Here is a 57,524-nt window from a genome sequence, read left to right as displayed (position 1 = left end):
GGGGTAGCCTCAAGGCGTATATTGCCAGAACTGCCCCATCAGATTCAGGCAGGAGGTACCCGATACGGAGCGATACTGGTGAAACAGAAACACATTCGCACCGATGGATTCAGTCAGGTATTCATAGACGGTGCAGCCCGTACCCCCCAGTGGCGATTTATAGATGGCATCTGGTGAGGGTGCCGTTGACCACGACTGCGTCGTGAAGTTGTAGGTGTAGTATTTGTCGGCGAACTGGGTGAACGTCAGCTTATCACCGACCAGATACGCTTTCCCGCTGAATGCGCCGTTGCTGACGATGGTAGGGGGCGCTGCTTTTTGCGTCCAGCTATCGGTGGCATCGTTGTATTCCCACATGTCGGCCAGCATCTGGTTCAGCCCCGTGCCACCTATCAGATAGCCTTTATTGTTGTAGACAGTACCAAACCCGCCATACCGCGCCTCACCCGGAAAGTCGTTCCGGCGGGTCCATTTGTCGGTAGCGGGGTCATACTGCCACACCTGCTTCCCGACGGATAAGGGCGTATTGAGCTGATCGCCACCTCCTACGGCATACCCTTTGCCGTTAAGGCTCAGCACCGTTCGCGAGGAGCCAACAAACGGAGTTTGCCCTTTGGCCGTCCATTTGTCGGTAGCAGGGTCGTAGGTGTAAACAAAAGGGATACGGGTGCTATTCGTAGTACCCGTCTGGACGGTTACCAAGGCATGAGCCTGCCCGTCGATCAGCATAATTGGCAGGGTATAATCGAGCCGCAACGCTTTGGGCACTAGGAGTGAGGCTTTCTGGCTCCATTTGTCGGCAGCGGGGTCGTACTGCCACAGATCAGTCAGGTCAGCCGCCGTGGCTTGCGTTTGGTCCGATCCGCCCAACACATATAGCTTATTGGCCAGCGTAAAAGTGCGGGCCAGGCGGCGGCTCTGCCCGGGAAAAGGGGCCTTTACGGTAATGCCGTTCCCATTAGGTGCCGTCGTGGTCGAGGTGATGGCCGTGGTCGTGAAGGTCGTAGCCCGCTGCACCACCGCTACTTTGTTGGTGGCCGTGAAGTAGACCGTGTAGTTGGTGTTGGCTGCGAGCCCCGTCACTACCTGCGTGATCGTCAGCGGAAAGGGGCCGCTGGTCGCACCCAGTTCATACTGGTTGCCCAGACGTTGGGTAGCGGTCTCGACCACAATTACCTTATGACCGGTAATGGCCTCCCCCCCGTTGCCGTTGATGACGGCGGTGATGCGGGCCGAAAAACTACCCACGTTACCAACGACAGGGTCGGTGAGCAGTACGGGGCTGGTGCTCTTGGTAGCAGCCGTTGTCGACGTACCTGGCGTGGTGGTGCCACTGGTTGGGCCCGTTGGCGTGGCAGGGTCGTCTTTCTTGCAGTTTTGCAGACTCAGGCCCAGAATCAGTAGCAGCCCTATTCCTAGTGACGAGGTGTAATAGCGGTTCATGGCGCAGTGTGGAGGTAACCCGTTTTGGTTGGGTCAAAGGTCTGTTCCCTCCATCGGGCGCGCGTCCCCAAAAAAGGGGAGGTGCCGTTGTTCCGTTTCCTGAGCGGGCCGTTTAAACAGCCCGCTCAAGACGCCATTTACTTTCCATGAAACTTCGCCAGCGCTTCGGCAACGGAGTGGACGTGCAGCTTCTCGTAAATACGCTTTACGTGGGTACGGGTTGTCTCGACGGTAATACCCAGCTCGGCCCCGACCATCTTGTAACTATTGCCTTTGGCCAGCAATGTCAGCACCTCGTTTTCGCGGGGGGTGAGGTCGGCCAGGTGCGGATTGGGCCGATGCTGCATGGCCTCCATCACCCGCCGGGCAATAGCGGGCGACATAGGTGCGCCCCCGTCGTAGACTTCCTGAATGGCTTCCAGAATGCGGGCGGGGGGCGTTTTCTTTAGTAGATATCCCGTTGCACCCGCCCGGATGGCCTCAAAGACGCGGTCATCGTCATCGAAAACGGTGAGCATCAGTACATCCACGTGGCTGTAGCGTTCGTGCAGGCTCCGAACGGCGTCGATGCCGCTGCGGCCCGGTAGATCGATGTCCATCAACACCACGTCGGGTTGTAACGTACCTATCTGCTTTTCGGCAGAGAGGCAATCGCCAAAGGCCCCCGACAGTTCAAACCCGTCGGTGGCTTCGATCAGAAAGGATAACGCCTCGCGCAGGGGCATGTTGTCTTCGAAAATAGCAGTGCGGACAGCCATATTGGTCGTGTGTTATGTGGCTCAAAAATAAATACCTGATCATGCGTTGGGCTCCCCAAAAGGGGGGATACACCAGGCCTAAGGTAAACAAGATCAGTTTGTTCGAAGCACTGGCGAATGGGTGCAGGTACGTTCAGAGGGGTAGCGTCAGCGAGATCCGCGTGCCCTGCCCCGGTGCCGACTGCACCGACAACGTACCTGACAGCGCCTCGGCACGTACCTGTAGGTTTTTCAGCCCATTGCCACCACCGGGGCGGTGCGAAGGCCGTTTGGGGTCGAAGCCCTGTCCGTTGTCGCTGATGGTGAGTCGTAACTGGCTCTGTTGCCGGTCGAGACGTACCTGCACCTGACTGGCCCCGGCATAGCGGGCCGCGTTAGTGAGGGCTTCTTTGTAGATCAGGAAAAAGTCGCGGCGGCGTTCCAGGGGCAGGCTCAGGGTATCGACGCCCGGCTCGACCGAAAAGTCTACGGCGGTGTCGGTGGTCCCGAACAGCTCGTCGGCCACCTGCTTCATACGGTCGAGCACCTGCTGCATGGTGTCCTGGGCGGGGTTGATGCTCCAGACAATATCGCTCATGGCGTCCATCACCTGTCGGGCTGTCTGCCCAATACGATCGAGGTTTTGCCGGGCGCGGTCGGGGTCGGCGGGCATAGCTGCGCTGAGGATGGAGATACTACTAAGGTAGCTGCCCATGTCGTCGTGCAGATCCCGTGCAATACGATCGCGGATAAGCTGCATCCGTACCTGCTGGCGATAGCGTGCCTGAAAAAACAGGTAGCTGACAAGCGCCATGGAGGCCATGCCAATGAGTGTAAGTACTGGCCAGAACCAGATTTTTTGCCAAAACGGCTGACTAGTCGTTTTGAGAAAAGCAAAGAGCGGCTTTGTAGTGGTTGACGAGTTCGCCCGAATGTAAATAACTAAGTCTCGTGCGGGTAGATTCGTTAATACCACTTCCTGCCGCCTATTAACTTGTTGCCAATCTGATAGGGGTTCGATTCGGTAACTAAATGTAGTCTCGCCCGTTCGAAAAGGGTTATTAACGCGTATTAACAGTGTATTGGCGGGTTTTTCGAGCAGGAGAGGTTGGCCAGGTAATGGCATCACAGGTGTGCCATTCAACAGAAGCTGCTCGATTAGTAGAGCGGGTGCAGTCGGTTGGGCCAACCCAACTGGGCTGGCCCAACACCACAGCGTTACAGCAAAGTAGATTGCCCTAGAATAGACCGACTTTTCCAAAACCCAATGCTGACGAACACGTAACTGATGAGGTTCGACAACGGTGCAAATGTATTGTAAAAGGCATTGTAAAGGTCAGCCGAGTAGGCGTAGAGCTGGCTGCTAAAGAGATTCATGATCAGCGACATCAGGTTCATAATCAGCGTACCGGCAGTAATCCAGACAACGGGCTGTTGCCGGAGTCGGGTATCGACTGCCCGCGCCAGTTGCCGCTGCCCTACCAGCACTGCCATCACGATGACGAAGCAGCATTCGACACTCGAAAAACGCAGCACCGTGTCGATGGAACTGCCCCAATACCAGAGCCCCCAGCCCATGAACAGCAACAGGATCAAACACCCTGCCTGAGCCCATCGATTGAGGGGAGCGCGCAGATACGCCGTAAAAAAGAGCGTCATCAGCACGGCATCTGTGGCTGTGTTGGCATAGAACAGTGGGTAATTGTCAGACCGTCCGCTGTTGGTGAAGAACACGCTTTGCCCCACCGTAATGAGCAATCCGACAACTTGACTTAACCAGAAAATGCGTAATGGCTTTGTTAGCGTTTGCCAACAAAACAGCCCCACCCCGATGGGAATGACAATCAGGTAGAAAACGACCTGCGTAAACCACTCCAGAACGGACAGCATAAACTAGTTGATCAGGGGTTAACAAGGTGGGTTGGTCGATGCGTTACAGGGCTTGATACGGACGCCATCCGGACCGTTTACATCACTAGGCAGGCCGGTTGTGTAGACATAAGCTGGTACAGTATCGCCGCCCTCGCCTCGCAAAACTAGCTGTAACTGACCTCCTTCACGGATCCCTTTGTTCAGACCAAAACAGATTTGCACATCGGTGTTTGCACTAAAGGTGGCCAAGACTTGCTGGAGACTCGCTACGCTGACAAGGTAGCCTGTGGTAACCTGCTGCTGACTCAGTAAGTTACGCCCCGGTTCTGTTGCGTGTTCCTGATACCAGGCTAACAGGGGCGTTACTACCTCATCGCGGAAGGTTGTCCGTAAGGTACGGGCTTCATTCGCATCATTGGTACCGGATATAGTACTAAGTTTCAGTAGGTTTTGCTCTTCGCTGTCAGTCTCGCGGGCATACGCATTGCGGATTGCTTCCTGAATGTCAAGTGGTAATCGGCCCCAAAAATCAGGGACAACGCTCGTCATTTCGTTGACTTCATCTGCGGTTAATAAAGATGTGGGATTCATAATGAAACAGATTTAGAGTGAATTGTATATTTAGCAATATTTACTTAAAAGTTAGTATACTATGGAACATAAAATTTATCCAGTTCGAGTAACCATCAAGTTACCGGATAAAGTATTGTTTAGTGATGAATATGCCAATAGCGGTTCGCATTTTGCGTTTTCCCAAACTTACGTTGCGCAAGCATCGCGTTACTTTCTGTTAACTAAGTCGCTGCCTGACAAAGGAGAGAGCAGGACACTGTTCTGGCAATTGTACACTGTGGCGAAAGAGACGAGTAGCCAACGACCGAATGACTACCATGTTGTGTATCGTGCCGTTTTTGATAGCGTGAGTGCTGACGTAAATACATTCATAGAGCGACTGAGTACGTCGAGTTGTACTGCACTACCTAATCCGTTGCCTAATCTATTTAACCGCCTCTATGTATACCTGTCTGCGGATGAGCAAGAGAAGTTCATCAGCCGGTTGCTTCAAGAAACCAACGGACAAGTAGAAGCCTATGTGTCGACGGCTCAACTGGTAGATGGGGGTGGGGTTGATACCCCAGATACGCCTATCGATTCGTACCAGGCGAGAATGAATTTGCCAGAAGGTTGGAATCGGGCTAGTCAGGGTGGTTTGGGCACAGCAGCCAATTGTTTTCTCATTGAAGATGCTTGGGATGTGACAGATAATGTGTCAGACACCTTTAGATATGAGTTTCCAAGTTATGTTCGCCTTAAGCAAGCGCGGAACAATGGTAGGGAGTCGCTGAGTATCATGCCTCCAAATCCGTTAGCAACAGGAGAACATGGCCGAAAGACACTCAGCGTACTGCTAGCGAGCCATCAGGTTGTGATCGCTCCAGACCGAAAGGGAATTGTGCCTGATCTAACGATCCGTCGATTAATATCGGGATACGTTGATGAGGCGCAACCCAGTGGACCAACAACTCATTCGCAGGGATGTATTCCCGAGGCTGCTTTGCTAAAAGCGATTGCACAGGCTGCTAATGGAGACATTATACTGATCGAATATGAATTGACAGAGAGCTATTCACCTTTACCGCTGGAGGTAAACCCTGACGTGTTTTTGCTGATGCGAATTGCCTCGAATTGCTTGGGTATTAGCGTCATAGAACCGGCTGGTAACAGAATAAGCTGTCGCAATCTTGATAAGGTCACTCGATTCGAACCCGATCGGAATCTGGATAGCGGAGCTATTTTGGCTGGTGTGTCAACATATATTCAAGCTAATCAGCGTAACATCAGTCCAAGGGCTGTTGAGCAACATCGTATGTGCTTTGTGCCTGTTCCTATTCAAACGGTAGGCCGACAAATGTTTTACAAGCAGACTTCGGCAGCAGCAGCCGTGATTGCAGGAGTAGCCTGTATGATACAAAGTCTTCACAAAACCGTCACGGGTCAGCCGCTGTCTCCGCTTGAACTGCGGAAACTACTTTGTGATCCCGAAAATGGTACACCGGCCATCACGGGTTTGCAAAGTGCTGGCCAGAATGTCGGTTCGATTCCAGATGTGAAGCGCATAATCCAGACACTTAAAAGACGGGGTGCTCCCATTCTATAAAGACATGGCCCGGCCCGGGTATGTATGTCGTTTGTTTTCATACCCCAAACCTCGTTCCAACCAGCCTTATACAACCTCCCCAAAACAGGGGACACGTACCTACGAGCGGTACTTCGAGACGGCTTCGGTGACGGAGTGGACGTGCAGCTTCTCGTAGATGCGCTTAATATGCGTGCGAACGGTCTCGATGCTGATGCCTAGCTCGTCGGCCACCAGTTTGTAGCTGAGGCCCTGCGCCAGGTAATGCAACACCTGGCTTTCGCGGCTGGTGAGTTGGTCGAGGTCGGCCGACAGGGTGGCCCGGGCCGGAAAGGTCTGGATCACCTTGCGGGCGATGCTGGGGGTCATGGGCGCCCCGCCCGCATACACCTGCTCGATGGCGTCCAGGATGTCGTCGGGGGGCGTTTGTTTGAGCAGATACCCCGATGCTCCCGCGCACAAGGCCCGAAACACCCGGTCGTCATCGTCGAAAACGGTGAGCATAAGCACCTCCACCGTGGGGAACTCACGGCGCAGGCTCTGCACGGCCTGGATGCCATCACGACCCGGCATGTCGATGTCCATTAGGATGACGTCGGGCTGGTGGCGGTAGGTGTTGTCGTTGGCCTGAAGGCAATCGCCATAGGCACCCACGATCGTTAGGCCATCGGTATCGGCGATCAACGTACCCAGGGCGTCGCGCAGGGGGCGATTGTCTTCATAAATAGCAACGCGGATGGCCATAGTCTGTTGGATTGAGTGGTAAAGACCGCTAAAAACGGCCGATTACGGGTTGAGTAGCGAAGATACGAGCCCCGCGTGTCGGGTATCTATACCACGATTATGGGAGGGGTACTTGTAAGCCAACGGTCGTGCCCGCGCCCGGCTTCGACGAAATCGTCAGGGTACCGCCCAATTGCTGGGTACGTACCTGCAGGTTGCGGAGGCCATTGCCGCCGGTTGGGTTTTGCCGTAACGGGTTAGCTGGGTCGAAGCCCCGTCCGTCGTCCTGAACGGTCAGCAGCAGGTACGTTGGTTCGCGCCGAAGCGTAACCCGAACGGTGGTTGCTTCGGCGTAGCGGGCGGCGTTGGTGAGGGCTTCCTTATAGATCAGGAAAAAGTCGCGGCGGGCTTCGGTCGCCAGTGGGAACGTACCCACCTCGTTATCGACCACAAGTGAAAAGTCGGTTGCTGTGCTGGCAAACAGGGCGTTGCCTACATCGCGCATACGATCAATGCTGTGCGACATGGCATCGTGGGCGGGGTTAATACTCCAGACAATATCGCCCATCGTTTCGAGCATCTGGCGGGCCGTCTGGCCAATGGTGTCGAGGGTGGCCTGTGTTTTTTCCGGGTTGCGAAGGGCCTGTCGCCGGGCCGAGGCGCTAAGGATGGAGATGCTGCTGAGGTAGCTGCCCATGTCGTCGTGTAGATCCCGCGCAATGCGGTCGCGGGCCTGTAGATCCCGCAGTTGTTGCCGAAATCGGTATTGCATCAGCAGGTACAGCACAATTCCCGCGATGCCCAACAGGTAGATCAGCAATACCGGTACAAACCACCCTTGTTGCCAGAACGGCGCATCGATGGTTATGGGGAGGCTGGCGATGGAGCCGCCGGGGAGTGGCTGCCAGCGAAAGGCATAGGTGCCCCCAGGTAAATTGGCGTAGTGGATGCGATCCGTACTGAGCCCCGTCCGCCAGTCGTTGTCTAACCCGGTTAGCTGATACCGAACGGGCAGCGCCTTCACGCTCCGAAACCGGAAGGTCAGGTAATTCTCACGGGCCTGAAGGCTGCGCAAGGCACCAGGCAGCAGGGCTTTCGACTGGCCGAAGGCGTCGAGCACAACCACACTGTCGAGTTGAAGCGCGCTGCCGGTGGGCTGGCCAACGGCCTTGTGGCCGGACCAGCACAGGCTTAGTATCAGTAACCAGACTGGTACGTTACGCCGAATGGGTCGTTGCCCGATTAAAGCCAATCGCATACAAGCCATTACACAGAATGGTAATTCCCAACTGAAAGCAAAGCCACCCCATTAGCAACTCAATAGACGACGCCAGCATCAGGTTGCGAAAGGCGTCGTAGAACGTACCCAGCACCGAACTGACGAGCAGGCTGATCGTAATCCAGAAAAAAGGCACGCGCAACAGGCTGACGCGCGTTTGCCGCAGCAGCAGGTGCAAATACAGCAAACAGATGAGCGTCGTCAGCACGGTTTGCAGCGGCACCGACCATTGGCTCGACTGTGCATAACGGCCCTGGATGAGCGCTTCCGTCAGTATACCCAGTAGCCCCAGTCCGCCCAGCACCGCCACGGCTATGCGCCGCTTTCCGGCCGGTATCAACGACCAGTAGGCCAGCGAAAAAAAGCTACCAAATGTGCCGGCAATCAGGTATTGAATCCCGAGCGTATTTGAGGGAGTTAGTCTCAACAACACAACACTCAGCGACAGCAGAAACAGCAGAAAGTAAGCCAGCAGGGCCGCCCAGCTCAGCCTAAGAGCCGTGCTGAGCCCCTTCCAGCGAAACAGCCCCACGCCGATCGGCAACAGCAGCGTGGCGCTGTTGAGGTAACTCAGGATAAAAACAAGTTGCTTCAGCATAGTGGTGCTACGGGGCGTCAGGATCAGCTACCGCCCAGGCTCATCGGTGGCGAGGGAACTTCGGGTGGATTGGTGCTCTCGTTGCCTCGCGACGAATAATGCACCCCGATCCGGGTCGCCTTCAGCGAATCGCCACCTGCCAGCTCGACCTGTGTGGCCACCAGCTCGTAGGTGGGTAGCTCGTTGCCGAGGCCCGGCGCAATGCCAAACTGCATCAGCACGCCATCGTAGCCTTCCTGCTTCAGGTCGTTGACCAATTGCTCGAGAAAGTCGACGCCAAAAAAGAGCCCTTGTCGCTTGCGGCGCGTGGGCGCCTGCTGAAACCGCTTCGTGAGCCGGTCGATGGATTCAGACGAGATGCCTTTGTGCAGCCCCCGATTACGGTACATAGAATCAGACATGAGTGTATGGATTTAATTTACTGATTTACAACGAAAAGTATAAACTTGTTGGCAAACCTAAATCGGCAATCGACTGATGACAACGCTTGTCTTCAAATTTCGCGACGACCTGCTACCCCGGCGGGGCGCTGTCTGGCTCGAGGCACTTAACCTGTCGGAGGCTTTTTTCGAGCAGGCTGAAGCGTTTCTGCAACAGAACGGTACCGCCGCCAACCCGGTCAAGGGACTGCTCCAACTGTTGCCCCGCCGCAAGATCGCCTCGCTTATGGAGGCCATCCGCTCCCGGATCGGTGTGCTGCCTTATTCTCCCTTCGACGCAGGTGGCTACGAAAAACTGAGTCGACTGGCGCAGCGAATCCGTGCGTACAACCTGGCCAACGGTGCACCGACAGCCCCGAGCCAGTTGCCTAATCTGTTCAATTACTTCCAGATCGACTTCCCCGAGCCTACCGACGAGTCAACGATTCAGTTTGTGCTGGGGCTCTTTGAGGCGTTTCTGCCGCATAAAGCCTGGTTCGGCTTTTACCTGTTCGACTTTGTGTACCTCAAAGATGAGCCCGTATCATTAAGCGACACGACACCCCTCGAAGCCTTAAAAAAAACGCCCAACGCAGGGCAGTTTTACTTTGCCGATATGGCTATTCCGTCGGCGATGGCGGCATCCGTTGCGCCCGGCGTTACCATCATCGAAGCCGATGGCTGGGACCTGACTCATCCGCAGTTTGCCGCGCTTCACCCCACGGTTGTTCCCATCGAAACCAAACCGTTTGACCCGTTAAGTGTACCAAAGCAGTCGGGCAAACTCGATCACGGCACGCAGATTCTGGGCGTGCTGGCGGCCCGCAATACCGATGCCGATACGGGCCCCGCTCCCCTGGGCGATGTGTGCCGGGGCATCGCACCGGGAGTGACGATCCGGCTGGTGTCTTGCCTGGCCAAAGGCACCGTGCTGGCGGGGCAGGGCTTCAAGACCATCCGTTACAACGAGCTAGCCGCCGTCCTGACGGCTATCGACGTTACACCCTCCGGGGAGACCATCCTGATCGAGTTGGGTACTGCCGGTGGGCGGTTTCCGCTCGATGTGCTGCCCGGCGTCTATGAGCTCCTGGCCTTTGCCGACCAGTTGGACATTACCGTCATTGCGGCCGCCGGCAACGATAAAGCAATACTGAGCACCGCTCCCAAAAACGGAACCGATGAGCCGCTGCTACCCCGCGACGTGCGCCTGGCGGCCTTGACCAGTCAGTTAGACAATCATAGCCAGACCCACTGGAATGCTTATACCAACAAAAAGAACCGCGACCGGATAAACGCGCTTTATGAGCGGCACAAAGGCCAGATTCCGTCAACGGTGTCCAAGCTTTCTGTACCTCAGTTTGCGAGCTCTGATGCCTTTCTGGCTTATTATCAGGAAACACCCAGCCCCGCCATCCTGGTTGGTGCTGCCTCCCGGGTTGTTGATAACCAATCGGTTACGTTTCGATTGCTGGATAATTCGAGCCGTGGCAACCGGGTCCGGGTATTTGCGCAGGGGGGCGGCATTCTCACCACAACCATCGACGGCCGATACACAGCCGATATGAGTGATACCTCGGGAGCAGCGGCCATTATTGCCGGTATTGTGCTGCTGCTGCAACAGAAAGCAAAATCAGTGGGCAACGCTGCGCTGAATCCGCAGACGATTGCCGGTTGGTTAACCGAAGCGCCGACTAGCGGCACGGTGACCACGCCCCAAGATCAGTTGGCGGGCCTGGATGCGGGTGTTGTGCCGTCGTGTAAAACCTTGTTGTCGCATGTATAAATGAAGCACTACGTTGTGGAAGAAGCGGAAGCCGCTAATAATGGAATAAAGGTCTGTTTACGGTGAGCGTGCTGCTATCCCATGATGATGGTATAGGAGAACTACGCGGCTTGTGCGTATTTTTACGTAAACTCAAAAGACTTTGGTGATTAAGTAGTTTACCGCTATCTTCCCTATCCGTTTTAGCGAATTAGCCGGTTTAGGAACCTCTTATTAACTGCTGCCGTGGAATGACTACCTGGCTCATCACGTACGCCCAACTGCGTCTGTTCCTGGACGGCATGCTGGCCATGATGGCCGTCTATGCGCTGTTGTCGTTTGCGCAGCATCGTAAGGCCATCTACTGGCAGTACGCCTTTTATATCGGCTGCATGGTCTGTACGTTTCGGCTGGTCGATCAGGGTTATCAGAATCCGCACTACCAGCCTGGTCAACGGTTCGACATCGTTTTGTCGGAATCGCTGGCGCTGATGCTGTATGTCCGGTTTACCATGCAGCTGATGAACATCAAACAGAACGACCCAACCAGTTACCGGGTATTGCAGGGCATACTGGGCTTGCTGGTCGGCTATCTGTTGCTCGATGGTATTTTGCTGCTGGCCGACGCGTCTATACCCCTTCGGTCGGCGCTCTACACGGGGGGGCGCATCCTGATGGCGCTGGCGGCGCTCTACGTGGTCCCGCGTATCGTCAGGCTCCGGCAGTCGATCGTCACGTATTTTGTCGTTGGGTCGTTCTTCTTCGTCATTGGCTGTCTGGTGGCGTTATCCATCAATTTTCTGCCAGCCATCTTTGTGCGTAATCCAGCCCTTCCCTTTTCCTTTCCGGTCATCTACATGCAGATAGGGGTCGTGCTGGAAGTGCTCTGCTTCACGCTGGGGATCTCCATGCGCAACAGTCAGCTGGAGCAGGAGCAACTGGCTATGCAGGCCAAACTGATTGAGCAACTCCGGGAAAACGAACGGAAACAACAGCAATTGCAACGGATCCGGGCCGACATTGCCCGCGATCTGCACGACGACGTAGGCGGCGATCTCAGCAGCATCAGCATGCTCAGTCAGGCCGCCGACCGCGAACTGGTAGCCCGCCCCGAAGAAGCCCGGGCTCTGTTGCGGCTCATCGGTGAGTCGGCCCGGCAGGTGCTGACCAACATGCGACACATTGTCTGGAGCCTGCGCGCGCCGGCAGACGAAAAGGCCGGAACCAATGCGGCGCCTGAGCCGCTAAGTTGTCGGCTGCGCGAAGCCGCCGAGTTGCTGTTTGAGCATCAGCGCACAAAACTGCACCTCGATTTCCCTGACTTTGAGTCAACGCATTTGCTTCCCGATGAGCTTTGCCGGGAGCTTTACCTGATTCATAAAGAATTGTTGCACAATGTATTGCGCCATGCCAGAGCAAGTTCTGTCACTGTACGTTTGCAGCTGACAGACCACCACCTGTGCCTGCGTGTGATCGACGATGGCATTGGGTTCGATCCGGCCAACGTACCTGCACAGAGCAACGGACTGGCCAGCCTACGCCAGCGGGCAAACGACCTGGGCGGTACGCTCACGATCCACTCGGAATTGGGCCAGGGTACGACCTGTACCTTTGATATGGTCTATCTGGGAGCTCTTTATGCCCCAACGGATCTGCCGACCGAAGCGGCCGTTTGAGCCGTTGGGCGTCAATCGGGAATGTGGTAGTAGGCTTTGACCGATTCGTAGTCAGAGAGGTCGACGGCTGACTGGCGGCCGGTGGGTACGGCACCAGGAATAATCACGTAGCGCATCTGCTGCGCAGTGAGGGCATAACTGGCGAGCAGATCGATTCGGCCGACATAAAACCGTTGATGCACCGAGTAGGGTGTGCCGCCTACCGTCTGAGCGTAGGGCAATGAAAGCACCCGCCCACCTTCGTTCCAATACACCCGAATGTCGGCTTTGTCCAGTACGGCCTGCGTAATGGCCGCCGCCGTAATGCTGCCAGTGTAGGATGTGCCGCTTCCCGTGAAGGTCACGCCTATCCAGGGCGAATAAATCACATTTGCGGTGCCGGGGTCGCCTTTCGGACCCTGAGCCCCCGCGTCGCCTTTCGGCCCGGCTGCGCCCTGCGGGCCTACCTCGCCGTCTTTGCCTTTCTGGCAGGCCGTCATTGAAAAGGTTACTGCCAGTGTGAACAGCAGCACTGTGCGGAAAAAGGAAGCATTTGTCATGATCTTGATGCAGCCGGCTGGTGTTAGACACGGTTGCTGACGACAAAGCTGGCGGATTATTTATTGCCTTACTATCCCATAAACGTGGTAGTGTGCAAGCGCTTAAAGGGTTGATTGACAGGTTATGTGTTCGATGGCAATGACTACTGGTACACGCGCACGTAGTCGACTTCCATCCGCCGGGGCCAGATCGTTTCGTCGACGCCTTTGGCACCGCCCCAGTTGCCACCCACTGCTACGTTCAGGATCAGAAAAAAGGGCTGATCGAAGGGCCACTGCGCGGGTTGGTTACCCAGCGCCTGTTTACTCACGCTGTAGTATTTCTGATTGTCGACGAAGAAGTCTATGGTGTCGGCGGTCCAGTCGATGGCATAGACGTGGAAATCGCTGGTGGCGGTGGCGATGGTGGTTTTGCCTTCTTTCTGGGTGCCTTTTACGTGGTTATACGCCTGGGTATGTGCCGTGCCGTGAATCACGTTCTGGTCGTAACCCACGTGTTCCATGATGTCGAGTTCACCGCAGAGGGGCCACCCCGCCGTGGCAATGTTTTTGCCCAGCATCCAGATCGCCGGCCAGGTGCCCCGGCCGGCGGGTAATTTAGCGCGCACCTCCACGCGCCCGTAGGTCCAGGTGGCGGTGTTCTGGGTAAGCAGCCGGGCCGAGCTGTAGGCCTTCCCTTCATAGGGCTCTTTAATGGCCTCGATGATGAGGTTCCCCTTCTCGACACGAGCGTTTTCGGCGCGGGCTTTGGTGTAATACTGCAATTCGTTATTCCCCCAGCCGTTGCCCCCGACGTCGTACCCCCACTTGGCGGGGTCGGGCAGGCCGTCTTTCTCAAACTCGTCGGACCATACCAGCTTGCGCGCAGCAGGCGTGGGGTCCACGGTAGGGGTGGGGGCGATCGTGGCCGAACCGCAGGCCAGCAACAGGAACGTCAGGGGGAGGAAAGGATGCATGAGGGGAAAAGCGTTTAACGGTTGATGTTTAATGTTTCTCGTTTAATGGTTGACGCCAACCTGTCTATGATAGACTAACGCCCGCCCGGCAAACGCCAAACGTTAGACATCAAACGCTAAACAGAAAACGCCCACGTCAGAAAATCGGGCATGATCTCGCTCCAGGTACGTTGGTTGTGCTCGCCACCGGGCACTTCCACGTAACGGATGTCGGCAGGTTCCGCAAAGCCTTTCTTTTTCAGTTCCTTGATGATGTCGAGCGTGTCGTCGATGGAGTCGATGACGCCGTTGTTATTACGGTCGGAGGTTTCGTCGTTGGTGCCGGTTTGCAGCCAGAAACGTACCTGAGGCTTGGTGGTGCTTTCCCTGATCAGGCTGTGCATGATGCGGTCGGTTTCGTCGTCGTAGGCGCTGCTGAATTTTTTCTTCCGCCACCAGAACGAACCCGAAAACACACCCACCCGGCTAAACCGATCGGGGTGATGAAAGCCGATGTCAAAGGCCGAGAGACCACCCAGCGAAAAACCCGCGATGGCCGACTGCGCGGGATCGGTGCTGACGTGGTACTGTTTCCGGGCGTGGGGCAGCAGTTCGGTCAGCACGAAATCGGCGTAGGCGGCGGCTTTGCTACCCCGGTTCATGTAATCGGGCCGGGCAGCGGTGCCATACTCCTGAATCCGGTCGGCGTTGGCGTGCATGGCGATCAGCACAAAGGGGCGGATGGCCTGCCGGGCATAGAGCGAGTCGAGTACGTGCGCCAGATTGAGCCGGGGAATATCCTGCCCATCGTTGAGGTACAGTACGGGGTAGTCGGGGCCGGTGGTGGTGTAGTGGGGGGGCAGAATGATCGTCAGATGAACGACCCGGTTAAGCGGGACAGACACCAGCGAGTCGTCGGACAGAACGGTGACTGAAGCCGACGGCTGGGCTGCTGCAGAAGTAAGCATAAGCACCAAACAAGAAGTAAGTACAAGTTTCACGGAGCAAAGGTAGGCATTCGTGCTGTGCGGTTGGGTGTTTCACGGCCAGCGCCCGGTGGCCAATCGTCAAAGCAGCTCTGACTCAGGGGCAGCAGGTCGCGCAACTTTGGACCCGGCACATTGAACCGTCCCCTATCTTTGTGCCATGCAAGAGTCGTATATCAAGTATTATTCACACCGGCTGGGGCGCGACATCGAGATGCTCGTCTACGGCCATTGGGGTTATCCGGTGCTACTGTTTCCGACCACGATGGGGCGGTATTACGAAGCGAAAGACTTCAAACTGATCGACGCCATTCAGGGGCATGTCGAGTCGGGACACATCAAGTTGTACTGCATCGACAGCATCGACAAAGACAGCTGGTATGCCAAACACCTGCATCCCGGCACCCGCATCTGGAACCACGTACTCTACGATCGCTTCATCAGCGAAGAACTGGTGCCTTACATCCAGCGCGAATGCAACGTGCATAAGATTGGCGTAGCCGGTTGCAGCTTCGGTGGGTTTCAGGCGCTCAACTACGCTTTCCGGCACCCCGATCAGGTGGCGCACCTGATGGCGATGGGTGCCAAATACGACATCCGCTCGTTCATGGACGGCTATTACGACGATAACGTCTACTTCAATAACCCCGTCGACTACGTACCCAACGCCCAGAACGAGCACCTCTACCAGATGCGGATTGTGCTGGGTACGTCGGAATACGATTTCTGCAAGCCGTCGACGCTCCAGATGTCGGGCATTTTGAACGCAAAAGGCATCCATCACTGGCTCGACGTGAAGCCCTGGGGCGAGCACGACTGGCCCGTATGGCGGTCGCAATTTCCCGAATACCTGAACGGGATCTAGCCGTTTTGCCATAGGCTTACCAACTGGCGGGCAATACCAATAACAAAAGCGCTCGGGCTGGTTTACATCATGTAAGCCAGCCCGAGCGCTTTTCTGCGTATGCCTATAACGCTACAGACTGCCGCTGCCTGGTGTACTGCCGGTGCCGATCGCGCTGTCGTCGGTGTCATCCGTGTCCGACGACGTACCCGGGCTGTCTGTGTCGCCGTCTGTCGTGGCGGCATCCGAGTCACTGATGTCGTCGTCGCTCAGGCTGCTGGTGTTCCCGCCGATGTTGCCCGCGTCGTCCATCGATCCGCCGCTACCCATACCCGACGACATGCCGGTGCCCGAGCCGCCCTCGTCCAGCCCGACGGTGTTGCCAAGCCCGCTATTGCCCATCGAGCTGCTATCGCCGCTGCTCATAGAGCCACCACTACTGCCCAGACCGGTGCCGCTGGTGGCACCGCCTAGCCCACTACCACTTCCCATTCCACTGGCACCACCCATATCGTCGGGCGAATACGTTTTGATCTTCGTTTGCATGGCATGCTCAGGCGCCGAACCTGGTTTTGTTGTATGAACTATGGCTGTGTACCAGTTATTCCTGAAACCCCATAGAGTATAGGAAAACTGGCCGTACAGCCATCAACGTAAGACCAACGAGAGTGTTCGGAACACGGCTGAGAAACCAACCTGGCGGGCTGCAGCAGGAGGCCCAGGTGATGTCGGCTACGAGCCTGGCAGGGGAATCGGGTACGTACCTGACGGGCTTTCCGGCGCAGGATAGTGGGTGTATGTTGCTAGATATGGGATTGGTTATACACTAAATAAACCTTTGAGTGGTCGGCGTTTTCTACGTACTTACCCGCCTTTCAACCCTGATGTCCCTACGCTATGCAACACGCTTTCCGGTTGATCAGCAGGTACGTAATTCTCCTGCCTGGGCTTTGTCTTAGCCAACTCTGTCACGGCCAGTCGCTCAAGCCCGGCTTCGATGTGGCTGAATACGTCGAACTGCTCAAAGTGTCGGCCCGCTTCGGCGATTCGGCCTACGTGGCCAGCTTCCCGGTGCCGCAGCGGTTCAAACCCGTGTACCGCTCGCCCATCATGGGCCTCGATAACCGGTGGGACCTCTGGACCGACAACGCCCAAACGGCCGTCATCAGTCTGCGTGGCGCCACCGCCAACAGCGTAAGCTGGCTGGCCAATTTCTACGCGGCCATGGTGCCGGCGAAAGGGGAGTTGCAACTGAGCGATACCGATACATTCGCCTACGAACTGGCCCAGAACCCGAAGGCAGCGGTACACGTGGGCTGGCTCGTCAGCACGGCGTTTCTGAGCAAAGACATCCTGCCCAAAATCGATTCGAGTTACCGGAAGGGCGCGAAAAATATGCTCATCGTGGGGCATAGCCAGGGCGGGGCTATCGCGTATCTGCTCACGGCGTACCTCTATGCCTTGCAACGGCAAGGCAAACTCCCCGCCGATATTCGGTTCAAAACCTATTGCAGCGCCGGGCCGAAGCCGGGAAACCTCTATTTCGCCTACGACTACGAGGCGCAGACCCAGGAAGGCTGGGCCTACAACGTGGTCAACTCGGCCGACTGGGTACCCGAGGTGCCGCTGTCGATTCAGACAGTCAATGATTTCAACACGACCAATCCCTTTCAAGGCGCGCCGGGTATCATCAAAAAGCAGAAACTGCTGAACCGGATCGTACTGAAGTCGGTCTACAACAGCCTGACCAAGCCCGCTCTGAAAGCGCAGCGCAACTACCAGAAATACCTCGGCGCGATTGCTTCCAAAACGGTGAGCAAGAACCTGAACGGGTACGTTGCCCCGGAATACTACAACAGCAACCACTACGTCCGTACAGGTACGTTCATCGTCCTGAAAGCCGATTCGGCCTATTACCAGCGCTTCCCCGACAGCAAAGAGAAAATTTTCACCCATCATTTTCACCCCCCCTATCTGTACCTGACCGAAACGCAACTGTTGCATCAGGCACCCTCCGCTTCGGCTCGATGACCGGGCACACACCTTGCTACACAACGTATGAATCGATACCTGTTTGTTGGCATTGCCGGCCTGCTCTGGACGGCCGGTTGCCAGAGCCGTCGGGCCGACCAAACCGAGACGGCTACCACCGACACCAGCGCCACCGCGGCGAGCCAGCCGTTGGCACCGGAAACCGACCAATGCTATGCCTACACCTCCGCGAGGGACACCATCCGGCTGAAGCTGCTGCCTGCGGGCGATTCGCTGACCGGCGAACTGGTGTATAAACTGGCCGAAAAAGACCAGAACATCGGCACGCTGCGGGGGCGTATGCGCGGCGATACCCTGCTGGCCCGCTACACCTTTCAATCAGAGGGGGTTGAGTCGGTGCGGGAGGTGGCCTTTCTGAAACAGGCCGATGCGCTGGTAGAAGGCTACGGACCCGTAACCGAGCAGAACGGGAACATGGTGTTTACAGACCGCTCTAAACTGGTCTTTACCTCGTCATTGCGGCTCACACCCGTCAACTGTCGGCCATGACGCTGGTTGCCCGGCTCTGTATTCGTGTGCGCTGGCCATAACCGACCGGGCCTGTTGTGAGTTATATGCCAAATTAGTAGCTATTCGGTAGACATACGGCTGCTGATGCTGGGATGCGTCATTCACATGCCTATTTTTACGCCAACCAAATCGCATTGCATATGAAAAAAATTGGTATCCTTTTCGGTATGGAACGCTCGTTTCCATACGCCTTTATTGAGCGCGTCAATCAGAAACAGTCTGATTTTGTAGCCGAGCCGGTGTCGATCGATCGCGTAGAGCAGGGCGTGGCTACCGACTATGCCGTCATCATCGACCGTATTTCGCAGGATGTACCGTTCTACAAAGCTTTTCTGAAAAACGCCGCCCTCATGGGTACCGCCGTCGTCAACAACCCGTTCTGGTGGAGTGCCGACGAAAAGTTTTTCAACAACGCGCTGGCGACTCAACTCGGCGTGCCGGTGCCGAAAACCATTCTGTTGCCCTCGAAACACCGCCCCGACGATACGCGGCACGAGTCGTTCTCGAACCTGCAACACATGGACTGGAACGCTATTTTCGAGCGCATCGGCTTCCCGGCGTTTATGAAACCCCACTCGGGTGGCGGCTGGAAAAACGTGTATAAAGTCGACAACGCCGAGGAGATGTTCAGCGCCTACGACGAAACGGGGCAACTGGTCATGCTTTATCAGGAAGCGATCGATTTCACCGATTATTTCCGGTGCTACTGCATCGGCGGAAAAGACGTGCGGATCATGCCCTATGAGCCGCGCAACCCGCACCACCTGCGCTACGCCACCGAGATGAAAACGACCGGCGACGCGGGCAAGAAGCTCATCGAAACCATGACCGACTACGTGCTGAAGCTCAACCACGGCCTCGGCTACGACTTCAACACGGTCGAATTTGCCGTTCGCGACGGTATTCCTATTGCCATCGACTTCTGCAACCCGGCCCCCGATGCCGACATCAACTCGGTGGGGCAGGCCAATTTTGACTGGGTCGTAGAAGCAGCGGCCAACATGGCGATCGAGCGGGCCAAACGCGTGCAGGCGGGCAAAGACAACCTGACCTGGGGTACGTTTGTGCGTGGCTCGGTAGGCGGTACCGGCATGCAACCGGCTAGTGCCGAGAAGCCTGCCAAGGCAACCAAAGCCGCCATAGGCGAGGCCATTCAGGAAGACAAGGCGATGGCTCCGGAGAAAAAGGCCGAGAAGAAAGCGCCTAAAGCCGACAAGAAAGCCGAAGCCCCCAAGGCCGAGAAGCCTAAAGCAGAAAAAAAGGCAAAGAAGTAAGCGCCTCAAACCTATAAGGTTTTTGAAACCTTATAGGTTTGAAAAAACAAGTAACGGGTACGTACCTGACATCCGTCAGGTACGTACCCGTTACTTGTTTTTGCGGACAAAAAGCGGGCGATATGGGTTATCATGGTACATCGATTACCTATTTATGCGCTTTACGCTAACCACCCCGGCTCAGGACGATCGGCCTGTGTACCTGACCGGCAATTTTTGCAACTGGGCGCTTGATATTGACCAATTGCAGTTGCAGCCCATTGGCAACAACCAGTACACCATCGAGTTGCCCGTCGACGAGACCTGGCCCGACCCCATCGAATACAAATACTACCGGGGCGGCGAAGGCAGCATCGAACTGAACGCGCTGGGAGAGGCCCGCCCCAACCGACTGGCGCCCCGCGGCGAGGATCAGCTCACCGATTTTGTGTCGATCTGGCAGTGGGAGGGCGCCTCATACCGGCCTCACTGGCTACCCAATTATACCGAACTGTCGCTGGCTTACCCCAAAACCAACGAGCCCCGTCGAATCCGGGTGCTGCTCCCCGCCGACTACGACGCGTCCGATAAACATTACCCGGTGCTGTACCTCAACGACGGGCAGAACATTATCGGCCCGGGCGAAGGGTTTGGCTCCTGGAACGTGGAAGAACGCATGGCGTTGCTGGCCAGCCGGAGCCATCACGAACTGATTGTGGTGGCGGTGGATCATGGCGGCCCGGCCCGGCTGACGGAGTTTACGATCGGGAAGGCGTTGCGCAGACGGGGCAAGGGCGAACAATACATCGCTTTTCTCGCCGACGTGGTAAAGCCCTACGTCGATACCCACTTCCGCACCCGCCCCGAGGCAGCCCATACGGGCGTCGGCGGGAGTTCACTGGGTGGGCTCATCAGCCTCTATGCCGGGCTGCTGCGGTCTGATGTGTTTGGAAAGTGGCTGGTGTTTTCGCCATCGCTCTGGATCGCGCCGGGTATCTACGAACAGATCGCCCAGACGCCGCTGCCGCCTTACGTGCGGGTATATCTGTACGGAGGGGAAGCCGAGTCGGCTACGATGGTCAACAGCCTCAGGCGGGTTCACGACTCGCTCAACTGTCCGGATGTAGATTGTGCCATTACGCAGATTAGCGTGGACCCGATTGGCAAGCACGAAGAATGGCGCTGGAGCCGCGAGTTTGCCCGCGCCGTCGATTACCTCTTTTTCAATTACGTAGAAGAGCCCGTGCCCGCCTGATAGCCAGGTACGTAGGATCTGGCGGGTTAGGGCTATGTTTGTGACTCAACGCGGCGAAGGGCCGCTCCCGATCATGACGGCTACGCAGCAACTACTGACCACGTTTTATGAGGCATTCCAACGCAAGGACTACGCGACCATGCAGGCGTGCTATGCCGATACGGCTGTTTTTAACGACCCGGCGTTCCCGAATCTGAACGCCGCGCAGGTACGGGCCATGTGGGAGATGCTGATTCGACAGGGGAAAGACATGCAACTAACCTACCGCGTGCTCGACGCCGACGACACCACCGGCCATGCCGAATGGACAGCCACTTACACCTTCTCGAAGACGGGGCGGCCCGTGGTCAACCACGTGCGGTCGAGCTTTACGTTTGCCGAAGGGAAGATCGTGACCCACACCGACCGGTTCGATTTTCACACCTGGGCCAGACAGGCGCTGGGTCTGACAGGCCTGCTGCTCGGCTGGACGAGTTTTCTGCAACGCAAAGTACAGCAGACAGCCCTTGGCAGCCTGGCCACGTTTATGAGCAAAGGCCCGCGGACGAGCTAACGGATTGGATAACTTATCGCTACTGTGTGAGCTTGTTGAAGGCTCACACAGTAGCCATGTATCGAATAGTAAATAAGTAGAGCTGCGTTTACTCCTTGATCACTTTCACCGTATGACTCTGTTGGTCGGTGGTGGCTCGTAGGAACAGGATACCCCCGCCGGTCTGGCTGACGTCCCAATCCAGGCGTTGATCGTCGGTGGCCTGCTGCCATTGTTGCTGCCGCAACGTACGTCCCTGCGTATCGGTCAGTTCGACCCGTAGCGACTGCCCACCAGCTCCGCTGATGATCGCCCGCAACCGGTTGTTGACCAGCGGATTGGGCACCACACGTACCTGGAGCGACTCGCCGGGCTCAACAGCCGCGACACGCCCACCCGAGCAATTGCTGACCTGCACCGCAAACGGGCCGACCGTCTGCACCGATCCATTGGCCTGCGTTACCTGACAGGTGTAGGTTGCCGATGTCTGCGGGCTCAGCAGCGTGAGGCTGGCTGTGGCCGTGCCCCGCTGAACGCCCGCCGCGTCGGTCAGGCGAAGCGACGACGTGCCATTGAGGCGAAACCACTGATACCGTACCCCGGCGGTCGGTATAGTCAACACCAGTTGTGTGCCGCGGCAGGTGGTTTGCGTGCTGGGTGGTAGCGGGGTAATCACTGTCAGACTAAACACCGCGGCCGGGCTGACACAGCCCTGCGGTGATGTCTGCACCGCCGAGAACGTCTGTACGCCGGCCTGGCTGATATTGGCCACAGGTGGCTGAACGGGTCCGTTGGCACCGTAGAACGTCAGGGTGTGGCTGGCGGCAGCCGTAACCAGACTGCTCAGGGGGAACGGCGTAGTCGATGTGGAAACCGTCAGGCTGGTTGATACAGTCGGAGGATTGGGGGGCGTGTTGACCGTCACCGACAGACTCGTCACCGCCGAACAGGCTACCCCGTCACTCACCACTACGCTATACGTACCTGACTGCGAGACAACCGCCGTGTTTGAACTGCCACTCTGGCTCAGGCCCGGCCCCGAGAACGCATACTGCGAACCGCCACCCGCCGTCAGGGTAATCTGGCTGGGCGCGCAAACCGCCGTGCTACTGGCTATGAGGGTCGGGGTGATGGGCTGAGCACAGCCACTGATCGGGCTTATCGCCAGCGTTTTGGCGAACTGCGTACCGAACGTCTCGACCGTTGTCCAGGCCCCATTTGCATTACCGGGAAACCGAACGAACTGGGTGCTGGGCGTGAAGATGTCTACATGACTGGCCACGGTAAGCGTTTTATCCACTTCGAGCAGGGCAAACAGGTACGTGCCGGGCGCGAGCGACAGGGCCGGGCCCGTAAAGGCGACGGTCTGCGGAGTCGTATTCGTCAGCGTAACGGGGCTTGACTCCCAGAGCAGGGTGGAATTGGTGGTGGGTAAGCCGCCCGTCGTGCTGTAGATCCGGGCTTTCACCTGCGTGGACGACTCGACAGCGTTAAAATCGACGGCTACGTGCCGCAGCGCCTGCGACTGAACAAACGTAAACAGCGACCCCAGCTCGCCTTGACCACTGTTATCCCCGATGCCCAGGTTGCCCGATGCCAAACCAGTATGGCGCGAATAGGTGTCGACCGTAAGTTGCAGCGGCCCGCTCTGGGCGGTGCTATTACCCGGAACTTCGTCGGTCTGGGTCATCTCAGACCGGTACAAAAACGTGTAGGTCCCGGCTCCGGCAGTGGGCGTGTAGCCGCCCGCAATCGACAGATTGACGGTGGCTCCCGAGGAGAGTGTAGCGACCGGGTCGGAATACAGGGTCTCGATCGTATTGCCATCTTTTTGCACGTCGACAGCCAGCTTGACGTTGGTGAGCGACTGTGTGCCCTGATTTCGGATGGTGGCGGCCAACGACAGCGACGATACCTGCGTGGTGGGGATTTTGCTGTAGTTGGACGGGCGAGCCGCGCTCACCAGCTGGGCGTCGTATTGGGCGACGTTCACCACCTCAACGTCGTCGATGAGCAGCAAAAACTGGTCGTTCGAATTGTTCCGGAAAGCAATGTAGACCGACTTGCCCGCGAAGCTGCTCAGGCTGATCTCCCGGTTGGTCCAGGCACTGTTTTCGTTTGCCACGGAAAAGACAACCGTCGAGTTAGTTACCTGATTGCCGATGGCTCCGTTGCCACCCGTGGGGGGGCCTTGATCAGCCGTCATCACCCGAACCTCGTAGCCGTCCCGATAAAGGGGGTCGTAGGCCAGGCCGCGCCACCGCAGCTTTGTTGTCGCCGAAATGGGCCCGATCAGGGGCGTCCACATCCAGTCGTCGGCTGCACCAGTTGGCGCGTACCACGACGTGCTGAACGCTGCCGAATCGGCCGAGTTGTCGCGGAAGTCTTCGCGCCGTTCCCAGGCATCGTTTACATAGCCTACTGAAGAATTTGGGGTTCGGTTGTCGACGTTACGCAGCCGCCAGCCTGTCGGGAATGCGTAGGTACCGGCTCCACCTGCTGTGGAGCCGGGAATGTTGTTGAACGTTTCTTTGAAGAGCACCTGAGCCGTGGTTGGAGTGGCCAATAAACCCAGAAAAGTGCATAGTAACAGGCTGGCAAGGAGTGAGTGTAAAGCGTGTTTCATTCAGTAAAAGGGGGATTAGGTATAGGAAAGCCATATCGGCTGACGAATCTATAGTAGCCGTATACCCACACCGATCATATTTACTGAATGGTTAGCTTGGGTGCTTTCTAGTTACCCAATCTTGGAAAAAGTATTCGTTAAGAGACGCTGATAAACCGTTGATCAATAGCTTGTTCACAGGCGTTTACCCCGCTGTGATCCAGTCGAGGATGAGGCTGGCGCGGAGGCCGGTTTCGCCCGTGCTGGGGCACGTACCCCGGCCCTGCAACGCCGCCACCACCGATTCGATCAGCGGTTGCTGCACGTGGTCGGGGAAGGGGACCGTGAGCGTTTCGGTGCCCGCTCGGGTATTGAGGGTGATGACAAAATTTTCGAAGAACGAAAACGTGAGCGTCCCCCTGGCACCCACCAGCGTTGTCTGTTCGAGGCGCTGCTCGGGGTTGACGGTGAAGCACCAACTGCCCGTGCCCATCACGCCCGACGCAAACGTGAACGCGGCCACCACCATATCGTCGGCCTCGTAGAGGCCAGCCTGGTTGTGTGCAAACCCACGAGCGGTCTGAATGGGACCCAGCAAAAATTCCAGAAAATCGAACTGATGGGCGGCCAGGTCATGAAACAGCCCACCGCCCGAGATAGCGGGCGTAACGCGCCAGTTGGCCTGTGTCGCCAGCCCCAGTTCGCGGTCGGCGGGGGGCCAGTTGAGTTGGCAACTTACATGCCGGATCGGGCCGATCACGCCACCGTCGACCAGTTCCTTCACCTTAAGGAAATAGGGGAGTGCCCGGCGGTAAAAGGCCACAAACAGTGGGACGCCCGTTTCGCGGCTGATGCGGTTCATGGCCCCGCACTCGACCGCGTTCAGCGCCATCGGCTTTTCCACGTAGACGGGCTTGCCCGCGCGCAGTGCCCGGATGGTGTAGTCGGCGTGGCTATCGGGTGGTGTGGCTATATAGACGGCATTGACGGCGGGGTCGTTGATGAGCGCGTCGGCATCGGTGTACCAGGTGGGTACGTTGTGCCGACGGGCGTAGTCGGCGGCTTTCCCGGCATCGCGCCGCATCACGGCCACGAGCGCCGAGCCGGGTACGTTGTTGAACGCAGGCCCGCTCTTCACCTCCGTCACATCTCCACATCCAATAATACCCCAGTTGATCGGCTCCATAGCTGTTACGAACAGGGCAACGGCTCGCTGCCTGCGCCTGTCGACTACTAAAAGCAGCGAATGGCAGAATCTAGCGTAGCCGGGCAGAAAACCGACTGACAGGTACGTTGGATTGCCCGCGAGGCGCTTTCAAAAAGGGGTAGGCGATGACGTGGAGATGATCATTCACCATCACTCAGCCCTTACTGAAGCGGCTGTTAATGCCACATCGTGCCCGCCAGTCCCAGTACAACGCCCATCCAGATAGCCACGGCATGGCCCAGCAACCCCAGCACAATACCGGCTACTTTTTTGGCACCGCCCTGATAGCGCAGGTAGTCCATGAAGTAGTAGAACAGGCCGCCCATCGCCCCGGCGGCGGGTGTGACGAGCAGCGGCCGGATCATCCACCACTTGCCCCAGGCGGGGTTAGGCCGGTCGACACCGACGACGAAGAAAGCGATCACCAGCAGCCCGATACCGGCGCCGATGAGCATCCGGTTACGGGCCGAAACCGGGTGAAGGGGGTGACTCGGAGATTGGTTAGCGTTTGTCATGGCGCGACTATGTTAAGCGTTGGTAGATTTTATGAGTAGAAAGAACTTTGTATTGCAAAGTGAAATGAAATTTTGACCCGAAGCAAGTGGCGACGAAAAAAAATGTGTGGATGGGTTGAAACTGGACGTACCCAACCGATGGCGGTACGTTGATTTAATCGGTAGGAGCGCCTAACGCACAGTTATCCAAGCGTAGTTGGGTAGCTGCCCTTTTAAGGTTTCATTCGCGCGTCGTATTCGTCTTTAGATAGCACTCGGGTTCCCTGACCTGCGACAAAATACCAGGTGCCATTTTGTTTGATGTACGTTTCGGTCCGGACAACCTGTAATGGAAAGTCGCCTTTTTTCGTAGCGAAAACGACATCCAGAACGAAGTTCTTCACCGCCGCATCGCCATTGTAAATACGCAGAATAGTGGTACCCGGCACTGGCCTGGCAGACTTGAAGGTGGCGCCTTCTTCAACAAATCCCTTTTTCCAGTCATCAAACCCATACGATATCCGACCTTCCGGCCCGACGGCGATGTAATCATCGTTCTTGAACCGGGTGCTGTCATTCTTCCGACTCAGCTGTTCAATGGCTTTCCGATCCTCCGGGTACGACGAGGTATCGTACTTATTGGCGGGCGGAACCTGAGCGTAAGCGGTTACGGTAAGCAGTAGACTAAGAACGACGAAGAACGATTGCCACTTCGTCAGGGATTGTCTGTTGAGCCGTTTCATGTCGTTTTTGGGCTGAGTCCACGCGCATCGCCGCGTCGAATGTATCCCAAACTACGCCACTAATCTGTTTCCCAATCAACCAGTTTTATTGATCGGTTAACTTGTTGTTCCAGAGCACACGTTACATTATTGGCTACGTTAGTAAGTTTTCCTCACTCCTGTCATAACAATAGTTCATCATGTACCGTAAGCAAAATCGTCTAGTTGTTTTAACTCGTTTTGAATATAAAGCTCCCATTCTTTTTGCTTGAGTTGGTCCGTGCCAAACTTTGTTTCTGTATCGTAATCAATGCGTTTCCTAGAAAAATCGGACACGATTTGGTTATTAAGCTCTTCGGCAATTCTTAGTCCAGTTGCTAATTTTTTTCTATTTTCCTTCAGTGCCTTCCTAAAGCGTCTCGTGTAAACCTCGCTGAGGTCGAAAAGCGTCTGCTGATAAAGTAATGAACTTTTAACATCCGCAGTAGTATCAATCCAAGATGCAGATGTTATGAAATAATTACGAACTTTTTTATTAAAATTCTTCGTTAGAAAATCAAATCCATTTACTTGGTATTCAATAGAGAATTGGGAAAATGATGGGTTGGATTGTAGTTGCTTTGTTTTGATAATAAAATCATTCACTGAAAGTTTGCGCGTTTCACTCCAAAGAAGATTACTTTCAGCTAAATGCTGACCTGATACAAGAGCTATCGATAATAAGAAAAGTAGGAATGTGAGTAGTGTTTTGTTTGACATGAGACAAATTTTAATAGGTTGTCGCTCTGAAGTTTAGAGCTAAAGCTAACACTGAAATGAATAATTAATGCCAACAAGTGTTTGCCCGAAGCCACTGTTTACATATGGTTTCTGTCAACCGTGACGAGGGAGAATAAAGATAGACAGGTCAATGCTGTACGTACTTCCTGTGCCAGTTAAAAACTCATATCCTGAGGTTTTATCATCTAAGTTAGCTGGATAGCGGACAATTTCTAAAGCTATCTCGGGGATCGTAACGTTGAAGGTTTCAACTACCCATTGTCGAAATTTTGTATTCGATTTGACAGCAAGATCACTGTTATTGTGATTAGGTAGATAGGGAAAATTCTCATCCCAACAGGTCCGAGATAAGTGGATCCCGCAGAGCTAATCGAAAAGCCAGTCGGGATGCATATGATAGGGCAATTCTTTGACCCGTGTTGCTACTTCCGACCACCGTTTAGAGGGCCACTTAGCGAGTTGGTGGGGATGAATACCGCCCAGGTCAATCAACGCATAAAGCGCGGCATAGGCTAGGTACGTCAGCGAAGCAAACGCCGTAACTCGAACGAAGTCTGCCCCAATTGTTAGCTCAAAACCATCCCGGTCATCATCGGGATTGAAGAGTTCAAGGGTAGTTTCGCCCAAGTTATCAGGGTAAACTTTGCCTTTATCGGGCCGCAGGCCAGTGCGTGCGTGAATTTGCTCAAGGATGGCCTCCAAGCTAGGCGGTGGCTTTTTGAAAAAATACACGTCTCGATCATCAACAAACCAACCCATGTGTCCGTATGGTTTAATGAAACATCAAGATACATAAACTTAACGTACTGCGAAACGCTAAACAGGTACGTTCTGTCCAGCGGTGACCGAGCTGTCAGCAGGTACGTTGCAGACAAACCAAAACGCGCTGCCGAACGGGCATTGACCTGTCGCACGAAACGAGAAACACCAACGAAGGGCGCTCACTATCAATTAGTTATTCTGTCGCCCGGTACGTGAAATACCCGCTGACATAGACGGGCCACCCAACGCTCACGGGTGTTGATGGTAAGCAAGTCACTCGAAAAAACGCACGTACCTACAACCTTTACACACCCGTTTCGTTGGGCAAAAAAACGTCGCATTCAGGAGTGCTGCCTGTCCGACGAGACTAGGCACTGCGGGGCGAAATACACTGTGATGCCTAAAAACTTAACTTATTTCTTCTAAGCAGAATTGGCTTTGTTGCACGGCTGAGGCTGTCTAAAAGCCCAATTTTGCCCTTAGACGGCCTATAGTGTACCATGTCGCCACCACAAAGATGCAGCTATGCCACCTTTCTGTGGAAAATAATCGAGTTTAACCATGCAACAAAGCCGACTGAAAATAAAAACTATGCAGTTTGAAGGTGTCCCATGAGTAAGGATTGAGTCGGGTAAGGATAACATAGCCAAAGACCATTATTGAGTACCCGATTGCGACAACTCTCATCATAAAAGTGAAGACCCCGACTTTTGACAGAAGTCAGGGTCGATTTTCATATCGTTGAGTAATATGATTTAGTCTGAAAAATGAGAAAACATTACCTCTTGGGCAGTGTTAAATTGATTGAATATCAACGATTATGGCAATAAACTACGTCCGGCGTGGCTCCGGCAAGCCCCTTCTCCTGATTCATGGCATTGGCAGCAGCCACCGCTCCTGGGATTTGATTATTGACGAACTGGCTGCCCACCGCGATGTAATTGCGGTCGATTTGCCTGGTTTCGGGGCTACACCCCCGCTGAGGGGCGAAACCTCTATCCGCACCCTTGCTGATGCCGTGACTAATTTTTTAGATGATCATAGTCTGCTCGGCACCGACGCGGTTGGCAGTTCAATGGGTGCACGGCTAGTACTCGAACTGGCCCGGCGGAGAGGTGTTTTGGGAGCCGTTGTCTCGCTTGATCCTGGCGGTTTCTGGGCTGGTTGGGAGGTACCGTTTTTCTACCACTCCGTGCGGCTATCGGCGAAACTTGTCGACGCTTTGCAACCCGTTTTACCAGCCCTGACGGGCAACCCCATTAGTCGGTCGTTGCTGTTCGTGCAGTTTTCGGCCCACCCCTGGACCATTCCCGCGCCGATTGCATTGCAGGAGTTACGAACATTTACGCCCACACCTGTTTTCAGCGAACTCCTCCACAATCTGGCTCATGGCGAGCCTCAAAAAGGGGCCGTGGCTGGGTCTATCCGGCATCCAGTAGTGATTGGCTGGGGTCGGCACGACCGGGTTTGCTTGCCGAATCAGTCGGAGCGGGCAATGGATTTGTTTCCTGATGCGGAGCTTCACTGGTTCGATCATTGCGGTCATTTTCCGCAGTTAGACGCTCCCGACGAGTGTACTCAACTGATTCTGGACGTGACCGACGGAACGTATCAGTCCCAGCCAGAAGAATCTCAGGAGCAGACAGTTAGTCGGAAAACGAAACAGTCCGACACGGCTTTGCTCAACGCGGGTACTGCCGTTCTGGTAGCCATCAGTGTGTTTGTGATTGTGCGGGCGTTTACTGAACTTAAGTAGACTACTTGATTTTTCTCTGTCGCAGAATCGAAACCTCGCAAACCAAACGCTGACTGTCGGGGCGTGTAACCTGTCGCCAAACAAGCCGCCCACGCGGATCGAACATCCAACACACCGCACCGGCGGCCCGGTTCTGATTTTTACAACGATAGGCGAAGCTAACAAACTCACCTTCAATCTCTTGTACATAGCCTTGTCAAGCGCTGCTGTCGGGACGTGCTGCTTGTCGCCAGAGAGCCGCCGAACAAGCAAAAACTTTGACTTCTGCGGGTTGCACCCTGTCAACCGAAACCCGCCGAACAAGCTAATTCATGGATTCGCACCCAACGCCTCAGAGGGCTGATGGTGAACACACGATAAGCCAAAACTCAGGTACGTTACAACCTTTACACCCTCTGCTCGTTGGGCTGCCGCGTTGAACGCTCTGAGTGTTTCCTGTCCGCGGTAAGTGGACCCCGCAGCGCTAGCCAACAACGCACAAACCCGCTGAAGCCGAGAGAGGCTGAAGACTGTCGGCCAAGGCTAAGGCTGTCGAGCGGTTGTTTTATTACCGTGTCTTTTGAATGTTTCCTCAGCTTTTAAAAAAGTGCGGATTTGCTTGAGAACTTAACGTATAATAGTACCGAAACCTACCTGTAGGGATAGTTGGGTTTAATTGCAGTGCAGTAAAACCGTTCTGAACATTTAGCCTCGTAGCTACTTTAAAATAAGATGTCATTGTACTATCAACAACCACTGCTTTAAAAAAAACTTGTCCAGAAAATCCATTGCTAAAGCGTAAAGCTAAGGTATTAACTGTCACAAATGGATTCGGAAATGTTGGATTGTAACCTGGCGGTGTGTCTATCACTGATTGCGGTGTAGTTGTCCCTCTCAAGTTAGCTGTGTCAAGGCTATTGAATAAGTTTGACTCTTCTAATGTGAATGTTTTTGTTTGCCACTGACCGTCAGAAAGTGGATTCACTGCAACACCAAACATGTCTACAGACCATTGTTTAGATACGTCAATAGTTGTTGTTACAACAGGATCGTTTTTTTCATTGCAAGAGCTAAGAATTAGTAATAGAACAATTGAAGAGTACAAAAATTTAGTTGTCATAGAGTTAATTGTCTATAATTTGGAACGGAATGTCCGTTATAAATAATGGCCAACTTGCTGATTGCCGCACTTTTAAATATAAAATACGCACTTCGCATTTTATATTGCTGTGTTTATTCAAGCCTGCCTGCCGTGGCGCTCGCCCTGTCGCAAAGACAATGACTGGCAAACCTAAACCTGACTTGTCGGGACGTTCGCCATGTCAGTTGCCCCCTTCTAAAAGAGCTAAAGCCCGATCTCTGAGACGTGCAACCTGTCGCCGAACGCTGCTTCGCAAGCACGTTTTGAGCAAACGCTCAGCATACTAGTTATTTAAGTATCAATTACTTGCTGTTAAGCGGTTGATAATTAAATAATTAGTATTAAGTGCAAGCCCTTTCTACACGCTCATTATTTGGTAAGCTGTAATTGTACCGACTCGGCTTAATCGCCGCCATTGTCCCTTTGTAAGTTTATCAGACGGTTTTCTTTTTCACGAAACCGCACAGCTTGTGCGGTTTCGCACAAATAAATCGATTGGCGGTCGGGTCAAATTGTTGTAAATCAGTCGTATAACAACTGGCACGGCGTTGGCAACTCCATTGGCAAATTGTTTTGTTGTATGGACCGTGCTCTTGCTCCTGAATTCGTTACGCGTTCCCGCCGAAAACCCTGGCTGATTGGGGGGCTGGTGGTGGTGGCCCTGCTGGGCGCGATGCTGGGGGTACGTTCCCTGTTGAAAACGTCGGTCGAGGCGACCAAGATTCGGACGGCGGTGGTCGGGTCGGGGCCCGTCGATAACACGCTCAACGCGACGGGCGAGATCATCCCGGCCTACGAACAGATCATGACCAGCCCCATCCGGGCCAGTATCCGGCGGGTGCTGCTAACGCCGGGGGCGCGGGTACGTCCCGGTCAGGCGATTGTCGAGCTGGATAAATCGCTGACGCAGATCGAATACGAAAAACTCCAGGATCAGCTGGCGCTCAAGCAGAACGGTATCGAGCAGTTACGCATGAAGCTGGACAAGAACCTCTACGATGCCGATATCAACGATCAGATCAAGCTGCTGAATATCAACAAGCTACAGGCCGAGGTCGAAAACGCACGGCGGTTACTGAAAGTAGGCGGTCAAACGCCCGAAGATGTTACCCGCGCCGAGAACGCGCTTCGCATTGCCCAACTGGAAAAGAAGCAACTGGAAAACGACCTGTCCTACAACCGGCAGTCGATGGGGGCGAGCCTGCGCGAGACGCAGTTGCAGGCCCGCATCGAAAGCACCAACCTGAAAGTGATGGCCCAGAAACTCCGGCAGGCCGACATTCTGGCCGACCGCGCCGGGGTGCTTACCTGGGTTAATGAAAATGTGGGGTCGGCGGTGAACGAAGGCGAGATGCTGGCCAAAGTGGCCGATCTGGGCAGTTTCCGGGTCGAAGGGTCCTGCTCCGACGCCTACGCCGATCAGCTGCGGGCGGGGCTGCCGGTGGTGGTGCGCATCAACGACACCGAGCTGCGCGGGCAGATTACCCAGATCAAACCGTCGGTACAGAACAGCACCATTCAGTTTGCCGTCTCGCTCGACGATAGCCGCCATACGTCGCTGCGGCCCAACCAGAAAGTGGAGGTGTTTATCGTGACGAACCGCAGCGCGCAGGCCGTGCGGGTACCCAACGGACCGGCCTTCAAAGGTAAGCGCAAGCAGGTGGTGTTCGTGATGGGGAACGGCAACGTCGCCCACCGGCGGGAGGTGGAACTTGGGCTGTCTAATTTCGACTGGGTCGAGATCAAAAGCGGCCTCAAACCCGGCGAGCGCGTGATCCTGACCGATCTGAGCGAATTCAATCATGTTGACCAAATCACGATCACGAACGAATGAAAAAGCGAAAGAGTGATCGTTTTGGTCTTGCGCCAGCCCCTGCAACCCTCATACTGGCCCTGCTGGGTACGTTGCTTACGGGCCTTTCTGCGCTGGCACAACCGGCCCCTCAGACGGCGCTGACGTTGACGCTAGGGGAGGTGGTGAATCTGGCCCGTACGCAGTCGATTGCAAGTCGGCAGGCGGCGACGTTGCAGAAAACCAACTACTGGAAATACCGCTCGTTTCTGGCAGACTACAAGCCGCAACTGAGCCTCGATGGCTCGCTGCCCAGCTTTACGCGCTCGTTTATTCAGGTACAGCAGCCCGACGGTACCATTGCGTTCCAGCCCGTATCGAACAACAATTCGTTGCTGAACTTAGCGCTGAGTCAGAATATTCCCCTGACGGGCGGGTCGATCTACGTACAGCATCAGTTGCAGCGCTTCGATAACTTTCTCGACCGCAACACACTCTACAACGGTATCCCGTTTGCCATTGGCCTGAGTCAGCCGCTGTTTCGGTACAACCCCATGAAGTGGGCACGGCGCATCGAGCCGCTGCGGTACGCCGAAAGCAATCAGCAGTACATCGAGGCGCTCGAACAGGTGTCGCTGGATGCCACGGCGCTGTATTTCGATCTGCTGGTGGCGCAGGTGAACCTGCAAATTGCCGAGACCAACCGCGCCAACAACGATACGCTGTTCACCATCGCCCAGCATAAGCTGGCTCTGGGGCGGCTCTCGCGCAACGACCTGCTGCAACTGCAACTGAGCGTGCTGAACGCCCGCAAAGACCTGGCTTCGGCGCGGCAAACGGCGGAGGTGGCGTCGCTCAAATTACGCTCCTACCTGAATCTGGCGACCGAAACGGGTGGTCAGGTACGTTCCTTCGAGCTGGTGATTCCCGATGGGGTACGTTCGTTCGAGGTCGATCTGCAACAGGCGATCCGGCAGGCGTTTGCCAACCGATCCGATGCCATTGCCTTCCAGCGGCGTCAGCTCGAAGCGGACCGCGACGTGGAAAATGCCCGGAAAGAAAACGGCCTTAACGCCACCCTGAACGCTAACTTCGGCCTTACCAACCGGGGCGCGCGGCCGGTGGATGTCTACACGCGACCACAGGACCGGCAGTTTGTCGAATTGCAGTTTATCGTGCCCATTATGTCGTGGGGTCGGCAACAGGCCCGCACCGAAACAGCCCGCGCCAACCAGCAACTGGCGGTGCAGAGTATCGAGCAGGCCAAACGGACCTTCGAGCAGCAGATCTATACGCAGGTCACGCTACTAGACATGCTGCGGCAACAGGTGAAGCTCACCGCCGAGGCCGACCAGATCGCCCAGACGCGCTACCAGATCGCGCAGGAGCGGTTCCGGCTCAGCAACCTGACCGTAACGGACCTCGGCATTGCCACGCAGGAAAAAGACCGCGCCCGCCGCGACGCCATCCTGGCCCTGCGCGACTACTGGCAGTCGTACTACACGCTCCGCTTTCTGACCTTGTATGATTTTGAATCGAATGAAAAACTAAACTGACCCCACCCCCGGCCCCTCCCCTGAAAGCAGGGGAGGGGAGCGGATTCGGAGTAGCTTCGCTAGTTGGCAAATCTTCCGAAGGCTCCCCCCTCTCCTTGTTTTAAGGAGAGGGGTCGGGGGTGCGGTCCTTCCTTCCATGATACACCTTAAAAACATCGAAAAAGTGTACCGCACCAGCAGCATCGAGACGCTGGCGCTGACCAACGTGAACCTGCACATTGGGGCGGGTGAATTTGTCTCGATCATGGGTCCCAGTGGCTGCGGCAAATCGACGCTGCTGAACATGATGGGCCTGCTCGATGCCCCCAGCGCGGGGCAGGTCGAGATCGACGGGAAAACGGTGACGCAATACCGCGATCAGGAACTGGCCCGGCTGCGTAACCAGCACATCGGCTTCATTTTCCAGAGCTTCCACCTCATCAACGACCTGTCGGTGCTCGACAATGTGGAGATTCCCCTGCTGTATCGGAAGGGCGACGAGGCGGGTTCGTCGCGGCGGCAGCTGGCGCAACTGGCGCTGGAACGGGTGGGCCTGAGCAACCGCATGAAGCACTTTCCGGGGCAGTTGTCGGGTGGGCAGAAACAACGCGTAGCCATTGCGCGGGCCATTGTGGGGCGGCCCAGTATCATCCTGGCTGATGAACCCACCGGTAACCTCGACAGCGGCATGGGCAACGAGATCATGGGCATTCTGCAACAGCTGAACGCCGACGGCGCCACGATCGTGATGGTCACCCACGACGAAACGATGGCCAAGAAAACGCACCGCCTCGTCCGCCTCTTCGACGGCTCGATGGTGGGGGACTCAACGTTAATGTACAATGAACAATGAATAATGGACGTACGCAAGCATACCGCTAACGCGGTTGTAGGCCTGCGCAAGCCATTCATTGTGCATCGTCCATTATTCATTGTTCATTCTGACAAGCTATGCTGACTAACTACATTAAAATCGCTTGGAAGGTGTTGCTGCGGCATCCGTTCTACACCTTCATCACCCTGTTCGGCATCAGTCTGACGCTGACAGTGCTGATGGTGCTGACTTCCTTTATCGACCACCTGGTGGGGAGCCATTATCCCGAAGTCAACCGCGACCGGTCGCTCTACCTGTTGCACATGAGCCTGCGCGACTCGTCGGATCAGTACGGCAGCAACAGCGACCTGAGCTATAAGTTTCTGAAGAAACACGCGCTGTCGTTGCAAACGCCTGAAAAAGTGGCGCTTATCTCGACCTGGGCCTGGGCCAATTCGTACGTGGGCGACAAACGCATCAAACTGAAAACCAAGTTCAGCGATGCGACTTTCTGGGACGTAACCCAGTTTACGTTTCTCGAAGGTAAACCCTATTCGCCGCAGAACGTCAACAACGGCGACCTGGTGGCGGTGATTTCCGATGCTTTCCGCGACGATTATTTCGGACTGGACGAGCCGGCCGTGGGCAAGACCATCGAAGTCGACAACACGCGCTACCGGGTGAGTGGGGTGGTCAAATCGGTGCCTATTACCCGGCTGTTTACGGCCGCCGAGGTATACCTGCCCTACACGGTGCCCAAAAGCAACTATCAGCGCGGTGAGTATCTGGGCTCGTTCAATGCCATCATTCTGGCCAAAAACAAAGGCGACTTCCAAGCTATTCAGGACGAATACAAGGCGTCGGTTGGGCGGATTCCGAAGCCATTTCAGGATGGCTGGATGAAGGTGTTTCACCTCCACACCAACGCGCTGCCCTACGTCGATACCTTCCTGAGCAATTTCCCGACGGGCCCCGACAGTACCATCCTGTATACCGTCATTGGCCTGATCATGTTCCTGTTCATGCTCTTGCCGGCCATCAACCTCATTAACCTGAACGTAGGCCGGAGTATGGAACGCGCCTCGGAGATCGGCGTCCGGAAGGCGTTCGGGGCACCGGTCCGGGTGCTGCTGGGGCAGTTTGTGATCGAAAACGTCTTCATCACCCTGCTCGGCGGCCTCATCGCCCTCACCCTGTCGGGGCTGACCATCGTTCTCATCAATCAAAGCGGCTGGATTGCACACAGCGACCTGACCATCAACCTGTCGGTGCTGGCCATCAGCCTGCTCATCTGTCTGGTGTTCGGCGTGGTGTCGGGTGTAGTGCCTGCCTGGCGCATGGCCAAACTGTCCATCGCCGACGCGTTGAAAGTCAATTAGCGAATTAGTGAATGAGCGATTGAGTGACTGCTTGGCAGCGTTTTTATTCACTCATCCGCTCATTCACTCAATCACTCATCTATCATGATCCGTCATCTGTTTACCCTGATCTGGAACAAAAAGCGGAGCAATGCGCTGCTGCTTGTCGAACTACTGGCCTCGTTTCTGGTGCTGTTCGGCGTTACGAGCCTGATCGTTTATAATGTCAATAATTACCGCGAACCCATTGGCTATCAGTATAAAGACCGGTGGGTGGTCAATGCCGACTGGGGCCAAACGCCCGACTCGCTGGTGACGCCCGTCTGGCAGCAACTGAAACAGCGGATCGGGGCGTACCCAGAGGTGCTGGCGGTCAGTTCGTCGTCGGGTAATACGCCCTTTGCCAATAGTACGTCCAATGGCGTATCAAATTATAACGGCGTGTCGGTCAATACGTATAACTTCTGGACGGATGACGACTTTGCCCGCACCATGGACATGCCACTGCTCGAAGGGCGCTGGTTCGATGGGTCAGACAAGGCGGCGGTGATAACGCCGGTGGTGGTGACGCGCAAATTCCGCGAGAAGGTGTTTGGCGACGAACCCGCCGCAGGCAAGCTGATCGTCAGCGACGACAAAAAAGATAAAAAGCGCATCATCGGTGTGGTCGACAACTACAAGCGCAGCGGCGAATTTGAGAAAGTCGAAGCGGGGATGTTCTACCGGGCGCACCCCGGCGACTGGCAAAATGCGCTGGTGCTTCACGTACGACCCGGCACCGACGCGCAGTTTGAGGCGAAACTGATGAAAGACCTTGGGCAGATGGCCAAAGGCTGGAACCTGGAACTGAGCCATATGGACGATCAGCGCGAAAACCAGCACAATCTGTCGCTCGTGCCCATGATCATTTTTCTCGTTGTGAGTTCGTTTTTGCTTGTGAACGTGGCGCTCGGCCTGTTTGGCGTACTCAACGTGAGTATTACCCGCCGCCGGGGTGAAATCGGCCTGCGCCGGGCGTTGGGCGCTACCGAAGGCAGTATTTCTCGGCAGTTTGTGGGCGAAATGTGGGTGCTGGCTACTTTTGCGCTGGTGCTGGGCCTGCTGCTGGCGGGGCAGTTTCCGCTCATGAATGTGTTTGACCTCGATGCCCGCGTATACCTGATGGCCATGCTGATTTCCGGGGTCGTGATTTACCTCATTGTCACGCTCTGCGCGCTGTACCCCAGCCGACAAGCCGCGATGGTGCAACCTGCCGTGGCGTTACACGAAGAGTAGCGGGGATAGCAGGGTTGCTTCGCGCGGGGATGGCGGGGGGCGTTGTCAGGCAAACACGAGTCAGCATGCCGGAAAGAAGTTAACTATCGGACTTGTATACAATGAACGCCCAAAAACTGTTTCGATTTGAAGACTTAACCATTTGGCAACTGGCTATAGAGGTTGGCGATGCGCTGTTTGATATTGCCGACCAACTGGAAGCGAAACGGTTATATCGGTTTGCCGAGCAACTCCGTGGCGCTGGGATGAGCATATCAAATAACATTGCTGAAGGGTCTGGAGCCTCGTCACCGAATGAGTTTAGACAGTTTTTGAATTATGCTCGTCGGTCATGCTACGAATGCGCTAATATTTTGGTCGTTGTTCAGCGACGCAGCCAAATTGACGAAGATGTGAAGCAGCGGCTGTTTGTCGAACTGGCGAATCTCAGCCGCAAGATTTACAACTTCCAGCAAACGATTCGCTCGTAACCCTGCCACCGCAGTGCCCCTGCTATTCCCTGCACGTAGTCTCCCTGCCATCCATGCTTTTAATCATCGACGACGATACGGCTATTCAACTGTCGCTCTCGCTGCTGTTCCGGCGGGAGGGCTTCGCCGTACGCGTGGCCGACGGGCCTTTCGAAACGCGGGCCGTGCTGGACGAAGAAACGCCGGAAGCCATTCTGCTCGACATGAATTTTTCGGTCGAAACGTCGGGCGACGACGGGCTGCGGTTGTTGCGCTACCTCCGCGAACGGCTCCCCAACGTACCTGTGGTGCTGATTACGGGCTGGGGAAGCATCGGCCTCGCCGTAGAAGGCATGAAAGCCGGCGCGAGCGATTTCCTGACCAAGCCCTGGCAAAACGACCACCTCATCCAGTCGGTCCGGACGGCCATCAACCTGGCCAATAAGCCAGGTACGTTCCCCTCAGCGAGTCGGCGGCAGCTGAACGAGCAGTTTCAGTTTGACAACATCGTGGGTGAAGACCCGCAACTGCTCGACGTGCTCACGACCATCGGCCGCGTGGCCCCCACGGATGCGCCGGTGCTGATTACGGGCGAAAGCGGGACGGGCAAAGAGCTGATTGCCGAGGCCGTGCACCAGAATAGCCGACGCAAACGCCAGCCCTTCGTGAAGGTCAATCTGGGTGGCATCTCGAGTACGCTGTTCGAGAGTGAGTTGTTCGGCCACGTGCGGGGCGCCTTCACCGATGCTAAATCGGACCGAATCGGGCGGTTTGAACTGGCCAATAAAGGCAGCATCTTCCTCGACGAAATCGGCGACCTCGACGCGGCGAGTCAGGTGAAGCTGCTGCGCGTGTTGCAGGACCGGACGTTTGAGCCGCTGGGCAGCAGCAAAACCCGCACCGTCGACGTGCGGGTGATCTGCGCCACCAACCGCAACCTGGAGGAAATGGTCAGGCTGGGTACGTTCCGCGAGGATCTGTTTTACCGGATCAACCTCATCACGGTGCGCCTGCCCGCCCTGCGCGAACGTCCCGCCGACATTCCCCGGCTGGCGAGCTTTTTCATCAATAACCTCAAAACGATGTATGCCCGGCCCAAGCTGGATGTCAGCAAGGAAGCGCAGCAGTGGCTCAAAGGCCTGACGTTACCCGGCAACATCCGGCAACTGAAAAACGGCGTCGAACGCACGGTGCTACTGACCGCCTCCGACACGCTCACCGTCGCCGATTTCGAGAAACACCTGACGCCCGGCACGCCCGATTCCCACGCCCTCGGCCAACTGCCCCCCGTAGGTACGTTGACGCTCGGCCAGATGGAACGCCAGATGATCGAACGGGCGATGGCCTACCACCACAACCGCGTCGCCAACGTGGCGCGGGCGCTGGGCATTACCCGTTTCGCCCTCTACCGCCGACTGGATAAATACGGTATCGCCTACAAACCCGACGACATGTAGAGACGTAATCCGTTACGTCTCTCCGGCGTCAGCCATTCACCCCACGCAACCCCTGCCTATTTCACGCCTGTTTCCAGTCGATTTCGATACGGCGGCCGGTGTCGGCGGCGCGGACGATGGCATCGATAATGCGGATGTCTTTGAGGCCTTCGGCGCCCGACGCTATCGGGTCGGTATTGTCGAGGATGTTGGCAGCGAAGGCGTCGAGCTGCCGGATTTGCTGAAAGGGCGGGGTCGTCAGTTCGATCTTGCCTTTCGACGAGTCGCCCCGGGCGCCGGTGGCGTTGAAGGCGGGTTGCAGGCCAAACCACTGGTACCCCGTGGTTGCATACAGCCGGTCGACGTAGGACGTGTACGTGGTGGATGAACTCGACAGCGCGCCGCCCGGAAATTCCATCTGAAAAAACATACTTTCGTAAATGCCTTTAAACACCGTCTTATCGCGCACGAATCCCTGGGCCGTTACGGCAATCGGGTCTTCGCCGATGGTGCGGCGGGCTCCCTGAATGGCATACACCCCCAAATCCATGATGGCTCCGCCACCGCCCAACTGCTTATTGAGTCGCCACGATTTGGGGTCGGCCATCGAAAAGCCCAGGGCCGTTTCCATCAGTTTCACCGTGCCCAGTTCCTTCGATTGGGCCAGCCGACGTACCTCCAGATGATGCGGTTCAAAATACAGCCGGTAGCCCACCGACAGCTTGACCCCGGCTTGCCGACACGCCTGAATCATTTGCTCGCACTCGCGCACGTTGAGGCCCATCGGCTTCTCGCAGATGACGTGCTTCCCTGCTTTCGCCGCCCGAATCACGTAGTCGGCGTGCATCGAGTTGGGCAGCACCACATACACAATGTCGATGGCCGGGTTGTCGGCGAGGCGGTCGAATGTCTGGTAATCGTAGACGTTTTCGCGCGGAATACTATATTTCTGCATCCACTCCTGCGCTTTGGCGGGCGTGCCCGTCACGATCCCGGCCAGTTGGCAGCGTTCGGTATGCTGAAGGGCGGGGGCCAGTTGCAGCGTGCTATACGTACCCAGCCCCACCAGCGCCACGCCCAGCTTGCGGTCGGGAGCAAACGAAGGCCACGGGTTGGCCTGGTTGGTCAGCAACGCACTACTGCCAAGGGCAGCCTGGCCAAGAAAAAGTCGTCGGTTCATGGTTTGTGGGATTGACGGTCCGCAAGACCTCGACAAGATACCGAAATACCCGTCTCCTTTGTGTTATGCGCTTTCAAACCCGTTACCTCGTCTACATCCTGCTGCTCCACGTCCTGTTGGGCTGGTTGCTGTTCACGGAATTGCGACAGGCAAAACCCCTGTTTGCATCGAAAGGGGTGTTATTGATTGCCGTCGAAGTGCTGATTATTCTGTCGCTCTATACGGCCTTCTCCATTTACCGGACCTTTCGGCAACCCTCGGCGTTCATTGCGTCGGGCATCGAAGCCATTCGGGATAAAGACTTTACGATCAAATTTGTCCCGACGGGCAACATCGACGTCGATGAGCTGATTCGGGTTTACAACCTGATGATCGATCAGTTGCGGCAGGAACGTACCCGGCAGGCCGAGCAGCAGTTTTTCCTCGATAAACTCATCGACGCGTCGCCCATTGCCCTGCTGATTTTTGACTTCGACGCGCGCGTGGCGGGTATCAACCCCAAAGCCCGGCAACTCCTGAAATGCCCCGAGGCCGATCTGTTGGGCAAGCCGCTGTCGGCCATCGACCACCCGCTGCTGAACCAACTCGACGCCCTGCCACCCGATCAGCCGCAGATCGTCAGGCTGACGGGCGTGGAGACGTACCGGGTGCTGCGTGGGCAGTTTATCGACCGGGGATTTGGGCGGCAGTTTCTGTTTATTGAAGAGCTGACCGCCGAGATCATCGACACCGAGAAGAAGGCGTATGGGAAGGTGATCCGCATGATGGCCCACGAAGTCAATAACTCGATTGGCGCAGTTAATACCATCCTGAACATTGTGGAGCCGACCGTGCAGGAGGCCGATCTGCAACGGGCGATGCGCGTGGCGATCGAGCGCAACGAGCGGCTGAATGGCTTCATGCGGCGGTTTGCCGATGTCGTGCGCTTGCCGGTGCCTCACCGTGTTCCCGCCGATATGGCCGCGCTGGTTCGGAACATCGCTAACCTGATGGACCCGCAAGCCGAAGCTCGCGGCGTAACGCTAAGCGTGACAGCCCCTGACAACCCCACTAGCTGGCTGATGGACGAATCGCAGCTGGAGCAGGTGTTGATCAACGTCGTGAAAAATGCGCTCGAAAGCTGCCGGGCGGGCAACACGGTGACGCTGGAATTAGCAGCGCGCCAATTGGTCATCCGCAACAACGGCGACCCCATCCCCGACGAGGTGGCCGGTCAGTTGTTCAACCCGTTTTACAGCACCAAACGCGACGGCCAGGGCATCGGCCTGACCCTGACCCGCGAGATCCTATTGAACCACGGTTACACGTTCTCGCTACGTACCCAACTCAATGGCTGGACGGAGTTTGTCATTAATGGATAATGAGCGATGCCAAGGCACCGAATGTACATGAACAACGCCCATTATTCATTAAAGATCAATGTTTAGCACCCACCTGTCCCGGTGGTGGGCCTGGCATTTCGAGGGGTACCAGATCCAGTTCAGCCATTCGGCTAAAGTTGGGTGGGCCGCCGGGTCCTTGTGGGTAGACGTGCTGCGCATACGGGTTTTGCGACCGGAAGAATAACTCAAAAATCCCTGGTGTCAGCAGGCCCACAAATCGGGTGTACGGTTTGACAAGCTGATAGGCATGAATGGTTCCTGCGGGGACAGCCACAAAATCGCCGGGTTGCACATCGATTGTCGACTGGTTCGCAATCATGCGAAGTTGACCATCGATGCAGAAAAACGATTCCGAATGTTTCAGGTGGTAATGTTTGATGATCATTTGAGTGACCGGACCTTCCGTTGTAACAACCAGAAGCTTGTTGTTAGTCGTCGCATTGTCACACAAGATGCCAAAGAGCTCGTTCCCAATGGTATAGCGATCGCCTTCGCCCGCCGCCAGTACGTAGGGTACCGCCGATTTGGGCAGTTGGGCGTTTGAGACGCGTTCGGCATGACCGGTAGTCAGCGGCTTACCGTCGAAGTGTACATCAGCTACGGTTTCTGCCTTTTTCAACGTTGCCTGATCGATGGCAGGGACATCATCCGATGGTTGAACCGTGCCGATGTAGGGTTTTCCCAGTGTTCGGTAGAGGGCGTCCATCCGGTTGCCATTGCTCATGGAGACCAACTGCGTATGGTGGGAAAGCAGGCGGAAGGCATGGGATGTACCGGGCGGGACACTGGCAAAATCACCCTTTATGAGACGGTAGTGCCTATCGGCCAGCCAGAGTTCAAGTTCACCGTCGAGCACCAGGATTGCTTCGTGCGTTTGGGCATGCGTGTGCGACGGCAGCATGGCCCCTTTCCCACCCGTAATGACAGTCCACTCATACAGATCGCCTGTGTCGGCGGCCCGGGCCATCCTGTTCACGACCAACCCGCCTACCAGGTAACGTTCACCGTCGCCACTACGTAGGTAATAGGGGATTTTCTTCCCGGGAAGTTCTCCTTTGGGCGTTATGGCCTGAATCGCGGGCAGGCCACCGTCGATGAACGCGCCTTTATCAAATAGGGCCGCGTCGGCTTGCTGTGCCTGGGCGAATAGGGTAGTTCTTGTAAGTAAGACCAGGAAGCCTAATGCGGTTCCAAGCTTACAAAGGGATGTCCTCATGTGGCTAGTTACGTGAATAGTGGTGCAATCAACAGGTTCACTAAACGGCCGCATAAGCCGTTTTCCATGATGATCTACTTGGCGTAACTAGTGAAAATAGCAAGAATTTATACTTAAGTATGATAATAACAGACAATGCACAATGGGCTGACGCAAGATCACACTTGCGTCGGCCCATTGTGCATTGTCCCGCAGCGGCGGACCGCATTATTCATTGTGCATTCACGATCACCCCCGGCAGAAGGCTTCCCACAGGCGGGTATAGAGCACCTTGGCGTAGTCGCGCAGGCCGGCGGCGCTGCCGTTGATGACAACGGGCGCAAACCGACGTTTGGCGGTGGGCATGGCTTCAACCCGGATCGACGGGCGACCTTTGGTGTTGGCAACCAGCCGCAAACCGGCATCGGGCAGGTCGATATGCCCATCGCGCGGGCGGTCCGACGGGTCGGCGTTGGCTAATTGATGGGTAAATTGTTGCAACCGATTCGCATCGTACCAGGTCAGCAGGGGCATCTTGAGGCGATCGGTTTGAAGGCCACGTTTGCCCACAAAATGCAGCGATAACAGCGAGCGGTTGGCATCCTGATCGCGGCGATTCTGAACCAGTACGTCGAGAAGTTCGAAGGGCACCGGCTCGGCGGAGGTAGATAGTTCGATGTTCATAGGGTCGATGAAATTGGTATTGGATAAACTGCCCTTGCTGCTTTTGGGTTTTCTAACTCGGGACCGCGAAGACCACCAAATTACGAACGCAGTACGCTATACGTTGAGACTCATTTCCTTAGCGGGCGTCAATTTTTATCCAACGGCCCATCATTTGTTTAGATGCTCAGAATCGCCTACGCCCCGCTTTATAAGCACGAATTGCCCACCGGACCCAACGGCGAACCCCACCGGTTCCCGATGATCAAATACGAACTCATTCACGAACAGCTGCTTTATGACGGCACCTGCACGGAGGCCAACTTCTTCGCCCCCGATCCCGTCGACGACCGCTGGGTGCTGGGAGTGCACACGGCTGGGTACGTCGACGCCCTGAAAACGCAGACCGTCGATGCCCGGATGGTCCGGCGGATTGGCTTCCCGATGTCGCCCCGGCTGATCGAGCGCGAATGGGTCATCACGCAGGGCACGCTCGACGCCACCAAACACGCCCGCCGCGACGGCGTTGCCATGAACGTGGCCGGGGGGACGCACCATGCCTACCCCGATCATGGTGAAGGCTTTTGCCTGCTCAACGACGTGGGCGTAGCGGCACACTACCTGCTCGAAACGAGGCAATCAAAGAAGATACTGGTCATCGACCTCGATGTGCATCAGGGCAACGGTACGGCGGTGATGTTTCAGGGGGAACCCCGCGTGTTTACGTTCAGCATGCATGGCAAAGACAATTATCCGCTCAAAAAAGAACAGTCGGACCTCGACGTGGAACTGTCCACCGGCACCCGCGACGACACGTACCTGAACCTTCTTTATGACACGCTGCCCCGGCTCCTGACCGAGCAACAGCCCGATTTTCTGTTCTACGTGGCGGGTGTCGATATTCTGGAAACCGACCGACTGGGCAAGCTGGGCGTGTCGATGGCCGGCGTGCAGCAGCGCGATGGGTTTGTGTTCGAAGAAGCCCGGCGGGTGGGCCTGCCCATTGTGGTGTCGATGGGCGGCGGGTACTCGCCCCGCGTGGCCGACATCGTCGATGCCCACTGCAACACCTTTCGGACCGCCGCCAATCTGTATTTCTAAGGCGGTTTGACCCGCTCGGGTCGTTAAAAGCGATTCGATCGGGCTTATCTTGGGGGCGTAAACCGGCCTGCTATGGTATCGACCGCTTCCGCTACAACCAGCCCACACCGGGTGCTCACCCGCGTCGACTCCATCGACGTGCTGCGGGCGCTGACGATGGTGCTAATGATCTTTGTCAATGACCTCTGGTCACTGACGGCCATCCCGGCCTGGCTGGAACACGTACCTGAGGGGGCCGATGGCATTGGCCTCGCCGACGTGGTGTTCCCGGCTTTTCTGTTCATCGTGGGGCTGTCGATCCCGTTTGCCATTCAGCACCGACGTACCCGGCAGGAAACCGACACGCAGATCGCCGGGCATATCCTCACCCGCGCCGCCGCCCTGCTGGTGATGGGGCTGTGGCTCGTCAACGGCGAATACATAAACGAAGCGGCCACGGGTATTCCCCGCCTTGGCTGGAACGTACTGGCCTGTAGCGCCTTCATCCTCATCTGGAACACGTACCCCAAAACTGGGTCGCCGGTCCGCCGCCGCATCGGTCCGCTTGTCGGCTGGGTGGTGCTGCTGGGGCTGGCCCTGCGCTACCGGGGCGGAGATCCGTTGGGACCGTTTGCCACGCACTGGTGGGGTATTCTGGGCCTCATTGGCTGGTCGTATCTGGTGGGAGCGCTGGCTACCTTGCTGGCGGGCGGGCGCATCGCCGTGCTGGCGATGATCTGGGTGGCCTTCTGTGGGCTGAGCGTGGCGGCAAAGGCCTATGCGTTTCCGCCGTTGGTGCAGTGGATACCCGACGCCATCCGGGGAGGCACCCTCGCCGGCCTGACGTTGGGCGGGGCGCTGACGGCCACCGTGTTTCGGTGGTGCGTCGAACGAGGCTACGGGCGGGCCATGACCCTCGGCTTTCTGCTGGCGTCGGTGGGGCTGATCGGGCTGTCGATCTACACCCGGCCCATCTGGGGGCTGGCCAAACTGGGCGCTACCCCCGCCTGGCTGTTTCTGTGCAGTGCGTTTACGTTGCTGGCCTTTACGGCCCTGCACTGGCTGGTCGACGTGGCGGGTAAGGGCCACTGGTTTCGGGCGATCAAACCCGCCGGGACCGACACCCTGCTGTGTTACCTGATACCCTACTTCGCCTATGCGTTCGTCGAGTTTGCCGATCTCCACCTGCCCGCCGTCCTGCTGACGGGCGGTATCGGGCTGATCAAGTCGCTGCTGTTTGCGTTGCTCTGTGTGGGCGTGACGGGTGGCCTCAACCGACTGGGTATCCGGCTGAAGCTGTGACGCCGCCCGACTGACGGCCAAATTCCGTTACTTTGACCCTGTCTGGCCCAACCGCCAACGACCTCCTACACCTTCCCGCTTGTTTCTGCGTGTTAACAACGAACCTCACTGCCTCGACGCCCGGCCGCATTTGTCTATTTGGCGAACACCTCGATTACCTGGGCCTGCCAGTCATTGCCGCCGCCATCGACCGCCGCGTTGCCCTCACCGCCCGCCCTGACCCCAATGCCCGCGAGTTCCGTCTGCATCTGCCCGACATCGGTCAGGATGTGATCATTCCGTTCGACGGGAATCGCCTGCCGTACCCGGCCGACCGGGATTACCTGCGGTCGTGCGTGAATGTGCTGTTGCAGGAGGGGTTCACCTTTAGTCGAGGCATCGAAGCGACCGTACGCGGCACCATCCCGATCAACGCCGGGGCGTCGAGTTCGTCGGCCCTGATTGTGAGCTGGCTGAATGTGCTGAGTCAACTGGCCGATGCGCCCCGCCACCTGCCGCCCATGACCCTGGCCGAACTGGCCTACCGCGCCGAAGTGCTCGAATTTGGCGAACCGGGCGGTATGATGGACCACTTCGCCACCGCCGTGGGCAACGTGATTTACCTCGAATCGCAACGACCCGACGGCACGCCCGCCATCGCCCTGGAAGCCCTGACGCCCCCACTCGGCACCTTCGTGCTGGGCGATTCCGGGGAGCCAAAAGATACCATCGGCATTCTGCGGCGGGTTAAACTCGGGATGCTCGACGTGGTGCAGCGCATCCAACAAAGCCGCCCCGACTTCTCGCTGCACACGGCCGCCCTTACCGACGTACCTGAGTTCAAAGACCAGCTCACGAAAGACGAGTACATCCTGCTGAAAGGCACCCTCGCCAACCGCGACCTGCTGCGGCAGGCCCACACGCAGTTGCAGACGCCCCCCACCAACGTACCGGCGTTTGATCGGCAACTGGGTACGTTGCTGACCGAGCACCAGACCAACCTCCGCGATGCCCAGCGCATTTCGACGCCTAAAATCGACCGGATGCTCGACGCGGCCCTGGCGGCGGGGGCACTGGGTGGCAAAATCAACGGCTCAGGTGGCGGCGGATCCATGTTCGTCTACGCGCCCAACGGGGCCGAGGCCGTTGCCGAGGCGATTGACCGGGTAGGGGGGAAGGCTTATGTAGTGCGCGTAGCCGACGGGACGACCCTGACCACCGACTAACCCGCCCACCAACCCCGCCGGCTCCTTTGCCCATTGCTGCTTGCTTTACCCAATCTGCCCGGCCCATGCTGCTCTTCGTTGGTACGATAACCTCCCTGGCTCTGCTGGTTCGGATTCTGGCCAATCCGCTGGCCAACGTTTTTCAGAAGAAGCTCACGCACCAATCCGCCGATCCGCTGTTCGTGACGGCGGTGACCTACACCGGGTTGTTCATCGCCTGCCTGTTCGTCTATCGCTGGGAAACCGCCCGGCACCTGAGCCTCGACTTCTGGACCAACGCGCTGCTGATGGGCGTATTAGCCGTGCTGGGCAATACGCTGCTGGTTAAAGCCTTGCAGACGGGCGATTTGTCGGTGCTGGGGCCGATCAACGCCTACAAGGCCGTCGTCAGTATGGTGGTGGGGGCCGTGCTGCTGGGCGAAGTGCCGAGCGTGGCGGGCCTGCTGGGCGTGGGGCTAATTGTGCTGGGGAGCTACTTCGTGCTGCAACCCAATCGCGGCGCGGGCGGTGGCGGCTGGCGGCTGATGGGGCAACCCGAAATCCGGTGGCGCGTGTTGGCGCTGATCTGCTCGGCCATTGAGGCGGTGTATATCAAAAGGGCCGTGCTGCTGGCCGATGCCACCACCGTGTTTGTGGTCTGGTGCGTGCTGGGCAGCGTGTTGTCGTGGGGCTGGTACGGCAGCCTGCACCGCTCGACGATAGCCGCCCAATGCCGACTGCTGGCCCGCCAACGCATGAGCTACCTGGCCCTGATTGCCCTGGTGGGCCTGATGCAACTATCGACTACGGTGGCCTTCAGTGGCATGCAGGTAGGCTACGCACTGGCACTCTTCCAGACGTCGGCGGTCGTGAGTGTACTGTTTGGCTACCAGTTTTTCGGCGAACGCCAGCTATTGCCTAAACTAATCGGCGCCACCATCATGGTCATCGGCGCCGCCCTGATCGTACTGTTCCGATGAAAATGGACCCAGCCGGAATACCGTCCAGAAAAAATCCGCAACGGCCATTGGACATAACCAATCTATTTTCGTATTTGTAAACGCCTTTGACCGAATCAACACAAGAAAATGTAGTTGCGGAACTAGAATCGTCTGATTATCAATGGGAATAGTTCCGCAGTTTTGCGTCCAATACTATGTTGGGTGCGCCAGACAAGAATAAAAAGCGTGAGATGCATGCCTCGTGCGACAAGTTGCACGTCCCGACAGGGGCAGCTCTGGGGCTTTCATTTCTGGGTTTCGGGCGACATGGGAATGTGATCGTTGGGTAAGTTGAGGTTTACATTCCAGAGTCTAGGATGGTAGCTGACCGCCCCGATAAGGTTAAAGCACGTCTATTAGGTATGTGGCATTCAATTAGAAAGTTTTTGAAAAAAGAACTAACTTACATTTTCAGTCTTTATAGACTTTGATCATTTACTGATTAATTCCACTTATAGATAAAATTTGATGAGAAGAATTGACATTATTAACTCTATAATGAAATTAAAAAAAGCCATTATAGACTCAGGAGTCGTTAGTGTTTTTCAACATGTCGTTTCACCGTCTTCTTCTTCTGATAAGAAAGCTAATCCAGAGATTGCAGTTGAAGCGTTTCAGACGTTCTCTAATTACTACCGTAATTTCGACAAAACTGACAAAGAAATTCTATCAATTTTCGGGTTAGACGGTATTGAAAGTACTAAGATATGGACACGAATTTTAGCTGGTGATAATGGCACTTCCAGGGAGGTTTATATTAAATATTATAGAGGGTTAACGTTCATCAGGGATTATTTAGATAAACTACCTGATCTGTTAAAATAAGATAATGTTGATTATATACAACGCACTAACAACCAAGTATCTGTTGACTACAACCCATATGATAATCAAGAAATTATTACAATTATTCTTCCTGAAGAAAATAAAGAAGCATCACATCCTGAACGTTTGATAAAAGCCCTTAGTAGTGTTAATCTCTTTTATGAAACTATAGCGCAAATTTTAGGACACAATGAAAACGACTTAAGCGTTGTAGCTATCGATTCAGGCAGCGATAAATCTTTTGACTTTTTAGGCGCGGCAAAAGTAGTTACCTCGTTAAAGGAATTAATTATAGGACTTTGGGATAGAGTAATATTTTATAGAGAAAAGAAACTTCACGAACGCATAGATCTGATTACTAAAGCTTTACCAGTCATTGAAAATATCAATACTCTTGAAAAAGAGGAGAAAATAGGAAGGGAGCAAGCTGAAATTTTAAGAAGAAATATTTTTACAGGAGCTAATGATTTTATTTTAGCTGGTGCGATTTTGCCTGAGTTTGAACAACATTCAACATACAGCCCAAGAAAATTAATGGCCCCTGAGCCAAAATTATTAAATAGTCCTGATATTGATACTTCTGAAGGTGAATCCAGTAAAAATCACACTAGTACTGCTGAAGGTGTTGATTATTCTGAAGATGAACTCACTCCAGAAGAAGAGCAACTTCTAAAAAGTATATTGTCTAAAAAAAGGAGAAGAAGGCCAGACAAATAATATCTGTGTTTCAAAATTTAATATTGTCGACTTGTACTTTTCTCCTTTGCTATTCGCTGGCGACAGGCAGCGCGTTTAGACATATAGTCTCGGTATAGAAGAAGGTTAGTTAACTAGCTTCGCCGTCAGTACAGAATTGGATTGGGTACGTTGTTGTTCGCTCTGCGCCGGGGCAGCTCTCCGTCGACAGGCCGCACGTCTCAAAGGCAAGTGTTCAGCCCAACATAATGAGTGTGTAAAGGTTGCAAGTTTCGATTGTTCAGGCATGTAGCGCCCTCATCCATCAACACTCAGGGGGGTTGCTGCTTGTCCGTGTAAGGCGTACGCGTCACGGCGTAAGCACGTCTCGGCGGACAGGAATATTCTGTAAAACAGCACGTTGCGGCTATTTGCCAGCCACTCGTGAGCGAACCCCGGCCTAGACACGTCCCCGCCGACACGAATCACCTGGGTTAAGCACGTTGCGGAGGCGGTGATTTGCCCCAACTACCTGCGACAGAACGAATAAGCAACTGTATAGTAATGAATTTTATCTTTTTTTCGTTACGATAATGATTATATAGAAGGCTATATATAGATTTGCTAGCGATGGCTGACGAAGCTTTTATAACACCTATTATACTAAAATGGGCAAGAGAATCGGCACGTATGTCCGAAGAAATTGCTGCTGCTAAAATCTCCGTGTCTGTTGAAAAACTGCAATCATGGGAAGATGGCGTAGATCAGCCCACAATTAGGCAAGCCCAAGAATTAGCAAAGCACTACAAGAGGCCATTTGCTTTATTTTTTCTACCTGACATACCTAGGGATTTCCAGCCATTACAAGATTTTAGGAAGCCAGGCTCTAAACCACTAACTACATCATCTGTTTTTATAATTCGGGAGATACAACAAAAGCAAGCTTGGTTGAGTGATCTACATGCTGAAAATGGCGACGCCAAATTACCTTTTGTCGGACGCTTTACATTAAACTCCGACCCTGCAAAAGTTGCAAAAGACATTCTTGAAACTCTAAAAATTAATCCAAGCAGCTACAAAACTAACAATCCCATTAAAGAGTGGATTGGTTCTGCTGAGGTTAATGGCGTATTTGTTTCTAGAACTAGTTTCATACATTCTAGGCTTAAATTAGATTCAGATGAGTTACAGGGATTTGCTATTGCTGATCCTTTTGCTCCATTCGTTTTTATTAATTCTGATGATTGGAACGCACCGCAACTTTTTACTTTTGTTCATGAGTTAGCCCACATCTGGATTGCAGCAACTGGTGTATCGAATGCAATAGATATTGTTCAGAAAGACAGAGATAAGTTTCATCCGGTTGAGCTTTTCTGTAACGAGGTAGCCGCTAACGCCTTGATGCCAAAAGAGATACTTCAAAGTATTGGCCCTCAAAAATTACAAGACTATAACAATGTTTTTCAAGCTTCGAGGTCGCTAGGAGTAAGTTCAGTAGCTATGATTGTTAGAGCTTTAAATCTTAGCATTATTTCTGCACCCACCTACTCAAAGCTTAGAACACAAGCTGATACAGCTTTTAAGGAGTTTATCAAGCGTGAGGAGGAAAGAAAAGCTAGACAAAAGAATAGTAGTGGAGGACCTGACTATTACCTTCTTCAGCTAAACAGGAATAGCAGACTGTTCACTCAAACAGTTCTTGATGCCTTTCGTGGAGGTCGGATTGAACCCACTTTGGCTAGCAGTTTGCTCAATGTTCACGTTAACAAATTCCAAAAATTAGAAGCACAACTATACAAATGAGTACATCAGGAGAAAGTTATTGCTTGGATGCTAATGTACTCATTGAAGCATGGCAAAAATATTACTCACCAACGTTTTGTCCCGGATATTGGGATATATTAATAAGCTTGGGTAGTAGCGGTCGAATTTTTATTGCTGAACAGGTTTTTGACGAGATAGTAAATACAGAGGATGACCTTTCTGAATGGCTGAAAACAAGCCGAATACCTGTTCGAAAAACAAATTCGTCTGTAATAACTTGCCTTAGATCAATTTACAGCTCAAATCCATTGCATCAACAACTAGTTGATAATAAAAAAGGTAGGTCTCTTGCTGATCCTTGGGTGATTGCTCATGCTATGAATGAGCAGGCTATCGTGGTTACAAAAGAAGAGAAAGTTACAGCCGCAAATTCAACGAAGATTAAAATCCCAAATGTGTGCGATAATCTTGATATTAAATGGATTAATGATTTCGATTTCATAAAACAGTTGAACATCAAATTTTCATGCACAAGAGTTTAGGTTACATTTGGTCGTTGACGAAAGACACGTTTTTTTATCATACAACTATTCTGTATTGTACGAGGTAGCGGTGGTTTCAACGGCCCGCCGACAAGCCAAACATGGGCCAGCAACGTACCTAGCTTTGCGCTCGCAACGGCACAAAACGCCCGTCGTTTTGGTTAGGAACGTACCCCAAGCAGATGCCGTGCGTCGTCGATTAGCTCTGCTGTCCACGTAGTGGTAGACAAGAATCACATGAGGAAAGCTACATTGGAGGGCGCAACAAAACTGATTGTGAAAAGGTAGCGAAGGCGTTGAGGTGGTTTGGGCTAAGTCGTGGCCTCCATCAGCCCCCTGGAGCGTTTTGCAAACATAATAAGCAATGAAAAGGTGTATCTATCCCCGGCTCAGCGAAAGAATAAATGCTCTCACTGAAGTTCCGTTTTCTTAATACTAAATCGGTTGTATGAAAAGTCAAAAAATTGAAGAGATGAGCAATGAAGCATTGCTTAAACACAAAAAAACAACAGAACTCGCAACGGGTATGCTGGCTGGTGCGCTTTCGGCCCTGCTCGTTATGGTCGTACTGTTGGCCCGCAAAAAAGGACTTGATGCAACGAGCATGGGGCTGGGGGTAATTCCGTTTGCGTTGATGCCCATTCTGTTTTTAAACTGGAGCAATTTAAAAGCCATAAAGAAAGAACTCAACGCCAGACAAAACGTGATTTGAGGCCTAACTCCATGAGCTTGCCTTACTGTACGTAGGCGGGCGGCAGGAAGTACGTCTCAACGTCAAGTGCTCAGCCAACCAAAGGGGGTGTTACGGTTCAGGTACGTGTGTCCAGTGACGTTGCTCGCCTGCCAGCAATGCCGTCGGTGTTAAACGAATAAAACACGGCTCGTTACAACCATTCACCACAGGCGGTACTCGTTACCCCCAACAGGCATCTCCGATTAGGAGACCACCATGCCTGTTTGGCCAACGAATGGACATAAAACCGATCGCTTACTGCCTGCTGCTAAGTCTCCTGCTGGCGGCCTGTACGCATACAGACGAGGCGGCAAAAACTAGTCAATACGGTTCCAACCACGGAACGTACCTGACCCTCCACGGCACGAAGCTGTACTACGAGGAATACGGCAGCGGAACGCCGTTGTTGCTGCTTCATCAGGGCCTCGGTTCCATCGAAACGGTCAGCTCCCTTATTCCGGAACTGTCGAAGCACTTCCGGGTCATCGCACCCGATGCACCCGGACATGGCCGCTCCGAGCAGGCCGACAGTCTGAGCGGCGACCTGTTGGCCGAATACGGCTCTGCCCTGATTGACAAGCTGCAACTGGACAGTGTCTACGTGATGGGGTGGAGCATGGGCGGCAACACGGCCCTGTTACTGGCGGCCAACCGGCCCGACAAAGTGAAAAAAGTGGTCAGCGGGGCATCCAACTCGAAAGCCAGCGGGCTAACGCAGGAAGGGCGTGACCTGTTGAATGAATACACCGTCGAAGCGGTAAAAGAAGACAAAGACTGGCTCAACCACTATCAGCGGCTGAATCCCCAACCCGAGAAATGGGTCAAATTCTGGGAAGACAACCAAAAAATGTGGGCAAGGGAAAGCAAAGTGCCCGACGCGAAGCTGGTCAGCATTGCGGTGCCGGTGCTCCTCATTCGCGGCGATCGGGACATGATCCGGTTAGAACATAGCATCGACTTATTTCGCTCGCTGAAACAAGGCCAACTGTGTATCTACCCGAACACAGGCCACGACATGCCGGAGCAGCATAGTGAGCGGCTTTGCCAGATCGCGCTGGACTTTTTCAACGAACGCAAAACCACCGAAGCCAGTCACTGACGTCGGTTGGTCTCCGGCTGAAATAATGGCCAGCCCTCTTACCGAATGAGCCGGTTCGGAAGACAGCCTGTTGCGTCGTTGCCGGGTTCGGGCCGACAGTGCAGCCCGGCCAGTTAGGTAGGTTGAATAACCAGACCCCGCGTCAACGCGTTACCTCAGAAAAGCCAGAAATGGCTTGTAATGGGTGACAATGCCATGGCAGAAGACAACAAAACGATCTTAGAAAAGGCGAACGCCGCTATCGCCAAAGGCGATTTGGACGGGTTTCTGGCGTTCTGCTCCGACGATACGGAATGGACCTACGTCGGCGAAACAACCCTTAGGGGCAAGGACGCCGTGCGCCACTACCTCGAGACGACAAACCACGAGCCGCCCAACTTCACGGTCACGAACATGATCGCCGAGGGCGATTTTCTAACGGCCCTTGGCGACATCATCATGAAGGACGAGGACGGGCAGCCGGTCCGGTACGCCTACTGCGATGTCTGGCGTTTTCACGAGGGTAAGATGGTCGAGCTAAATGCGTTCGTGATCAAAACAGGCCCTGACGCATAAGCCATATGCGCTGACGAGCGATCGTCAGGTAACTACTAACGTAGCTTGTTAATCAATTTCGTTGCATTCATTTTTGTACATGGACGATATCAATGGTAATAGCTGCGATAATATCTACGAACCTGCTTACGTGAAGCGCCTGTTCAACCGCATGTCGGGCTCGTATGAGCGCATGAATTTCATCACGTCGTTTGGGTTTTCGATACGCTGGCGCAACCAGTTCATTCGCCGGTTGCCGACAGATGAGCGCCCCATTCGGGTAATCGACCTGCTATCGGGTCTGGGTGAAAACTGGGCGCTTCTGCTCGATCGGTACCCGAGGGCTACCTTCACGGCATTGGATTTTTCGGAAGAAATGCACCGGGTAAGCAGTCAGAAAAATGAACAGCAATTCAACAGCCGATTCACCGTCCTGAATCAGGACATTTTAGCCAGTGACCTGTCGTCCGGCGAGTTTGATGTGGTTGTCTGTGCGTTTGGCCTCAAAACGTTCAATGGCGCGCAGTTGGAGGCCCTGGCAAAAACCACGAGCCGGATTCTGAAGCCACAAGGCCAGTTTTCGTTTATCGAGATTTCGAAGCCACCCAACAAGCTGTTGCTCTGGTTGTACCGGTTTTATCTGAAACGAATGATCCCCCTGTTGGGAAACGTATTCCTGGGCAATCCCAGTGATTACCGCATGCTGTGGGAGTATACCGACCGGTTTGCCAACGCGAAAGCAGCCCGGGCGGTATTTGAACGCTACGGGTTAATGGTGCAGCTCGACGATTATTTTTATGGCTGTGCCACGGGCATTAGTGGTCGAAAGCATGCCGCTGATCCAGCCTAGCGTACTGCCTGCCGCTCCGTTGCTGCCGCGGCCAGCAGCCAGGCGAACAGGCTTGCCCGCGTTTGTGTTACCTTTGTGGTGTCCCAATGCGGTGCCCCAATTGCCACCTCTATGCTCGATTTTCTGACCAACGCTTTCTCGAACGACGTACCCGCGGCCTCACCCGCCCTTTACGCGCCTTCCCTCACCCAGTACAGCCGCCGCCAGACCATTACGGTCAACATCGGCGACGTACCTATGGGCTCGGAGTACCCCATCCGCGTGCAGTCGATGACCACCATCGACACCATGGATACGGCGGGGTCGGTGGCGCAGAGCATCCGGATGATCGAGGCGGGCTGCGAGTATATCCGCATTACGGCGCCGAGCGTGAAAGAGGCCCAGAATCTCGATAACATTCGGAAAGAACTGCGGGCGCGGGGCTACACAACGCCGCTTATTGCCGACATCCATTTTACGCCCAACGCCGCCGAACTGGCCGCGCGACTGGTGGAGAAAGTCCGCATCAACCCCGGCAACTACGCCGACCGGAAGCGGTTCGAGCACATCGACTACACCGACGCGGCTTATGCGGCCGAACTGGAGCGCATCCGGGAGAAATTCCTGCCGTTGGTGCGCATCTGCAAAGAGTACGGTACGGCCATGCGGATCGGCACCAACCACGGCTCCCTGTCCGACCGGATTCTGAGCCGCTACGGCGACACGCCCGTTGGCATGGTGGAGTCGGCGCTCGAATTCCTGCGCATCTGCGAGGCTGAGAATTATTACAACATCGTGCTGTCGATGAAGTCGAGCAACCCGCAGGTGATGGTGCAGGCCTACCGGCTGCTGGTGCAACGGCTGGCCGAAGAGGGCCTGAAACCCTATCCGCTGCACCTCGGCGTGACGGAGGCGGGCGAGGCCGAAGATGGCCGCATCAAATCAGCGCTGGGCATCGGTACGCTGCTCGAAGATGGGCTGGGCGATACCGTGCGCGTGTCGCTGACGGAAGAACCCGAATTTGAAGCGCCCGTGGCCAAAGCGCTGATCGACCGCTATACCAACCGCGCCCAGACCGCCGACGCCATTCCCGACCTCACCCAGCCGCTGCCCTACGATCCGTTCCAGTACACGCGGCGGCAAACGAGCGAGGTCGCCAATTTCGGGGGCAGCAACGTACCCAGGGTCATTGCCGACTACAGCCACACGGTGGTCAACGAAACCGACGTGCTGAAAGCAGTAGGCCATTTTTACCTGCCCGTCCCCGACAAATGGGCCATGAACGACCTTGGCGCCGACTACCTCTACACGGGTAGCAAGCCGGCGCAGTTTATGCTGCCCAACGGCCTGAAAGAGATTGTCGACTATGCCGCCTGGCGCAGCCACGCCGACGGGATGAACGCGTTGCCGATGCTGACGGCCGCCGAATACCTGCACGCCCGCCATCAGTCGCAGGGCCTGCACTTCCGGCTCAACTTCGTGCGGTTTTCGTTGCTTGACCTGAACGACGAACTCGCTGAGGCGTTGCGGCAGGATCGCAACGTGGTGGGAATCGTGCATACCGACAACACCCACGCCATGCCCGAACTGCGGCGGCTATTTATCGAACTCGCCGACCGTAAACTGACCCTCCCCGTGGTGATTCAGCGCGGCTACCCAAGCTTGCCCAACCCCGGCGGGGTACCTGCCGAACACCTGCCGCTCTACGCCGCCACGGACGTGGGCGGGCTGTTGATCGATGGCTTTGGGGATGGCGTACTTCTGTGTAGCACCCGCACCGACGACCTCGACGAACTGAAACAGTTGAACGGGCTGGCGTTTGGTATTTTGCAGGCCGCCCGCACCCGCATCACCAAAACCGAATACATCTCGTGCCCGT

The 57,524-nt window shown here is 55.3% G+C and carries 54 protein-coding genes (1 of these 54 only partly in view); 31 read left to right on the top strand and 23 right to left on the bottom strand.

From position 1 onward, the window contains the following. Positions 1-9 precede the first annotated feature (9 nt). The 5 genes from ACAW74_RS16890 to ACAW74_RS16870 all read right to left on the bottom strand — a co-directional run bounded on the left by ACAW74_RS16890 (position 10) and on the right by ACAW74_RS16870 (position 4,643). Positions 10-1,443 carry a Kelch repeat-containing protein gene (locus tag ACAW74_RS16890; protein ID WP_370699392.1) on the bottom strand — a complete coding sequence of 478 codons (1,434 nt, stop codon included), beginning with the start codon at positions 1,441-1,443 and terminating at the stop codon, positions 10-12. A 137-nt stretch (positions 1,444-1,580) separates the two neighbouring features. Next, complete coding sequence (locus ACAW74_RS16885; protein ID WP_370699391.1) at positions 1,581-2,201, bottom strand: response regulator; 621 nt, start codon at positions 2,199-2,201, stop codon at positions 1,581-1,583. A gap of 133 nt (positions 2,202-2,334) precedes the next feature. Next, entirely contained in the window at positions 2,335-3,003 is a 669-nt protein-coding gene (locus ACAW74_RS16880; RefSeq protein WP_370699390.1) for a sensor histidine kinase, read from the bottom strand. 395 nt (positions 3,004-3,398) lie between these two features. Beyond that, the gene (locus tag ACAW74_RS16875; protein ID WP_370699389.1) at positions 3,399-4,070 is read right to left on the bottom strand and encodes a hypothetical protein; all 672 of its coding nucleotides are present in this window, start codon (positions 4,068-4,070) and stop codon (positions 3,399-3,401) included. An 18-nt stretch (positions 4,071-4,088) separates the two neighbouring features. Further along, positions 4,089-4,643: a hypothetical protein gene (locus tag ACAW74_RS16870; RefSeq protein ID WP_370699388.1), complete on the bottom strand. Its 555-nt coding sequence runs from the start codon at positions 4,641-4,643 to the stop codon at positions 4,089-4,091. Between the two features lie 61 nt (positions 4,644-4,704). On the opposite strand from ACAW74_RS16870, the gene ACAW74_RS16865 reads away from it, so the two are divergent. Then, on the top strand, positions 4,705-6,210 hold the full coding sequence (locus tag ACAW74_RS16865) for a S8/S53 family peptidase (RefSeq protein ID WP_370699387.1): 1,506 nt from the start codon (positions 4,705-4,707) through the stop codon (positions 6,208-6,210). 99 nt (positions 6,211-6,309) lie between these two features. Here ACAW74_RS16865 and ACAW74_RS16860 read toward each other — a convergent pair whose 3' ends face one another. The 4 genes from ACAW74_RS16860 to ACAW74_RS16845 all read right to left on the bottom strand — a co-directional run bounded on the left by ACAW74_RS16860 (position 6,310) and on the right by ACAW74_RS16845 (position 9,190). After that, positions 6,310-6,933, bottom strand: a complete 624-nt coding sequence (locus ACAW74_RS16860) for a response regulator (RefSeq protein ID WP_370699386.1) — start codon at positions 6,931-6,933, stop codon at positions 6,310-6,312. Between the two features lie 97 nt (positions 6,934-7,030). Beyond that, a complete protein-coding gene (locus tag ACAW74_RS16855) occupies positions 7,031-8,170 on the bottom strand; it encodes a sensor histidine kinase (protein ID WP_370699385.1) in 1,140 nt (379 codons plus the stop codon). Then, the gene (locus ACAW74_RS16850) at positions 8,130-8,789 is read right to left on the bottom strand and encodes a hypothetical protein (RefSeq protein ID WP_370699384.1); all 660 of its coding nucleotides are present in this window, start codon (positions 8,787-8,789) and stop codon (positions 8,130-8,132) included. The genes ACAW74_RS16855 and ACAW74_RS16850 overlap by 41 nt, the downstream gene beginning before the upstream one ends. Positions 8,790-8,812: 23 nt before the next feature. Then, entirely contained in the window at positions 8,813-9,190 is a 378-nt protein-coding gene (locus tag ACAW74_RS16845; protein ID WP_370699383.1) for a hypothetical protein, read from the bottom strand. 76 nt (positions 9,191-9,266) lie between these two features. Between ACAW74_RS16845 and ACAW74_RS16840 the strand changes: the two genes are divergently transcribed. Beyond that, entirely contained in the window at positions 9,267-10,991 is a 1,725-nt protein-coding gene (locus ACAW74_RS16840) for a S8 family serine peptidase (RefSeq protein WP_370699382.1), read from the top strand. 230 nt (positions 10,992-11,221) lie between these two features. Then, positions 11,222-12,646: a sensor histidine kinase gene (locus tag ACAW74_RS16835; RefSeq protein WP_370699381.1), complete on the top strand. Its 1,425-nt coding sequence runs from the start codon at positions 11,222-11,224 to the stop codon at positions 12,644-12,646. Between the two features lie 11 nt (positions 12,647-12,657). On the opposite strand, the gene ACAW74_RS16830 is transcribed toward ACAW74_RS16835, so the two are convergent. From ACAW74_RS16830 to ACAW74_RS16820, 3 genes are all read right to left on the bottom strand, one after another. Then, entirely contained in the window at positions 12,658-13,185 is a 528-nt protein-coding gene (locus ACAW74_RS16830; RefSeq protein WP_370699380.1) for a collagen-like protein, read from the bottom strand. A gap of 143 nt (positions 13,186-13,328) precedes the next feature. Further along, the gene (locus ACAW74_RS16825) at positions 13,329-14,141 is read right to left on the bottom strand and encodes a glycoside hydrolase family 16 protein (RefSeq protein ID WP_370699379.1); all 813 of its coding nucleotides are present in this window, start codon (positions 14,139-14,141) and stop codon (positions 13,329-13,331) included. Between the two features lie 116 nt (positions 14,142-14,257). Further along, positions 14,258-15,088, bottom strand: a complete 831-nt coding sequence (locus tag ACAW74_RS16820) for an alpha/beta hydrolase (RefSeq protein WP_370699378.1) — start codon at positions 15,086-15,088, stop codon at positions 14,258-14,260. Positions 15,089-15,266: 178 nt separating this feature from the next. On the opposite strand from ACAW74_RS16820, the gene ACAW74_RS16815 reads away from it, so the two are divergent. Beyond that, positions 15,267-15,971, top strand: a complete 705-nt coding sequence (locus ACAW74_RS16815) for an esterase family protein (RefSeq protein WP_370699377.1) — start codon at positions 15,267-15,269, stop codon at positions 15,969-15,971. A gap of 111 nt (positions 15,972-16,082) precedes the next feature. Here the strand turns inward: ACAW74_RS16815 and ACAW74_RS16810 are convergent, their stop codons facing one another. Then, positions 16,083-16,496 (bottom strand): hypothetical protein, encoded by a 414-nt coding sequence (locus ACAW74_RS16810; protein ID WP_370699376.1) that lies wholly within the window; start codon positions 16,494-16,496, stop codon positions 16,083-16,085. Positions 16,497-16,847: 351 nt separating this feature from the next. On the opposite strand from ACAW74_RS16810, the gene ACAW74_RS16805 reads away from it, so the two are divergent. From ACAW74_RS16805 to ACAW74_RS16785, 5 genes are all read left to right on the top strand, one after another. Then, positions 16,848-17,981, top strand: a complete 1,134-nt coding sequence (locus tag ACAW74_RS16805) for a lipase family protein (protein ID WP_370699375.1) — start codon at positions 16,848-16,850, stop codon at positions 17,979-17,981. Between the two features lie 27 nt (positions 17,982-18,008). After that, on the top strand, positions 18,009-18,491 hold the full coding sequence (locus tag ACAW74_RS16800) for a hypothetical protein (RefSeq protein WP_370699374.1): 483 nt from the start codon (positions 18,009-18,011) through the stop codon (positions 18,489-18,491). A gap of 161 nt (positions 18,492-18,652) precedes the next feature. After that, entirely contained in the window at positions 18,653-19,786 is a 1,134-nt protein-coding gene (locus tag ACAW74_RS16795; protein WP_370699373.1) for an ATP-grasp domain-containing protein, read from the top strand. 154 nt (positions 19,787-19,940) lie between these two features. Continuing rightward, the gene (locus ACAW74_RS16790; protein ID WP_370699372.1) at positions 19,941-21,020 is read left to right on the top strand and encodes an alpha/beta hydrolase; all 1,080 of its coding nucleotides are present in this window, start codon (positions 19,941-19,943) and stop codon (positions 21,018-21,020) included. 34 nt (positions 21,021-21,054) lie between these two features. Beyond that, positions 21,055-21,573 carry a nuclear transport factor 2 family protein gene (locus ACAW74_RS16785; protein WP_370699371.1) on the top strand — a complete coding sequence of 173 codons (519 nt, stop codon included), beginning with the start codon at positions 21,055-21,057 and terminating at the stop codon, positions 21,571-21,573. 88 nt (positions 21,574-21,661) lie between these two features. Here ACAW74_RS16785 and ACAW74_RS16780 read toward each other — a convergent pair whose 3' ends face one another. The 6 genes from ACAW74_RS16780 to ACAW74_RS16755 form a co-directional block, all read right to left on the bottom strand. Then, positions 21,662-24,178: a choice-of-anchor J domain-containing protein gene (locus ACAW74_RS16780; RefSeq protein WP_370699370.1), complete on the bottom strand. Its 2,517-nt coding sequence runs from the start codon at positions 24,176-24,178 to the stop codon at positions 21,662-21,664. Between the two features lie 184 nt (positions 24,179-24,362). Then, positions 24,363-25,343, bottom strand: a complete 981-nt coding sequence (locus ACAW74_RS16775) for a Gfo/Idh/MocA family protein (protein WP_370699369.1) — start codon at positions 25,341-25,343, stop codon at positions 24,363-24,365. A gap of 197 nt (positions 25,344-25,540) precedes the next feature. Then, positions 25,541-25,879, bottom strand: a complete 339-nt coding sequence (locus tag ACAW74_RS16770) for a potassium transporter KefB (RefSeq protein ID WP_370699368.1) — start codon at positions 25,877-25,879, stop codon at positions 25,541-25,543. A 212-nt stretch (positions 25,880-26,091) separates the two neighbouring features. Further along, complete coding sequence (locus ACAW74_RS16765) at positions 26,092-26,601, bottom strand: hypothetical protein (protein ID WP_370699367.1); 510 nt, start codon at positions 26,599-26,601, stop codon at positions 26,092-26,094. 177 nt (positions 26,602-26,778) lie between these two features. Continuing rightward, positions 26,779-27,339, bottom strand: coding sequence for a hypothetical protein (locus ACAW74_RS16760; RefSeq protein ID WP_370699366.1), 561 nt, complete (start codon positions 27,337-27,339; stop codon positions 26,779-26,781). Between the two features lie 387 nt (positions 27,340-27,726). Continuing rightward, on the bottom strand, positions 27,727-28,119 hold the full coding sequence (locus ACAW74_RS16755; RefSeq protein WP_370699365.1) for a hypothetical protein: 393 nt from the start codon (positions 28,117-28,119) through the stop codon (positions 27,727-27,729). A gap of 823 nt (positions 28,120-28,942) precedes the next feature. Between ACAW74_RS16755 and ACAW74_RS16750 the strand changes: the two genes are divergently transcribed. Next, entirely contained in the window at positions 28,943-29,878 is a 936-nt protein-coding gene (locus tag ACAW74_RS16750; protein WP_370699364.1) for an alpha/beta fold hydrolase, read from the top strand. 571 nt (positions 29,879-30,449) lie between these two features. On the opposite strand, the gene ACAW74_RS16745 is transcribed toward ACAW74_RS16750, so the two are convergent. Beyond that, positions 30,450-30,977 (bottom strand): hypothetical protein, encoded by a 528-nt coding sequence (locus tag ACAW74_RS16745; RefSeq protein WP_370699363.1) that lies wholly within the window; start codon positions 30,975-30,977, stop codon positions 30,450-30,452. 601 nt (positions 30,978-31,578) lie between these two features. On the opposite strand from ACAW74_RS16745, the gene ACAW74_RS16740 reads away from it, so the two are divergent. The 7 genes from ACAW74_RS16740 (at position 31,579) to ACAW74_RS16710 (ending at position 39,678) form a co-directional block, all read left to right on the top strand. Beyond that, complete coding sequence (locus ACAW74_RS16740) at positions 31,579-32,832, top strand: efflux RND transporter periplasmic adaptor subunit (protein WP_370699362.1); 1,254 nt, start codon at positions 31,579-31,581, stop codon at positions 32,830-32,832. Then, the gene (locus tag ACAW74_RS16735; RefSeq protein ID WP_370699361.1) at positions 32,829-34,346 is read left to right on the top strand and encodes a TolC family protein; all 1,518 of its coding nucleotides are present in this window, start codon (positions 32,829-32,831) and stop codon (positions 34,344-34,346) included. Before ACAW74_RS16740 ends, ACAW74_RS16735 begins: the two co-directional genes overlap by 4 nt. Positions 34,347-34,482: 136 nt before the next feature. After that, positions 34,483-35,178: an ABC transporter ATP-binding protein gene (locus tag ACAW74_RS16730; RefSeq protein WP_370699360.1), complete on the top strand. Its 696-nt coding sequence runs from the start codon at positions 34,483-34,485 to the stop codon at positions 35,176-35,178. 98 nt (positions 35,179-35,276) lie between these two features. Further along, a complete protein-coding gene (locus ACAW74_RS16725) occupies positions 35,277-36,518 on the top strand; it encodes an ABC transporter permease (RefSeq protein ID WP_370699359.1) in 1,242 nt (413 codons plus the stop codon). A gap of 84 nt (positions 36,519-36,602) precedes the next feature. Beyond that, positions 36,603-37,772: an ABC transporter permease gene (locus ACAW74_RS16720; protein ID WP_370699358.1), complete on the top strand. Its 1,170-nt coding sequence runs from the start codon at positions 36,603-36,605 to the stop codon at positions 37,770-37,772. A gap of 101 nt (positions 37,773-37,873) precedes the next feature. Next, positions 37,874-38,242, top strand: a complete 369-nt coding sequence (locus tag ACAW74_RS16715; RefSeq protein ID WP_370699357.1) for a four helix bundle protein — start codon at positions 37,874-37,876, stop codon at positions 38,240-38,242. Between the two features lie 53 nt (positions 38,243-38,295). Further along, positions 38,296-39,678, top strand: coding sequence for a sigma-54-dependent transcriptional regulator (locus ACAW74_RS16710; protein WP_370699356.1), 1,383 nt, complete (start codon positions 38,296-38,298; stop codon positions 39,676-39,678). A 61-nt stretch (positions 39,679-39,739) separates the two neighbouring features. Here ACAW74_RS16710 and ACAW74_RS16705 read toward each other — a convergent pair whose 3' ends face one another. Beyond that, the gene (locus ACAW74_RS16705; protein WP_370699355.1) at positions 39,740-40,837 is read right to left on the bottom strand and encodes a Gfo/Idh/MocA family protein; all 1,098 of its coding nucleotides are present in this window, start codon (positions 40,835-40,837) and stop codon (positions 39,740-39,742) included. Between the two features lie 65 nt (positions 40,838-40,902). Here ACAW74_RS16705 and ACAW74_RS16700 point away from each other — a divergent pair, with 65 nt between their 5' ends. Beyond that, positions 40,903-42,198, top strand: a complete 1,296-nt coding sequence (locus tag ACAW74_RS16700; RefSeq protein WP_370699354.1) for a sensor histidine kinase — start codon at positions 40,903-40,905, stop codon at positions 42,196-42,198. A 55-nt stretch (positions 42,199-42,253) separates the two neighbouring features. On the opposite strand, the gene ACAW74_RS16695 is transcribed toward ACAW74_RS16700, so the two are convergent. Next, entirely contained in the window at positions 42,254-43,435 is a 1,182-nt protein-coding gene (locus tag ACAW74_RS16695; RefSeq protein WP_370699353.1) for a quercetin 2,3-dioxygenase, read from the bottom strand. A gap of 228 nt (positions 43,436-43,663) precedes the next feature. Continuing rightward, the gene (locus ACAW74_RS16690) at positions 43,664-44,098 is read right to left on the bottom strand and encodes a hypothetical protein (protein ID WP_370699352.1); all 435 of its coding nucleotides are present in this window, start codon (positions 44,096-44,098) and stop codon (positions 43,664-43,666) included. 162 nt (positions 44,099-44,260) lie between these two features. Here ACAW74_RS16690 and ACAW74_RS16685 point away from each other — a divergent pair, with 162 nt between their 5' ends. From ACAW74_RS16685 to ispG, 13 genes are all read left to right on the top strand, one after another. Then, positions 44,261-45,178, top strand: coding sequence for a histone deacetylase family protein (locus ACAW74_RS16685; RefSeq protein WP_370699351.1), 918 nt, complete (start codon positions 44,261-44,263; stop codon positions 45,176-45,178). 72 nt (positions 45,179-45,250) lie between these two features. Next, positions 45,251-46,459 (top strand): DUF5009 domain-containing protein, encoded by a 1,209-nt coding sequence (locus tag ACAW74_RS16680; RefSeq protein ID WP_370699350.1) that lies wholly within the window; start codon positions 45,251-45,253, stop codon positions 46,457-46,459. Between the two features lie 89 nt (positions 46,460-46,548). Further along, a complete protein-coding gene (locus ACAW74_RS16675) occupies positions 46,549-47,664 on the top strand; it encodes a GHMP family kinase ATP-binding protein (protein ID WP_370699349.1) in 1,116 nt (371 codons plus the stop codon). Positions 47,665-47,729: 65 nt separating this feature from the next. Then, entirely contained in the window at positions 47,730-48,623 is an 894-nt protein-coding gene (locus tag ACAW74_RS16670) for an EamA family transporter (RefSeq protein ID WP_370699348.1), read from the top strand. Between the two features lie 519 nt (positions 48,624-49,142). Beyond that, positions 49,143-49,469, top strand: coding sequence for a hypothetical protein (locus tag ACAW74_RS16665; RefSeq protein ID WP_370699347.1), 327 nt, complete (start codon positions 49,143-49,145; stop codon positions 49,467-49,469). Positions 49,470-49,595: 126 nt separating this feature from the next. Then, a complete protein-coding gene (locus ACAW74_RS16660; protein WP_370699346.1) occupies positions 49,596-50,186 on the top strand; it encodes a hypothetical protein in 591 nt (196 codons plus the stop codon). Between the two features lie 588 nt (positions 50,187-50,774). Beyond that, positions 50,775-51,947, top strand: coding sequence for an ImmA/IrrE family metallo-endopeptidase (locus ACAW74_RS16655; RefSeq protein WP_370699345.1), 1,173 nt, complete (start codon positions 50,775-50,777; stop codon positions 51,945-51,947). Beyond that, positions 51,944-52,450: a DUF4411 family protein gene (locus ACAW74_RS16650; RefSeq protein ID WP_370699344.1), complete on the top strand. Its 507-nt coding sequence runs from the start codon at positions 51,944-51,946 to the stop codon at positions 52,448-52,450. Before ACAW74_RS16655 ends, ACAW74_RS16650 begins: the two co-directional genes overlap by 4 nt. A 448-nt stretch (positions 52,451-52,898) precedes the next feature. Beyond that, on the top strand, positions 52,899-53,162 hold the full coding sequence (locus ACAW74_RS16645; RefSeq protein ID WP_370699343.1) for a redox-active disulfide protein 2: 264 nt from the start codon (positions 52,899-52,901) through the stop codon (positions 53,160-53,162). Between the two features lie 256 nt (positions 53,163-53,418). Then, on the top strand, positions 53,419-54,282 hold the full coding sequence (locus tag ACAW74_RS16640; protein WP_370699342.1) for an alpha/beta fold hydrolase: 864 nt from the start codon (positions 53,419-53,421) through the stop codon (positions 54,280-54,282). A 195-nt stretch (positions 54,283-54,477) separates the two neighbouring features. Next, positions 54,478-54,837, top strand: coding sequence for a nuclear transport factor 2 family protein (locus ACAW74_RS16635; protein ID WP_370699341.1), 360 nt, complete (start codon positions 54,478-54,480; stop codon positions 54,835-54,837). A gap of 79 nt (positions 54,838-54,916) precedes the next feature. Further along, positions 54,917-55,666 carry a class I SAM-dependent methyltransferase gene (locus ACAW74_RS16630; protein ID WP_370699340.1) on the top strand — a complete coding sequence of 250 codons (750 nt, stop codon included), beginning with the start codon at positions 54,917-54,919 and terminating at the stop codon, positions 55,664-55,666. Between the two features lie 111 nt (positions 55,667-55,777). After that, positions 55,778-57,524, top strand: partial view of a (E)-4-hydroxy-3-methylbut-2-enyl-diphosphate synthase gene (gene ispG, locus ACAW74_RS16625; protein WP_370699339.1) — the 5' portion only. 290 nt of this gene lie beyond the right edge of the window; only the first 1,747 of its 2,037 coding nucleotides appear in the window; the start codon lies at positions 55,778-55,780; its stop codon lies beyond the right edge, outside the window.

The organism is Fibrella musci, from assembly GCF_041321105.1.
Taxonomy (GTDB): domain Bacteria; phylum Bacteroidota; class Bacteroidia; order Cytophagales; family Spirosomataceae; genus Fibrella; species Fibrella musci.
This window is presented reverse-complemented; position numbering and strand designations above follow the sequence as displayed.

Coding starts and splice junctions, on each gene's coding strand:
- ACAW74_RS16890 (WP_370699392.1), bottom strand. CDS start 1,443: ATGAACCGCTATTACACCTCGTCACTAGGAATAGGGCTGCTACTGATT.
- ACAW74_RS16885 (WP_370699391.1), bottom strand. CDS start 2,201: ATGGCTGTCCGCACTGCTATTTTCGAAGACAACATGCCCCTGCGCGAG.
- ACAW74_RS16880 (WP_370699390.1), bottom strand. CDS start 3,003: ATGGCCTCCATGGCGCTTGTCAGCTACCTGTTTTTTCAGGCACGCTAT.
- ACAW74_RS16875 (WP_370699389.1), bottom strand. CDS start 4,070: ATGCTGTCCGTTCTGGAGTGGTTTACGCAGGTCGTTTTCTACCTGATT.
- ACAW74_RS16870 (WP_370699388.1), bottom strand. CDS start 4,643: ATGAATCCCACATCTTTATTAACCGCAGATGAAGTCAACGAAATGACG.
- ACAW74_RS16865 (WP_370699387.1), top strand. CDS start 4,705: ATGGAACATAAAATTTATCCAGTTCGAGTAACCATCAAGTTACCGGAT.
- ACAW74_RS16860 (WP_370699386.1), bottom strand. CDS start 6,933: ATGGCCATCCGCGTTGCTATTTATGAAGACAATCGCCCCCTGCGCGAC.
- ACAW74_RS16855 (WP_370699385.1), bottom strand. CDS start 8,170: ATGCGATTGGCTTTAATCGGGCAACGACCCATTCGGCGTAACGTACCA.
- ACAW74_RS16850 (WP_370699384.1), bottom strand. CDS start 8,789: ATGCTGAAGCAACTTGTTTTTATCCTGAGTTACCTCAACAGCGCCACG.
- ACAW74_RS16845 (WP_370699383.1), bottom strand. CDS start 9,190: ATGTCTGATTCTATGTACCGTAATCGGGGGCTGCACAAAGGCATCTCG.
- ACAW74_RS16840 (WP_370699382.1), top strand. CDS start 9,267: ATGACAACGCTTGTCTTCAAATTTCGCGACGACCTGCTACCCCGGCGG.
- ACAW74_RS16835 (WP_370699381.1), top strand. CDS start 11,222: ATGACTACCTGGCTCATCACGTACGCCCAACTGCGTCTGTTCCTGGAC.
- ACAW74_RS16830 (WP_370699380.1), bottom strand. CDS start 13,185: ATGACAAATGCTTCCTTTTTCCGCACAGTGCTGCTGTTCACACTGGCA.
- ACAW74_RS16825 (WP_370699379.1), bottom strand. CDS start 14,141: ATGCATCCTTTCCTCCCCCTGACGTTCCTGTTGCTGGCCTGCGGTTCG.
- ACAW74_RS16820 (WP_370699378.1), bottom strand. CDS start 15,088: ATGCTTACTTCTGCAGCAGCCCAGCCGTCGGCTTCAGTCACCGTTCTG.
- ACAW74_RS16815 (WP_370699377.1), top strand. CDS start 15,267: ATGCAAGAGTCGTATATCAAGTATTATTCACACCGGCTGGGGCGCGAC.
- ACAW74_RS16810 (WP_370699376.1), bottom strand. CDS start 16,496: ATGCAAACGAAGATCAAAACGTATTCGCCCGACGATATGGGTGGTGCC.
- ACAW74_RS16805 (WP_370699375.1), top strand. CDS start 16,848: ATGCAACACGCTTTCCGGTTGATCAGCAGGTACGTAATTCTCCTGCCT.
- ACAW74_RS16800 (WP_370699374.1), top strand. CDS start 18,009: ATGAATCGATACCTGTTTGTTGGCATTGCCGGCCTGCTCTGGACGGCC.
- ACAW74_RS16795 (WP_370699373.1), top strand. CDS start 18,653: ATGAAAAAAATTGGTATCCTTTTCGGTATGGAACGCTCGTTTCCATAC.
- ACAW74_RS16790 (WP_370699372.1), top strand. CDS start 19,941: ATGCGCTTTACGCTAACCACCCCGGCTCAGGACGATCGGCCTGTGTAC.
- ACAW74_RS16785 (WP_370699371.1), top strand. CDS start 21,055: ATGTTTGTGACTCAACGCGGCGAAGGGCCGCTCCCGATCATGACGGCT.
- ACAW74_RS16780 (WP_370699370.1), bottom strand. CDS start 24,178: ATGAAACACGCTTTACACTCACTCCTTGCCAGCCTGTTACTATGCACT.
- ACAW74_RS16775 (WP_370699369.1), bottom strand. CDS start 25,343: ATGGAGCCGATCAACTGGGGTATTATTGGATGTGGAGATGTGACGGAG.
- ACAW74_RS16770 (WP_370699368.1), bottom strand. CDS start 25,879: ATGACAAACGCTAACCAATCTCCGAGTCACCCCCTTCACCCGGTTTCG.
- ACAW74_RS16765 (WP_370699367.1), bottom strand. CDS start 26,601: ATGAAACGGCTCAACAGACAATCCCTGACGAAGTGGCAATCGTTCTTC.
- ACAW74_RS16760 (WP_370699366.1), bottom strand. CDS start 27,339: ATGTCAAACAAAACACTACTCACATTCCTACTTTTCTTATTATCGATA.
- ACAW74_RS16755 (WP_370699365.1), bottom strand. CDS start 28,119: ATGGGTTGGTTTGTTGATGATCGAGACGTGTATTTTTTCAAAAAGCCA.
- ACAW74_RS16750 (WP_370699364.1), top strand. CDS start 28,943: ATGGCAATAAACTACGTCCGGCGTGGCTCCGGCAAGCCCCTTCTCCTG.
- ACAW74_RS16745 (WP_370699363.1), bottom strand. CDS start 30,977: ATGACAACTAAATTTTTGTACTCTTCAATTGTTCTATTACTAATTCTT.
- ACAW74_RS16740 (WP_370699362.1), top strand. CDS start 31,579: ATGGACCGTGCTCTTGCTCCTGAATTCGTTACGCGTTCCCGCCGAAAA.
- ACAW74_RS16735 (WP_370699361.1), top strand. CDS start 32,829: ATGAAAAAGCGAAAGAGTGATCGTTTTGGTCTTGCGCCAGCCCCTGCA.
- ACAW74_RS16730 (WP_370699360.1), top strand. CDS start 34,483: ATGATACACCTTAAAAACATCGAAAAAGTGTACCGCACCAGCAGCATC.
- ACAW74_RS16725 (WP_370699359.1), top strand. CDS start 35,277: ATGCTGACTAACTACATTAAAATCGCTTGGAAGGTGTTGCTGCGGCAT.
- ACAW74_RS16720 (WP_370699358.1), top strand. CDS start 36,603: ATGATCCGTCATCTGTTTACCCTGATCTGGAACAAAAAGCGGAGCAAT.
- ACAW74_RS16715 (WP_370699357.1), top strand. CDS start 37,874: ATGAACGCCCAAAAACTGTTTCGATTTGAAGACTTAACCATTTGGCAA.
- ACAW74_RS16710 (WP_370699356.1), top strand. CDS start 38,296: ATGCTTTTAATCATCGACGACGATACGGCTATTCAACTGTCGCTCTCG.
- ACAW74_RS16705 (WP_370699355.1), bottom strand. CDS start 40,837: ATGAACCGACGACTTTTTCTTGGCCAGGCTGCCCTTGGCAGTAGTGCG.
- ACAW74_RS16700 (WP_370699354.1), top strand. CDS start 40,903: ATGCGCTTTCAAACCCGTTACCTCGTCTACATCCTGCTGCTCCACGTC.
- ACAW74_RS16695 (WP_370699353.1), bottom strand. CDS start 43,435: ATGAGGACATCCCTTTGTAAGCTTGGAACCGCATTAGGCTTCCTGGTC.
- ACAW74_RS16690 (WP_370699352.1), bottom strand. CDS start 44,098: ATGAACATCGAACTATCTACCTCCGCCGAGCCGGTGCCCTTCGAACTT.
- ACAW74_RS16685 (WP_370699351.1), top strand. CDS start 44,261: ATGCTCAGAATCGCCTACGCCCCGCTTTATAAGCACGAATTGCCCACC.
- ACAW74_RS16680 (WP_370699350.1), top strand. CDS start 45,251: ATGGTATCGACCGCTTCCGCTACAACCAGCCCACACCGGGTGCTCACC.
- ACAW74_RS16670 (WP_370699348.1), top strand. CDS start 47,730: ATGCTGCTCTTCGTTGGTACGATAACCTCCCTGGCTCTGCTGGTTCGG.
- ACAW74_RS16665 (WP_370699347.1), top strand. CDS start 49,143: ATGAAATTAAAAAAAGCCATTATAGACTCAGGAGTCGTTAGTGTTTTT.
- ACAW74_RS16655 (WP_370699345.1), top strand. CDS start 50,775: ATGGCTGACGAAGCTTTTATAACACCTATTATACTAAAATGGGCAAGA.
- ACAW74_RS16650 (WP_370699344.1), top strand. CDS start 51,944: ATGAGTACATCAGGAGAAAGTTATTGCTTGGATGCTAATGTACTCATT.
- ACAW74_RS16645 (WP_370699343.1), top strand. CDS start 52,899: ATGAAAAGTCAAAAAATTGAAGAGATGAGCAATGAAGCATTGCTTAAA.
- ACAW74_RS16640 (WP_370699342.1), top strand. CDS start 53,419: ATGGACATAAAACCGATCGCTTACTGCCTGCTGCTAAGTCTCCTGCTG.
- ACAW74_RS16635 (WP_370699341.1), top strand. CDS start 54,478: ATGGCAGAAGACAACAAAACGATCTTAGAAAAGGCGAACGCCGCTATC.
- ACAW74_RS16630 (WP_370699340.1), top strand. CDS start 54,917: ATGGACGATATCAATGGTAATAGCTGCGATAATATCTACGAACCTGCT.